This is a genomic window from Halomonas sp. Y3, from assembly GCF_024137965.1.
GTDB lineage: Bacteria > Pseudomonadota > Gammaproteobacteria > Pseudomonadales > Halomonadaceae > Halomonas > Halomonas mongoliensis.
In genome coordinates, this window is the sequence record NZ_CP099975.1 from 2,076,532 (window position 1) to 2,130,675 (window position 54,144).

The 54,144-nt window shown below is 67.4% G+C and carries 58 protein-coding genes (2 of these 58 cut by a window edge); 21 read left to right on the plus strand and 37 right to left on the minus strand.

Annotation, left to right across the window (positions count from 1 at the left end):
- The 5 genes from NHL60_RS09915 to NHL60_RS09935 form a co-directional block, all read right to left on the minus strand.
- On the minus strand, positions 1-258 hold the beginning of the coding sequence (locus NHL60_RS09915; RefSeq protein ID WP_253442768.1) for a fumarate hydratase. Its footprint begins 1,248 nt before the window's first position; 258 of the gene's 1,506 nt are visible here — the first part of the coding sequence; the start codon lies at positions 256-258; its stop codon lies off the left edge, out of view.
- Between the two features lie 206 nt (positions 259-464).
- Positions 465-1,289, minus strand: a complete 825-nt coding sequence (gene nei / locus NHL60_RS09920; protein ID WP_253442770.1) for an endonuclease VIII — start codon at positions 1,287-1,289, stop codon at positions 465-467.
- A 167-nt stretch (positions 1,290-1,456) separates the two neighbouring features.
- Positions 1,457-3,478, minus strand: a complete 2,022-nt coding sequence (gene uvrB, locus NHL60_RS09925) for an excinuclease ABC subunit UvrB (protein WP_253442771.1) — start codon at positions 3,476-3,478, stop codon at positions 1,457-1,459.
- A 26-nt stretch (positions 3,479-3,504) separates the two neighbouring features.
- A complete protein-coding gene (locus tag NHL60_RS09930) occupies positions 3,505-3,921 on the minus strand; it encodes an OsmC family protein (protein ID WP_253442773.1) in 417 nt (138 codons plus the stop codon).
- Positions 3,922-3,935: 14 nt separating this feature from the next.
- The gene (locus NHL60_RS09935) at positions 3,936-4,133 is read right to left on the minus strand and encodes a hypothetical protein (protein ID WP_253442775.1); all 198 of its coding nucleotides are present in this window, start codon (positions 4,131-4,133) and stop codon (positions 3,936-3,938) included.
- 131 nt (positions 4,134-4,264) lie between these two features.
- Here NHL60_RS09935 and NHL60_RS09940 point away from each other — a divergent pair, with 131 nt between their 5' ends.
- Positions 4,265-5,302 (plus strand): folate-binding protein YgfZ, encoded by a 1,038-nt coding sequence (locus NHL60_RS09940; protein WP_253442776.1) that lies wholly within the window; start codon positions 4,265-4,267, stop codon positions 5,300-5,302.
- A 17-nt stretch (positions 5,303-5,319) separates the two neighbouring features.
- Here NHL60_RS09940 and NHL60_RS09945 read toward each other — a convergent pair whose 3' ends face one another.
- Both NHL60_RS09945 and prfC read right to left on the minus strand, forming a co-directional pair.
- The gene (locus NHL60_RS09945) at positions 5,320-6,093 is read right to left on the minus strand and encodes a TatD family hydrolase (RefSeq protein ID WP_253442777.1); all 774 of its coding nucleotides are present in this window, start codon (positions 6,091-6,093) and stop codon (positions 5,320-5,322) included.
- A 193-nt stretch (positions 6,094-6,286) separates the two neighbouring features.
- Positions 6,287-7,876 carry a peptide chain release factor 3 gene (gene prfC, locus NHL60_RS09950; protein ID WP_253442779.1) on the minus strand — a complete coding sequence of 530 codons (1,590 nt, stop codon included), beginning with the start codon at positions 7,874-7,876 and terminating at the stop codon, positions 6,287-6,289.
- 144 nt (positions 7,877-8,020) lie between these two features.
- Between prfC and NHL60_RS09955 the strand changes: the two genes are divergently transcribed.
- Both NHL60_RS09955 and NHL60_RS09960 read left to right on the plus strand, forming a co-directional pair.
- A complete protein-coding gene (locus NHL60_RS09955) occupies positions 8,021-9,301 on the plus strand; it encodes an ATP-binding protein (protein ID WP_253442780.1) in 1,281 nt (426 codons plus the stop codon).
- Positions 9,302-9,325: 24 nt separating this feature from the next.
- The gene (locus tag NHL60_RS09960; protein WP_253442782.1) at positions 9,326-9,871 is read left to right on the plus strand and encodes a response regulator transcription factor; all 546 of its coding nucleotides are present in this window, start codon (positions 9,326-9,328) and stop codon (positions 9,869-9,871) included.
- Between the two features lie 4 nt (positions 9,872-9,875).
- Here NHL60_RS09960 and NHL60_RS09965 read toward each other — a convergent pair whose 3' ends face one another.
- Positions 9,876-10,649 (minus strand): 3-hydroxybutyrate dehydrogenase, encoded by a 774-nt coding sequence (locus NHL60_RS09965; protein WP_253442785.1) that lies wholly within the window; start codon positions 10,647-10,649, stop codon positions 9,876-9,878.
- An 83-nt stretch (positions 10,650-10,732) separates the two neighbouring features.
- On the minus strand, positions 10,733-11,179 hold the full coding sequence (gene hybE / locus NHL60_RS09970) for a [NiFe]-hydrogenase assembly chaperone HybE (RefSeq protein ID WP_253442792.1): 447 nt from the start codon (positions 11,177-11,179) through the stop codon (positions 10,733-10,735).
- A gap of 107 nt (positions 11,180-11,286) precedes the next feature.
- On the opposite strand from hybE, the gene NHL60_RS09975 reads away from it, so the two are divergent.
- The 3 genes from NHL60_RS09975 (at position 11,287) to NHL60_RS09985 (ending at position 13,393) form a co-directional block, all read left to right on the plus strand.
- Positions 11,287-12,117, plus strand: a complete 831-nt coding sequence (locus tag NHL60_RS09975; RefSeq protein WP_253442810.1) for an inositol monophosphatase family protein — start codon at positions 11,287-11,289, stop codon at positions 12,115-12,117.
- A gap of 100 nt (positions 12,118-12,217) precedes the next feature.
- Positions 12,218-12,493 carry a GrxA family glutaredoxin gene (locus NHL60_RS09980; protein ID WP_253442815.1) on the plus strand — a complete coding sequence of 92 codons (276 nt, stop codon included), beginning with the start codon at positions 12,218-12,220 and terminating at the stop codon, positions 12,491-12,493.
- 132 nt (positions 12,494-12,625) lie between these two features.
- Entirely contained in the window at positions 12,626-13,393 is a 768-nt protein-coding gene (locus tag NHL60_RS09985; RefSeq protein WP_253442818.1) for a DUF1338 domain-containing protein, read from the plus strand.
- Between the two features lie 204 nt (positions 13,394-13,597).
- On the opposite strand, the gene NHL60_RS09990 is transcribed toward NHL60_RS09985, so the two are convergent.
- Entirely contained in the window at positions 13,598-14,257 is a 660-nt protein-coding gene (locus NHL60_RS09990) for a CoA transferase subunit B (protein ID WP_253442821.1), read from the minus strand.
- 93 nt (positions 14,258-14,350) lie between these two features.
- Positions 14,351-15,052, minus strand: a complete 702-nt coding sequence (locus NHL60_RS09995; RefSeq protein ID WP_253442824.1) for a CoA transferase subunit A — start codon at positions 15,050-15,052, stop codon at positions 14,351-14,353.
- 144 nt (positions 15,053-15,196) lie between these two features.
- Between NHL60_RS09995 and NHL60_RS10000 the strand changes: the two genes are divergently transcribed.
- The 6 genes from NHL60_RS10000 (at position 15,197) to NHL60_RS10025 (ending at position 20,375) form a co-directional block, all read left to right on the plus strand.
- Entirely contained in the window at positions 15,197-16,093 is an 897-nt protein-coding gene (locus tag NHL60_RS10000) for a LysR family transcriptional regulator (protein WP_253442827.1), read from the plus strand.
- Between the two features lie 70 nt (positions 16,094-16,163).
- Positions 16,164-17,030, plus strand: a complete 867-nt coding sequence (locus NHL60_RS10005) for an acyltransferase (RefSeq protein ID WP_253442830.1) — start codon at positions 16,164-16,166, stop codon at positions 17,028-17,030.
- Positions 16,982-17,926, plus strand: coding sequence for a M23 family metallopeptidase (locus NHL60_RS10010; protein ID WP_253442833.1), 945 nt, complete (start codon positions 16,982-16,984; stop codon positions 17,924-17,926). The genes NHL60_RS10005 and NHL60_RS10010 overlap by 49 nt, the downstream gene beginning before the upstream one ends.
- Positions 17,927-18,032: 106 nt before the next feature.
- Positions 18,033-19,190 (plus strand): glycosyltransferase family 1 protein, encoded by a 1,158-nt coding sequence (locus NHL60_RS10015; protein WP_253442836.1) that lies wholly within the window; start codon positions 18,033-18,035, stop codon positions 19,188-19,190.
- Complete coding sequence (locus tag NHL60_RS10020; protein ID WP_253442839.1) at positions 19,162-19,704, plus strand: phosphatase PAP2 family protein; 543 nt, start codon at positions 19,162-19,164, stop codon at positions 19,702-19,704. The genes NHL60_RS10015 and NHL60_RS10020 overlap by 29 nt, the downstream gene beginning before the upstream one ends.
- A gap of 50 nt (positions 19,705-19,754) precedes the next feature.
- Complete coding sequence (locus tag NHL60_RS10025; RefSeq protein ID WP_253442842.1) at positions 19,755-20,375, plus strand: alpha-ketoglutarate-dependent dioxygenase AlkB; 621 nt, start codon at positions 19,755-19,757, stop codon at positions 20,373-20,375.
- A gap of 144 nt (positions 20,376-20,519) precedes the next feature.
- On the opposite strand, the gene NHL60_RS10030 is transcribed toward NHL60_RS10025, so the two are convergent.
- Positions 20,520-21,923: a sodium:alanine symporter family protein gene (locus NHL60_RS10030; protein ID WP_253442844.1), complete on the minus strand. Its 1,404-nt coding sequence runs from the start codon at positions 21,921-21,923 to the stop codon at positions 20,520-20,522.
- A gap of 482 nt (positions 21,924-22,405) precedes the next feature.
- On the opposite strand from NHL60_RS10030, the gene gcvH reads away from it, so the two are divergent.
- Positions 22,406-22,798 carry a glycine cleavage system protein GcvH gene (gene gcvH / locus NHL60_RS10035; protein ID WP_253442847.1) on the plus strand — a complete coding sequence of 131 codons (393 nt, stop codon included), beginning with the start codon at positions 22,406-22,408 and terminating at the stop codon, positions 22,796-22,798.
- Between the two features lie 99 nt (positions 22,799-22,897).
- Complete coding sequence (gene gcvP, locus NHL60_RS10040; protein WP_253442850.1) at positions 22,898-25,792, plus strand: aminomethyl-transferring glycine dehydrogenase; 2,895 nt, start codon at positions 22,898-22,900, stop codon at positions 25,790-25,792.
- 50 nt (positions 25,793-25,842) lie between these two features.
- Here the strand turns inward: gcvP and NHL60_RS10045 are convergent, their stop codons facing one another.
- Positions 25,843-27,018 carry a transposase gene (locus tag NHL60_RS10045; RefSeq protein ID WP_253442853.1) on the minus strand — a complete coding sequence of 392 codons (1,176 nt, stop codon included), beginning with the start codon at positions 27,016-27,018 and terminating at the stop codon, positions 25,843-25,845.
- A gap of 597 nt (positions 27,019-27,615) precedes the next feature.
- On the opposite strand from NHL60_RS10045, the gene ltrA reads away from it, so the two are divergent.
- Both ltrA and NHL60_RS10055 read left to right on the plus strand, forming a co-directional pair.
- A complete protein-coding gene (gene ltrA, locus NHL60_RS10050; protein ID WP_253442856.1) occupies positions 27,616-28,731 on the plus strand; it encodes a group II intron reverse transcriptase/maturase in 1,116 nt (371 codons plus the stop codon).
- Positions 28,692-28,991 carry a group II intron maturase-specific domain-containing protein gene (locus NHL60_RS10055; protein ID WP_253452116.1) on the plus strand — a complete coding sequence of 100 codons (300 nt, stop codon included), beginning with the start codon at positions 28,692-28,694 and terminating at the stop codon, positions 28,989-28,991. The genes ltrA and NHL60_RS10055 overlap by 40 nt, the downstream gene beginning before the upstream one ends.
- A 125-nt stretch (positions 28,992-29,116) precedes the next feature.
- Here NHL60_RS10055 and NHL60_RS10060 read toward each other — a convergent pair whose 3' ends face one another.
- Positions 29,117-30,031 (minus strand): LysR family transcriptional regulator, encoded by a 915-nt coding sequence (locus NHL60_RS10060; RefSeq protein ID WP_253452118.1) that lies wholly within the window; start codon positions 30,029-30,031, stop codon positions 29,117-29,119.
- Positions 30,032-30,126: 95 nt separating this feature from the next.
- Here NHL60_RS10060 and ppnN point away from each other — a divergent pair, with 95 nt between their 5' ends.
- Positions 30,127-31,488, plus strand: a complete 1,362-nt coding sequence (gene ppnN / locus NHL60_RS10065; protein WP_301271055.1) for a nucleotide 5'-monophosphate nucleosidase PpnN — start codon at positions 30,127-30,129, stop codon at positions 31,486-31,488.
- Between the two features lie 88 nt (positions 31,489-31,576).
- On the opposite strand, the gene NHL60_RS10070 is transcribed toward ppnN, so the two are convergent.
- The gene (locus tag NHL60_RS10070) at positions 31,577-31,945 is read right to left on the minus strand and encodes a hypothetical protein (RefSeq protein WP_253442859.1); all 369 of its coding nucleotides are present in this window, start codon (positions 31,943-31,945) and stop codon (positions 31,577-31,579) included.
- A gap of 2 nt (positions 31,946-31,947) precedes the next feature.
- Positions 31,948-32,412, minus strand: a complete 465-nt coding sequence (locus tag NHL60_RS10075; RefSeq protein WP_253442862.1) for a flavodoxin domain-containing protein — start codon at positions 32,410-32,412, stop codon at positions 31,948-31,950.
- A gap of 202 nt (positions 32,413-32,614) precedes the next feature.
- Here NHL60_RS10075 and NHL60_RS10080 point away from each other — a divergent pair, with 202 nt between their 5' ends.
- Entirely contained in the window at positions 32,615-32,824 is a 210-nt protein-coding gene (locus NHL60_RS10080) for a DUF2788 domain-containing protein (RefSeq protein ID WP_253442865.1), read from the plus strand.
- A gap of 76 nt (positions 32,825-32,900) precedes the next feature.
- Here NHL60_RS10080 and ihfA read toward each other — a convergent pair whose 3' ends face one another.
- The 9 genes from ihfA to NHL60_RS10125 form a co-directional block, all read right to left on the minus strand.
- Complete coding sequence (gene ihfA / locus NHL60_RS10085) at positions 32,901-33,203, minus strand: integration host factor subunit alpha (protein ID WP_253442868.1); 303 nt, start codon at positions 33,201-33,203, stop codon at positions 32,901-32,903.
- Between the two features lie 64 nt (positions 33,204-33,267).
- Positions 33,268-35,649: a phenylalanine--tRNA ligase subunit beta gene (gene pheT, locus NHL60_RS10090; protein WP_253442871.1), complete on the minus strand. Its 2,382-nt coding sequence runs from the start codon at positions 35,647-35,649 to the stop codon at positions 33,268-33,270.
- A 34-nt stretch (positions 35,650-35,683) separates the two neighbouring features.
- Positions 35,684-36,703, minus strand: a complete 1,020-nt coding sequence (gene pheS / locus NHL60_RS10095) for a phenylalanine--tRNA ligase subunit alpha (protein WP_253442873.1) — start codon at positions 36,701-36,703, stop codon at positions 35,684-35,686.
- Positions 36,704-36,823: 120 nt separating this feature from the next.
- On the minus strand, positions 36,824-37,177 hold the full coding sequence (gene rplT, locus NHL60_RS10100) for a 50S ribosomal protein L20 (protein WP_013332273.1): 354 nt from the start codon (positions 37,175-37,177) through the stop codon (positions 36,824-36,826).
- 35 nt (positions 37,178-37,212) lie between these two features.
- Positions 37,213-37,407: a 50S ribosomal protein L35 gene (gene rpmI, locus NHL60_RS10105; RefSeq protein WP_089725334.1), complete on the minus strand. Its 195-nt coding sequence runs from the start codon at positions 37,405-37,407 to the stop codon at positions 37,213-37,215.
- 106 nt (positions 37,408-37,513) lie between these two features.
- Positions 37,514-38,056: a translation initiation factor IF-3 gene (gene infC / locus NHL60_RS10110; protein ID WP_299310866.1), complete on the minus strand. Its 543-nt coding sequence runs from the start codon at positions 38,054-38,056 to the stop codon at positions 37,514-37,516.
- Positions 38,057-38,089: 33 nt separating this feature from the next.
- On the minus strand, positions 38,090-39,988 hold the full coding sequence (gene thrS, locus NHL60_RS10115) for a threonine--tRNA ligase (RefSeq protein WP_253442879.1): 1,899 nt from the start codon (positions 39,986-39,988) through the stop codon (positions 38,090-38,092).
- A gap of 257 nt (positions 39,989-40,245) precedes the next feature.
- A complete protein-coding gene (locus NHL60_RS19575; RefSeq protein WP_301271056.1) occupies positions 40,246-40,902 on the minus strand; it encodes an OmpA family protein in 657 nt (218 codons plus the stop codon).
- A 266-nt stretch (positions 40,903-41,168) separates the two neighbouring features.
- Complete coding sequence (locus NHL60_RS10125) at positions 41,169-41,636, minus strand: DUF2489 domain-containing protein (protein ID WP_253442882.1); 468 nt, start codon at positions 41,634-41,636, stop codon at positions 41,169-41,171.
- Positions 41,637-41,957: 321 nt separating this feature from the next.
- On the opposite strand from NHL60_RS10125, the gene NHL60_RS10130 reads away from it, so the two are divergent.
- A complete protein-coding gene (locus NHL60_RS10130; protein ID WP_253442885.1) occupies positions 41,958-43,415 on the plus strand; it encodes a DASS family sodium-coupled anion symporter in 1,458 nt (485 codons plus the stop codon).
- A 75-nt stretch (positions 43,416-43,490) separates the two neighbouring features.
- Here the strand turns inward: NHL60_RS10130 and cyoE are convergent, their stop codons facing one another.
- From cyoE to NHL60_RS10150, 4 genes are read right to left on the minus strand one after another with little or no spacing between them, the layout of a single operon-like run.
- On the minus strand, positions 43,491-44,408 hold the full coding sequence (cyoE, locus tag NHL60_RS10135; protein WP_253452124.1) for a heme o synthase: 918 nt from the start codon (positions 44,406-44,408) through the stop codon (positions 43,491-43,493).
- A gap of 7 nt (positions 44,409-44,415) precedes the next feature.
- A complete protein-coding gene (locus tag NHL60_RS10140; RefSeq protein ID WP_253452126.1) occupies positions 44,416-45,480 on the minus strand; it encodes a heme A synthase in 1,065 nt (354 codons plus the stop codon).
- Positions 45,481-45,528: 48 nt separating this feature from the next.
- Entirely contained in the window at positions 45,529-46,077 is a 549-nt protein-coding gene (locus NHL60_RS19580; RefSeq protein WP_301271057.1) for a hypothetical protein, read from the minus strand.
- A complete protein-coding gene (locus NHL60_RS10150; protein WP_253442888.1) occupies positions 46,070-46,813 on the minus strand; it encodes an SURF1 family protein in 744 nt (247 codons plus the stop codon). The genes NHL60_RS19580 and NHL60_RS10150 overlap by 8 nt, the downstream gene beginning before the upstream one ends.
- A 10-nt stretch (positions 46,814-46,823) precedes the next feature.
- Here NHL60_RS10150 and NHL60_RS10155 point away from each other — a divergent pair, with 10 nt between their 5' ends.
- Positions 46,824-47,018, plus strand: a complete 195-nt coding sequence (locus NHL60_RS10155; protein ID WP_253442890.1) for a DUF2909 family protein — start codon at positions 46,824-46,826, stop codon at positions 47,016-47,018.
- On the opposite strand, the gene NHL60_RS10160 is transcribed toward NHL60_RS10155, so the two are convergent.
- From NHL60_RS10160 to NHL60_RS10180, 5 genes are all read right to left on the minus strand, one after another.
- The gene (locus tag NHL60_RS10160; RefSeq protein WP_253442893.1) at positions 47,015-47,875 is read right to left on the minus strand and encodes a cytochrome c oxidase subunit 3; all 861 of its coding nucleotides are present in this window, start codon (positions 47,873-47,875) and stop codon (positions 47,015-47,017) included. The genes NHL60_RS10155 and NHL60_RS10160 overlap by 4 nt on opposite strands.
- The gene (locus NHL60_RS10165) at positions 47,872-48,492 is read right to left on the minus strand and encodes a cytochrome c oxidase assembly protein (protein ID WP_253442896.1); all 621 of its coding nucleotides are present in this window, start codon (positions 48,490-48,492) and stop codon (positions 47,872-47,874) included. The genes NHL60_RS10160 and NHL60_RS10165 overlap by 4 nt, the downstream gene beginning before the upstream one ends.
- A 31-nt stretch (positions 48,493-48,523) precedes the next feature.
- On the minus strand, positions 48,524-50,155 hold the full coding sequence (ctaD, locus tag NHL60_RS10170) for a cytochrome c oxidase subunit I (RefSeq protein ID WP_253442899.1): 1,632 nt from the start codon (positions 50,153-50,155) through the stop codon (positions 48,524-48,526).
- A gap of 51 nt (positions 50,156-50,206) precedes the next feature.
- Positions 50,207-51,325, minus strand: a complete 1,119-nt coding sequence (gene coxB / locus NHL60_RS10175) for a cytochrome c oxidase subunit II (protein WP_253442901.1) — start codon at positions 51,323-51,325, stop codon at positions 50,207-50,209.
- 201 nt (positions 51,326-51,526) lie between these two features.
- Positions 51,527-51,700 carry a DUF2970 domain-containing protein gene (locus tag NHL60_RS10180; protein WP_253442904.1) on the minus strand — a complete coding sequence of 58 codons (174 nt, stop codon included), beginning with the start codon at positions 51,698-51,700 and terminating at the stop codon, positions 51,527-51,529.
- 160 nt (positions 51,701-51,860) lie between these two features.
- Here NHL60_RS10180 and NHL60_RS10185 point away from each other — a divergent pair, with 160 nt between their 5' ends.
- Positions 51,861-52,214 carry a hypothetical protein gene (locus NHL60_RS10185; RefSeq protein WP_253442906.1) on the plus strand — a complete coding sequence of 118 codons (354 nt, stop codon included), beginning with the start codon at positions 51,861-51,863 and terminating at the stop codon, positions 52,212-52,214.
- Positions 52,215-52,280: 66 nt separating this feature from the next.
- Here NHL60_RS10185 and NHL60_RS10190 read toward each other — a convergent pair whose 3' ends face one another.
- The 3 genes in view from NHL60_RS10190 to NHL60_RS10200 are tightly spaced (at most 51 nt apart) and all read right to left on the minus strand, a layout consistent with a single transcriptional unit that may run on beyond the window.
- Positions 52,281-53,015: an LrgB family protein gene (locus NHL60_RS10190; protein ID WP_253442909.1), complete on the minus strand. Its 735-nt coding sequence runs from the start codon at positions 53,013-53,015 to the stop codon at positions 52,281-52,283.
- A complete protein-coding gene (locus tag NHL60_RS10195; protein ID WP_253442912.1) occupies positions 53,012-53,365 on the minus strand; it encodes a CidA/LrgA family protein in 354 nt (117 codons plus the stop codon). The genes NHL60_RS10190 and NHL60_RS10195 overlap by 4 nt, the downstream gene beginning before the upstream one ends.
- 51 nt (positions 53,366-53,416) lie before the next feature.
- Positions 53,417-54,144, minus strand: partial view of a BCCT family transporter gene (locus NHL60_RS10200; protein ID WP_253442914.1) — the 3' end only. Its footprint extends 901 nt past the window's final position; only the last 728 of its 1,629 coding nucleotides appear in the window; its start codon lies beyond the right edge, outside the window; the stop codon is at positions 53,417-53,419.

The following is a 54,144-nucleotide window of genomic DNA, read 5'->3' on the forward strand; positions in this document are numbered from 1 at the left end:
AGCGTCCCAGCGCACGTTCATGCCCACGTGCAGGAAGACGGTCACGATGCCGGTGTCCTGGCAGATCGGACGATGGCCCATGGCGCACATGCGTGAGTTGATCAGGATCTGGGCAATGGCGTCCTTCGCCGCCGGGTTCTCCTCGCGCTCGTAGGCCTGAGCCATGGCGTCGATGAAGTCCTTCGGGTGGTAGTAGGAGATGTACTGCAGCGCATCGGCGACGCTCTGAATCAGATCGTCCTGACGAATCACGGTCATGGGCAAGGAACTCCTTGGCGTTATCGGCATGCCCGCTCTCGGATGGCAGCCTGGCTGCCCGGCGGGCTCGAGCGGGCTGGATTATACCCCACCCCGGGGTTGCCTGACATTCCTGCCACCAAAGCCTTGGTCAAAGAATTTTGCGCAAAAAGGATAACCGTATAAAAATGACTGCTGTGAAAAAGATTGCTGTGAATATGCCGGCCTCAGGGCGGCGCCTGGCAGCCGGGGCAGAGATAGAGCCGCCGGGAGGCGACCGAGACTCGTTCGATGACGCCGCCGCAGGCGTGGCAGTCCCGACCGTCGCGCTCGAAGACGGCAAAGCGCCAGTGGCGGCGGCTGGCGCCGCGCCGGCGATCCTGGGCGGCCCAGTCGGGCCGGTTGGTGACGCCGGCCTGGTCGTAGGCCTGACGGGTGACCGCCAGGATGCTGCGCGCCAGCCGCTCGAGGGCATCATCGCTCAGGCCCATGGGCTTGGCCCTGTGGTGGAGGCCGGCGAAGAAGAGGATCTCGGAGCGCAGGTAGTTGCCGGTACCGGCAAACAGCGCCTGGTCCAGCAGCAGCCCGCCCAGCCCACGGCGCCGGAAGCGTGGTTCCCGCAGGCGGGCCATGGCCTGCTCCACCGTCACCCCGTGGGTCAGCAGATCGGGACCGAGCCGCGCCAGGAAGGGATGCTCCCCGAGACGCTCCTCCTGCCAGAGGGAGACATCCGAGGCGCTGTAGAGGCTGGCCGCCCTCCCCTCGCCGACAAGGCGCACCCGCAGGGAGCGGCCGGTATCCGGCTCCCGCTCGGCGTCATGGAGTTTCCAGACGCCGTAGAGCTGGTTGTGGGAGTAGAGCACCCGGCCGCCATCGAAGCGGGTCAGCAGCGCCTTGCCCCAGCTGTCCACCGCCGTGATCCGGCGCCCCACCAGGGAGCCGGCCTCCTGCGCCAGCTCGGGAAAGGCGAACCAGACCTCCTCCAGCCGCCGGCCGGCGATCTGCTGATGGATGCGGTCGGCGGCGCGACGAATCTCAGGACCTTCGGGCATACATATTCCTCATAGCACACAACAGGACACCGATAGATGGACGTTGCGAGCGAAGATAGGTTGCCTGACGCCGGAGCGCAGCAACCGGAGTTGACTGGCTGCTCAATGAGGATTGCTAGCACCGCCGGCAGGCAAGATATCGAGCGCAGTAGTCCATATACGGTGGACTACCCCAGCGCCAGCTGGCGCTCCTTCAGCTCCTGCAGCCGGTCGCGCAGCCGCGCGGCCTCCTCGAACTCCAGATTCTGGGCCGCCTCGAACATGGCGTCCTCGAGCCGGGTAAGCTCCTGGGCCAGCTGCTGGGGAGAGAGCTCAGCGGGGTCGTAGATCGCCTCGCGCTCCGCCACCTTGCGCTCGCCGCGGCGCCCCTTGCCCTTCCTGCCCGGCGCCTGGGCGGCCTCGAGGATATCGGCCACCGAGCGGGTCACGGTGGTCGGCGTGATGCCGTGCTCCTCGTTGAAGGCGACCTGCTTGGCCCGGCGCCGCTCGGTCTCCTCCATGGCGCGGCGCATGGAGTCGGTGACCCGGTCACCGTAGAGGATCGCCTTGCCGTGGGCGTTGCGTGCCGCCCGGCCGATGGTCTGGATCAGGGAGCGCTCGTTGCGCAGGAAGCCCTCCTTGTCCGCATCGAGGATCGCCACCAGGGAGACCTCGGGAATGTCGAGGCCCTCCCGCAGCAGGTTGATTCCCACCAGGACATCGAACTTGCCAAGGCGCAGGTCGCGGATGATCTCCACCCGCTCCACGGTGTCGATGTCGGAGTGCAGGTAGCGCACCCGCACGTCGTGCTCGTCCAGATACTCGGTGAGGTCCTCGGCCATGCGCTTGGTCAGCGTCGTCACCAGCACCCGCTCCCCCACGGCGGTGCGCAGGCGAATCTCCGAGAGCAGATCATCCACCTGGGTGCTGGCCGGACGCACCTCCAGCTCCGGGTCGAGCAGGCCGGTGGGACGCACCACCTGCTCCACCACCTGGCCGGCGTGCTCCGCCTCGTAGGGCCCCGGGGTGGCGGAGACGAAGATGGTCTGGGGGCTGATCGCCTCCCACTCCTCGAACTTCATGGGGCGATTATCCAGCGCCGAGGGGAGCCGGAAGCCGTACTCCACCAGGGTCTCCTTGCGGGAGCGGTCGCCCTTGTACATCCCCCCTACCTGGGGGACGCTGACGTGGCTCTCGTCGATGAAGAGCAGGGCGTCATCGGGGAGGTAGTCGAAGAAGGTGGGGGGCGGCTCGCCGGGGTTGCGCCCGGAGAGGTAGCGGGAGTAGTTCTCGATGCCGTTGCAGTAGCCCAGTTCGAGCATCATCTCGATATCGTAGAGGGTGCGCTGCTCCAGGCGCTGGGCCTCCACCAGGCGGTCGTGCTTGCGCAGCCACTCGAGGCGCTCGACCAGCTCCGCCTTGATGGCATCGATGGCGCCGAGGATGGTCTCCCGGGGCGTGACATAGTGGGACTTGGGGTAGACGGTCATGCGCGGCACCTCGCCCCTCACCTCGCCGGTGAGCGGGTCGAAGAGGCGGATGGAGTCGATCTCGTCGTCGAAGAGCTCGACCCGCACTGCCTCCTCCTCGGCGTCTGCCGGAAAGATGTCGATGACGTCGCCGCGCACCCGGTAGGTGCCGCGCTTGAAGTCCATGTCGTTGCGCGTGTACTGGAGCTCCGCCAGGCGCCGCAGGAACTTGCGCTGGTCGATCAGCTCCCCGCGGGTGAAGTGCAGACGCATCTTCAGGTACTGGTCGGGATCCCCCAGGCCGTAGATGGCCGACACCGAGACCACGATCAAGGCGTCGCGGCGCTCCAGCAGCGCCTTGGTGGCCGAGAGGCGCATCTGCTCGATATGGTCGTTGATGGAGGCATCCTTCTCGATGAAGGTGTCCGACGACGGCACATAGGCCTCGGGCTGATAGTAGTCGTAGTAGGAGACGAAGTACTCGATGGCGTTGTCGGGGAAGAACGCCTTGAACTCCCCATAGAGCTGGGCCGCCAGGGTCTTGTTGGGCGCCATGACGATGGTCGGGCGCTGCAGGCGCTCCACCACGTTGGCCATGGTGAAGGTCTTGCCGGAGCCGGTGACCCCGAGCAGGGTCTGGTGGGCCAGCCCCGCCTCGAGCCCGCGCACCAGGCCTTCGATGGCCGCGGGCTGGTCGCCGGCGGGCTGAAACTTCGAGGCGAGGCGAAAGGGTCTGCTCATGGGGTCTCCATTGAATGGTGGAAGGCTCAGGCCTCGACGCTGGTGCGGGTGGTGACCTCCACGGTGGAGCTGGTCATCAGCCGGTGGATGGGGCACTTGTGGCTGATCTCCTCCAGGCGTGCCAGCTGCTCGGGGTCCTCGATGCCGTGGAAGGTCATCTCCACGTCGAGGCGATAGACACCCTGGCGCTCCTCGCTGTCGTCGCGGTGTACCTTGACGCTGATGCCCTCGAGAGGCCACCCCTTGCGCTTGGCGTACATCATGGAGGTGATCGCCTTGCAGCCCCCCAGGGAGAGGTCGAAGTAGTCGTGGGGGTCAGGCGCCGTGCCCTCGCCGCCATAGGCCACCGGCACGTCGATGAACAGCTCGTCGAAGCCGTCCAGTTCGACCCGCTGGCGAAAGATATGGTTGCGTACGCTTACGACTTCAATGGTCTTCTTCATGGGGAACCTCCTTTTCACTTGACCTGGATGGGAAGCTTGAGGGCCTCGACGGCCTTGATCAGCGCATCGCGGCGGACACGGCCCTCCACCTCGGCGCCGTGGCGGCCGACCTCGGCGCTGTCGACCCCGTCGAGCATCATCAGCGCCGTGGTGATGCGGTTGATCTGATCGGCGTTCTCGACGCCCTTGAAGGTCAGCGACTGGTGCGCCATGGGCGGCTCTCCTCTGGCCCCGGGAATGTGCGAGCGAGTCTAGCATGGCGCCGCGGCGGCCACAGCGGTTGCAATGTCGCAGCGGAGCCCGCATAAGGGGACTATCCCTACCCCGACGACGAGGAGAGCACATGCAGGAGTGGATTACCGCCCTGGGCGGACGGCAGGAGGCCGATGACCGGGTCGCCTTCGACACCCCGGATCAGGCCCGACAGGCCCTGGATGGGACGGTGGTCACGCCGCTGGTGCATCTGGGCGCCCTGGACGTGATCGGCGTCGGTGCCGACAAGCTCCTGCAGGGGCAGGCCAGTGCCCAGATCGCCCACGCCGACGGCGACTTCGCCCCGCTGACCGTCTTCTGCACCCCCAAGGGGCGCATGCTGGCCAACGCCCAGCTGCTCAGGGTCGCCGAGGGGCACTACCGCCTGCTGATGCACCGCGGCCTGGTCGCCCCCCTGGCGGAGCATCTGGGCAAGTTCGCCGCCTTCTACCAGGCCAAGCTCACCCCACGAGACGACCTGGCGCTGATCGGGCTCATCGGCCGGGAGGCGCCGGCGATGGCCGAAGCGCGGCTGGACCTGGTGCCCCCGGCGGCCTGGCATCAGGCCGGCGATGCCGAACTGCAGCTGCTGACCCACCCGGGGCCCCGTCCGCGCCAGCTGATCTGCCTGCCGGCAGAGCGCGCCGAGGCCCTGTGGCAGACCCTGACCGAGCAGGCCGCGCCGGTGGGCAATGGGGTGTGGTGCCTGCAGGATATCCAGGCCGGTCTGGCCTGGCTGACGCCGGAGCACAGCGACGCCCTGCTGCCACAGATGATCAACTGGGAGGCGCTGGGCGGCATCAGCTTCAAGAAGGGGTGCTACACCGGCCAGGAAGTCGTGGCCAGGGCCCACTTCCGCGGCCAGGTGAAGCGGCGCCTGGTGCGCGCCCAGCTGGAGGGCGAAGAGCTCCCCGGCCCGGGCAGCCCGGTGGAGAGCGCCGAGGGCAAGGCGGTGGGCGAGGTGGTCGCCGCCGAACTCGATGCCTATGGCCAGGCGGAGGTGCTCGCCGTGCTGAGCACGAAGGAGGACCTGGGGCCCCTGAGCGTCGCCGGCCAGGCCTTCAAGCAGCTAAAGCTCCCCTATGCCGTGAAGCGCCTGGACCCAGAGGAGATGGTCGCCCGCGGCTGACCCTCGGCCGGGCTCGCTTACAGGCCGAGGAGGCGCCGGGCGGTGGCGGTGCTGGCCGCCGCCACCGCCTCCTCGCTCTGGCCCCGCAGTTCGGCGACGACCCGGCACACCTCCACGACCCGCGCCGGCTCGTTGCGCTCTCCCTGGCGCCCTGCCAGCGGCATGTCGGGGCTATCGGTCTCAAGCACGAAGCCATCGTCCGGCAGGGCTGCCACGGCGCGCCTCAAGCGCTTTGCCCGCGCATGGGTCACCGCACCCCCCAGCCCCACCACGAAGCCCAGATCGATGAAGCGCCGCGCCTGCTCCGGCGAGCCGGCGAAGGCGTGGATCAGGCCGCCGGCGGGCGGCGCCAGCTGACGCAACCGCTTGGCGACCCGGTCGTTGGCCCGCACACAGTGGATCACCAGCGGGAGTGCATGCGTCTTGGCCAGCCTGAGCTGGGCGTCGAAGAGTTCCCACTGGGCCTCGAGGGTATCGGCGAAGCGGGCATCGATACCGCACTCGCCCACCGCCACGACCCTGGGTGAGGCGCCGCCGCAGTGAGCCGCCAGGGTCTGGTCAAGGGCGTCCAGGTCGCTGTCGACGTGGGAGTTCATGAAATAGGGGTGCAGCCCCAGGCAGACGCTGACGTCGTCACACTTGCCCAGCGCCAGCACATCCGGCCAGCGCTGGCGCGTCGTGCCCGGCACCACGAAATGCCCGACGCCCGCCGCCCTGGCCCGCTCGAACACCGCCTCGCGGTCGGCGTCGAAGTCGGGGAAGTCCAGGTGGCAGTGGGCGTCGATAAGCATTTTGCAACTCCGCAATGAGGCTTCGAGTCGCGGCTGTTCCGGCGACAGGCCTGTTCGGGGGCGCTGTAAATACCTCCCTGTACGCTACTTTTTCCTTCCCTGGAAAAAGACCCCCTCCAGGCCTGTCCCCGGAGCCGCTCGGCTTGGCACTATCCTGCTCGGCGCTCGGCGCTCGGCGCTCGGCGCTTGTAGCTCAATGCTCCCGGGTGGGCTGGAAGCGGATCTCCGGCCAGCGCTCCTGGGTCATCTGCAGGTTGACCCGGGTCGGCGCGATATAGGTGAGGTAGCCGCCGCCGTCGATGGCCAGGTTGGCGCTCGCCTTGCGCTTGAACTCCTCGAGCTTCTTGGCGTCATCGCAGTAGATCCAGCGGGCGGTGTTGACGTTCACCCCCTCGTAGATCGCCTCCACCTTGTACTCCTCCTTGAGGCGGTGGGCCACCACGTCGAACTGCAGGGTACCCACGGCGCCGAGGATCAGGTCGTTGTTGTCCAGGGGCATGAAGACCTGGGTGGCACCCTCCTCGGAGAGCTGCTGCAGGCCCTTCTGGAGCGCCTTCATCTTGAGCGGGTCCTTGAGCCTCACCCGCTTGAAGAGCTCCGGCGCGAAGTGCGGAATGCCGGTGAAGCGCATCTCCTCGCCCACCGTGAAGGTGTCGCCGATCTGGATGGTGCCGTGGTTGTGCAGGCCGATGATATCGCCGGGCCAGGCCTCCTCCACCTGGGAGCGGTCCGAGGCCATGAAGGTCAGCGCATCGGCGATCTTGACGTCCTTGCCGATGCGCACATGGCGCATCTTCATGTTCTTCTCGTACTTGCCCGAGCAGACCCGCAGGAAGGCGATGCGATCCCGGTGGTTGGGGTCCATGTTGGCCTGGATCTTGAACACGAAGCCGGTAAAGCGCGGGTCCTCGGCCTCCACGGTGCGCAGGTCGGTCTCCCGGGACTGGGGCGGCGGCGCATACTCCACGAAGCCGTCGAGCATCTCGCGCACCCCGAAGTTACCCATGGCGGTACCGAAGTAGACCGGGGTCAGGTCGCCGCGGCGGTAGGCCTCGAGGTCGAAGGCGTGGGAGGCGCCCCTGACCAGCTCCACCTCCATGCGCAGCTCCTCGGCCTGATCCTCGCCCAGCACGGCGTCCACCTCGGGGTTATCGAGCCCCTCGATGCGCCTGTCATCGGGAATGCGGCTGCCCTGCCCCTGGGTGTAGAGGTGGATGACATCGTTATAGAGGTGGTAGACCCCCTTGAAGTGGCGCCCCATGCCGATGGGCCAGGTCATGGGCGCACACTGGATGTTGAGCACCGTCTCCACCTCGTCCATCACCTCGATGGGGTCGCGTATATCGCGGTCCATCTTGTTGATGAAGGTGAGGATGGGGGTGGTGCGCAGGCGACACACCTCCATCAGCTTGATGGTGCGATCCTCGACGCCCTTGGCGCCGTCGATCACCATCAGCGCCGAATCCACCGCGGTCAGGGTGCGGTAGGTGTCCTCGGAGAAGTCCTCGTGGCCGGGGGTATCGAGCAGGTTGACGATGCGCCCGCCGTAGGGGAACTGCATCACCGAGGTGGTCACCGAGATGCCGCGCTCCTGCTCCATCTTCATCCAGTCGGAGGTGGCGTGGCGATCGGCGCGCTTGCTCTTCACGGAGCCGGCCATCTGGATGGCGTTTCCGAACAGCAGCATCTTCTCGGTGATGGTGGTCTTGCCCGCATCCGGGTGACTGATAATGGCGAAAGTGCGTCGCAGCCCGACTTCGCGGGCCAGGGTGGGGTCTGACATCGATGATGGATTCGTCGTCGAGGCACCGCAGGGGTGCGTGAATGGTTGCCGGTTGGCGGTGGGCGCATTCTACGCCGCCAGCGCGATGAAATGTAGGCCGGCGCCGCAGCGGGTATGATAGATGGCCCGATGCGAGGAGCCGCCATGCCCACAGCCACCCAGCCACTGCCCCTTTCCACCCCTAGCCGCAACCTGGTCCGCCTGACCATCGTGCGGGGCATCACCTGGACCGGCTTTCTGGCCGGCATCATCATCGGCGTGGAGTTCCTCGGTTTCGCTCTCCAGGTGAGGGCGGTGATCGGCGTGGTCCTGGCCATGGCGTTGCTCAATCTGGCCACCTGGTGGCGGCTTGGGCACCACAGCGCCATCAGCCACGGCGAGTACCTGGCGCACCTGCTCGCCGATGTGCTGGCCCTGACCCTGCTCTTCTACTACACCGGCGGCTCCAGCAACCCCTTTATCACCTACTACCTGGTACCCGTGACCATCGCCGCCGCTACCCTGCCCTGGCGCTACGCCTGGATCATCGCCACCACGGCGCTGCTCGCCTACTCGCTGTTGATGGTCCACTATCACCCGGTCCCCCAGCTGGCCCACGGCCACCACGACCACGGTCAGGGAGTCAGCCTCCACGTGCTGGGAATGTGGCTCAACTTCGCCCTCTCCGCGGGCCTGGTCACCTTCTTCATCTACAAGATGGCCCATGCGCTGCGCAGCCGGGAGCAGGCCCTCTCGACCACCCGCGAGTCCGCTCTGCGCAATGAGCAGGTGCTGGCCGTGGCCACCCAGGCCGCCGGCACCGCCCATGAGCTCGGCACCCCCCTCTCCACCATGGCCGTGCTGCTCTCCGAGATGCGCGACGAGGCCCGGGACAACCCCATGCTGCAGAAGGATATCGAGCTGCTGCGCCAGCAGGTGGATACCTGCAAGGCCCGCCTGCGCGAGCTGGTGGAGAACGCCGACCGGCGCCGCATGGGGGAGCCCCAGGTGCGCGATGGCGAGGTCTGGCTGGCCGGCGTGGTGCAGCGCTGGCTGGTGCTGCGCCCCGATGTCAGCCACCGCCTGGAGGTGGCCGAGCGCCGCGGGCGCCCCTGGATCTCGGTGGACACCACCCTGGAACAGGCCCTGACCAACCTGCTCAACAACGCCGCCGACGCCAACCCCGATGACATCCTGATCAGTCTCGACTGGACACCCCAGGAGGTGATCATCGATATTCGCGATCATGGGCCGGGCGTGGCGCTCTCCATTGCCGACCAGCTGGGCGAGACCTTCGTCTCCACCAAGAGCAAGGGGCTCGGCATCGGGCTCTTCCTGACCCATGCCACCATCAACCGCCTCGGCGGCGGCGTGAGCCTGTACAATCACCCCGAGGGCGGCACCCTGACCGAGGTGGTGCTGCCGCGCAGCGAACCGGCCAGCTGAGCCGAACCCGACCATGAGGACACCATGCAAGAGCCAACCCCAGCCGAACGGCTGCTGATCATCGACGACGACGAGATGTTCTGCCACGTGCTGAACCGCGCCATGAGCCGGCGCGGCTTCGAGGTGCTGGTGGCCCATGACAGCGAGCAGGCGCTCTCCCTGGCGCGCCAGCACCGTCCGGAGCTGGCCACCCTGGACCTCAAGCTGGAGCATGACTCCGGCCTGAAGCTGCTGCCGGAGCTGATGGAGGCGGTACCCGAGTGCCGGGTGGTGGTACTGACCGGCTACTCCAGCATCGCCACCGCCGTGGAGGCGATCAAGCTGGGGGCAGTCAACTACCTCTGCAAGCCCGCCGATGCCGACGAGGTGCTGGCCGCCTTCGAGAAGGAGACCGGCGACCCCGAAGCGGAAGTGGCAGAGCAGCCCCCCTCCATCAACCGCCTGGCCTGGGAGCATATCCAGAAGGTGCTCCAGGAGAACGACGGCAATATCTCCGCCACCGCCCGGGCACTGGGGATGCACCGACGCACCCTGCAGCGCAAGCTGCAGAAGCGGCCGGTGCGCCGATAGACCCTTACTGCGCCGTCCACCCCAGGTCGATGTTCCAGCTCGAGCCCGTGACGGCACCGGCGGCATCGGAGGCCAGGTAGGCGACCAGCTCGGCCACCTCGGCGGGCTCGATCAGCCGCTTCACGGCGGCGTTCTTGAGCATGATCTGCTCGATCACCTGCTGCTCCTCCATGCCGTGCAGCTTCGCCTGGTCGGCGATCTGGTTGTCGACCAGGGGGGTCTTCACGTAGGCGGGACAGATGGCGTTGGCGGTGATGCCCTGGGCGCCGCCCTCCAGGGCCGCGGTCTTGGTCAGGCCGATCATGCCGTGCTTGGCGCTGATATAGGCCGACTTGCCAGGCGAGGCGACCTGGGCGTGCACCGAGGCGATATTGACCACCCGACCCCAGCCGTTCTCGCGCATGGAGGGCCAGGCCGCCTGGGTCAGCAGGAAGGGAGTGGTCAGCATCAGGTCGATGATCTGGCGCCACTTCGCCTCGGGGAATTCCTCGATGGGGGCGACGTGCTGGATCCCGGCGTTGTTGACCAGGATATCCACCCGGCCGAAGCGGCGCATGGCCTCCGCCACCGCCGCCTTGCACGCCTCCCCGTCGGTGAGGTCGGCCTGGAAGAAGACGGCGCCGGCGCGCTCGGCCACCTCGGCGCCGTCCGGATTGAAGTCCACGGCCAGCACCTGGTGGCCAAGCTCGCAGAAGTGACGCACCACGGCTTCACCGATGCCGCTGGTGGTGCCGGTGACCAGGGCGACGCGGGGAGTGGTGGGGGCAGTTCCTGACATCAGCAGCTCCTTGTCCTTTCGTTGTCATGCCCAGCGCGCAGGGCGGGAAAGATACAGCGTCCCCAGCATACGGCCGCCCGCCCTCAGGCGCCACCGTCGGCGGGCGGGCGCTCGGCCATGACCCGCTCCATCAGCTGCTGAGCGAGCCGGCTGGCCGCCTGCCGGCTGGTCACGTCCGTGAGGTCATCGAGCAGCACCAGTCGGCGGCACCAGGCCTCCTCGCCCAGGGCCACGGTCTCCAGTGGGTACTCCCCCGAGGGCAACGCCAGCCAGTGATGGCTGCCCACCTCGGGCATCTCGACGCTGTCGGCCGCGGGCACCATCACCAGCCACAGCGACACCGGGGTGACCAGGGCCCCCACCAGCTGCTCGCCGAGCTCGGGGTCGGTGTGGCGCTGGAAACAGAGGGCGTCGGCGGCAAGCCGCGGATTGAAGCCCCGCTGCCGCTTGGCGTCGCGCAGATAGCGGTGGGTCCAGCCCTCCGCGAGCCGGCCCAGTCGAGCATACTGTTCAGGGGTCAGGGCATGCATGGCGGCTCCTTCATGACGCGTTGGCGCGTGCAGTATAGCGCCGCGCCCGCCCTCCTCGCAGCCGGATGCTATGCTGGGTCCCGATGCCATCGACGCCTGGAGCCCTCATGACCGACACCGAACGCCTGGCCCTCGCCGTGGAAATCGCCCGGGAGGCTGGCGAGATGATCCGCGACGCCCGTGCCGCCCAGACCTTCGGCCACCGCTACAAGCAGGGCCATGAGCTGGTGACCGATGTGGACCTCGCCGTGGACACCCATATCACCACACGCCTGGAGGCCGCCTTCCCCGATGAGGCAAGGCTCAGCGAAGAGCTGGCACCGGAGCGCAGCGCCCTTGAGCGCGATGCCCCGCTCTGGGTGGTGGACCCCATCGACGGCACCGTCAACTTTGCTCACGGCTTTCACCACGTGGCCGTCTCCATCGCCTGGGCCCAGTCGGGTCGCGTCACCCTGGGCGTGGTGCACGCCCCCTTTCTGGGAGAGACCTTCACCGCCCTGGCCGGCCAGGGGGCCCACTGCAACGGCCAGCCTATCCGGGCCAGCCGCACCCGCAGCCTGGAGCGCTGCCTGGTGGGCACCGGTTTCCCCTATCGCCGCGATAGCCGCCCTCCGCTGATGCGCCGCCTCGCCGCCGTACTGGAGCACTGCCAGGACGTGCGGCGCAACGGCTCCGCGGCCCTGGACCTCTGCGATGTGGCCTGTGGTCGCCTGGACGCCTACTACGAGAGCGTCTCCCCCTGGGACTTCGCCGCCGGCTGGCTGATCGCCCGGGAGGCCGGCGCCCGCACCGGCCACCTCTACCCCTGCCCGGAGGGCTTTCCCGAGGATCTCTACGGCGAGAACCTGCTGGTGACGAGCCCGGGCATCCACCGGGAGCTGGGGGCGCTGCTGCGCCGGGCCGACGCCGGCGAGCTCGAGATCCCGCCGGCCCGATAGTGCGACCCAATGGCGCGGCTTGACGAGCGCTATTGGCCCCGCCGGGGCCGATCCGTCACAATGCTAGGCGTTCACTTTCAATGTCCTCCCAGGAGTCCACATGTTCGTCGTCATCTTCGGCCGCCCCGGCTGCCCCTTCTGCGTTTTCGCCCAGGAACTGGCCGGCCGCCTCGAATCCGCCGGCGCCATCGAGGGCTTTCGCTACGTGGACATGCATGCCGAGGGGCTGACCAAGGCCGACCTGGAGAAGACCATCGGCAAGCCGGTGCACACCGTCCCCCAGATCTTCATCGACCAGGCCCATATCGGCGGCTACAGCGAGTTCGACCAGCATGTGCGCGAGCACGGCCTGCTGGAGGCGGCCGGCGTCCGCTGACGCGCCCCCGGCTCGGACGATGGTCCGCCTGCCGCCCCGCCTGACAGTGAGAGCGTCATCCCGGCGTTGAATGGCCACCGGCGCCGACTGCCTATACTTCCCGCCAGCATCCACGACAAGGAAACCACTGCGATGCAGAGGGAAGAGTTCGTTCAGCAGCTGTGGCTGGACTATGTCCACCAGCACCCCGAGGTGGGCGCCCTGCGCCTCTGGCCCCTGGACGCTCCGGTGGAGTATCTGGCGGTGGTCACGCTGAATCACGGCCCCTGGCGCATGGACGCCCTGCTGCCCAGCCTGCTCCACCTGGGCTACCGCCCCCGCCACCGCCACGCCATGGCCGATCGCGGCCTGCTGGCGACGCTGCTCTCGCCCCCGGATGACGGCCCCTGGCTGGTGCTCGGCGAGCTGCAGCTCGGCACCCTCTCCCGGGAGCCGCGCCAGCGCCTGGAGTCCCTGGTGGCCCTGGCGCCGGAGGCGGACCGCCGCGGCCAGAACCTGCTCTGTCGCGGCCGGCCCTGGCCGATGCCCGACTGGGACACCTTCCAGGCGCTCAGCGCGGCGCACCCCCTGGCGGGGCTGCTCGCGGTGAACGGGCCGCGCCTGCATCACGCCGGCTTCGACTGCCAGCGCCTGGGGGAGAGCCTGAGTCACTATGACCGGCGCCTCACCGAGAGCGGCCTCGTCGGCAGCAGCGACCGTCAGCACGGCCTCTTCCCGGTGTCGGGGCTGCTCGACTACCGCTTCTATCCCGCCTGCTCCCAGCGCCTGCCTTTCGCCGACGGCGACGAGCATCGCTTCGAGAGCGGCGGCCTCGCCCTGGTGCAGAAGGCCGTCAGCGCCAACCAGGAGCGCGCCGTGGAGCTGCTGCTGCCGCACCATACCCGCTGCGAGATCACCTAATCGGGATATCCACAGATTCTGTGGATAACGCTGTGCAGAGCCCGGCCGCCAGGCGCCGGAACCCCCATGGGAGCGGGCTTTGCGCCCGCTGGTCATGAAATCGACACCCGGCAATCGCCCCCTCACAGCGACACCGTCTCCTCATAACGGCACCGGCCCGGACGCAGGCGTCCGGGCCGGTGAGCTCTCGGGAGCAACCGAGAATCAGTCGAAGGTCATCTCCGGCACATGGTCGGGCACGACCAGCTTGCCGGCGGTCTTCTCGACGATCTCCTCCACGGAGACCCCGGGGGCGCGCTCCTTGAGGTGGAAGGCGCCGTCCTTGATCTCCAGATAGGCCAGGTCGGTCAGCACCCGATTGATGCAGCCGGCGCCGGTCAGCGGCAGGCTGCACTTCTCGAGCAGCTTGGACTCGCCGTGCTTGGAGGCGTGGGTCATGGTGCAGATGATGTTCTCGGCACCGGCCACCAGGTCCATGGCGCCACCCATGCCCTTGATCAGCTTGCCGGGCACCATCCAGGAGGCGATGTTGCCCTCCTGATCCACCTCGAAGGCGCCGAGCACGGTCAGGTCCACGTGGCCGCCACGGATCATGGCGAAGGACTCGGCGGAGTCGAAGATCGCCGCGCCGGGGCGAGCGGTCACCGTCTGCTTGCCGGCGTTGATCATGTCCGCGTCGACCTCCTCCTCGGTGGGGAAGCGCCCCATGCCGAGCAGGCCGTTCTCGGACTGCAGCATCACGTCGATGCCCTCGGGCACGTAGTTGGCTACCAGGGTGGGGATACCGATGCCCAGGTTGACGTAGTAGCCGTCCTCGAGTTCGCGCGCCACGCGCATTGCCATCTGTTCGCGGGTGAGTGCCATCTTGTTGCCTCGTTGTTCGCTGGAAAGGCTTCGCTTGAGAAGCTCGGAAAGGAGCCGGCGGACCGGCGGTCATCGGGCGTTGCCGTGCCGGGCTCAGGCCTCGCGGACGGTACGTTTCTCGATGCGCTTCTCGAAGCTGCCCTGGATGATGCGATCGACGTAGATGCCAGGGGTGTGGATCTGGTCCGGCTTCAGCTCGCCCGGCTCGACGATCTCCTCCACCTCGACGACGGTGATCTTGCCGCAGGTGGCCGCCAGGGGGTTGAAGTTCTGGGCGGTGTCGCGGTAGACGACGTTGCCGTAGCGATCGGCCTTCCAGCCCTTGACGATGGCGAAGTCGGCGTGGAACGCCTCCTCGAGGATATAGTGGCGGCCGTTGAACTCGCGCACCTCCTTGCCCTCGCCGATCGGCGTGCCGTAGCCGGTGGCAGTGTAGAAGGCGGGGATACCCGCGCCGCCGGCGCGCATCTTCTCGGCCAGGGTGCCCTGGGGGGTGAGGATGACGTCGATCTCGTTGTTGAGCATCTGCTGCTCGAACATGGCATTCTCGCCCACGTAAGAGGCGTAGATGCGGCTGATCTGCTTGTCTTCCAGCAGGATGCCCAGGCCGAAACCGTCGACGCCGCAGTTGTTGGAGATGACGGTAAGGTCGTTGACCCCGCGGCGCTTGATCTCGGCGATCAGGTTCTCGGGAATGCCGCAGAGGCCGAAGCCGCCGGCGACAACGGTCATGCCGCTCTCGATGCCTGCCATCGCCTCTTCGTAGGAGTTAACGCGCTTGTCGAATCCGGCCATAGGTGGCGCCTCATGTTGTTGTGCGTGGGTGTGGTCGTGGAGACACGATGCCACCCAGTGTTGTGCCTGGCGATATATTTGTTAAGTTTGTTTTTTTTATCGATTGATGAGCCCGCCTCATAACTTTGACCTTGGTAGCATGCCGTGACCGTCAAGCAGCTTCGCGCCTTCCTCGCCGTGGCCCAGACCCTGAGCTTCACCCAGGCCTGTGAACGGCTGCACCTCTCCCAGCCGGCACTCAGCCTGGCCATCAAGGGGCTGGAGGAGAGCCTCGGCGGGCGCCTGCTGATCCGCACCACCCGCAGCGTACGCCTCACCCCCGAGGGCGACTCCTTCCTGCCCCTGGCCAAGCGTCTGCTGGCGGAGTGGGACAACGCCGAGGAGCTGATGCGCCAGCGCTTCACCCTGCAGCTCGGCCGCCTGACGGTGGCCACCATGCCCTCCTTTGCCAGCAACCTGCTGCCGCCGGCGCTGATGGCCTTTCGCAGCCGCCACCCGCGCATCAACGTCACGGTGCATGACGTGATCAACGAGCAGGTGATCGACATGGTCCGCGACCGCCAGGTGGAGCTGGGCATCGCCTTCGAACCGGAGGCGGCCGGCAGCCTCACCTTCGTCCCGCTCTTCATCGACCGCTTCGTGGCCGTGGTGCCACCGCGCTCCCTGCTGGCCCGCCATCGGCGGCTCGACTGGCAGACCCTGCTGACCCACGACTTCATCGCCCTGCAGCGCCCCTCCATGGTGCGTCGCCTGCTGGAGCAGCAGCTCGGCGAGCGCGGCATTCGCCTGCCCGCCGCCTTCGAGAGCCACCAGCTGGCCACGGTAGGCCGCATGGTGGCCAGCGGCCTGGGCGTCAGCGCCGTGCCCTCCCTGTGCGCCCGCCAGATGGAGGAGCTCGGCGCCCGCTGCCTGCCGCTTACCGCACCGTCCATCGAGCGCGCCGTGGGCATGGTGACCCACGGCGAGCTCTCCGCGGCGGCCCTCGCCCTGCAGCAGGTGCTCATGGCCACCCTGGGCAACGCCCCCCCTGCCGGCGAGTGATCACGGCTGGGCAGTCGCCCGGCGATCCTTTAGGATTGCCGCATCCGACTCGCCACCGACGGAGCCACGCATGCCGACCCTCAAGGGGCTCGTCAGTCTCCTGCTGCTTACCCTCAACACCCTGGTCTGGGGCGTGCCCCTGATTCTCCTGACCCTGGTCAAGCTGATCACGCCCGGCCGGCCGCTGCGCCGCCTGGTGCTGCGCGGGCTCAACGCCGTGGCCCTCAACTGGATCGGTTTCAACCTCTGGTGGATGCGTCACTGGCTCAAGCCGCAGCTGGACCTCGAGGTTCCCGAGGGGCTCTCCCGGGAGCAGTGGTGGCTGGTGGTCTCCAACCACCGCAGCTGGACCGATATCTTCGTGCTCTTCTTCGCCCTGCATCGCCGCATCCCCATGCCGCGTTTCTTTCTCAAGCGCCAGCTGATCTGGATCCCCATCGTGGGACTGGCCTGGTGGGCGCTGGAGTATCCCTTCATGCGCCGCATGAGCGCCGAGCAGCGCACGCGCCACCCCCATCTGGCCAAGCGTGACCAGGAGGCCACCGAACGCATGTGCCACCGCGCCCGGGAGGCCCCCATCGCCATCTTCAACTTCCTCGAGGGCACCCGCTTTACGCCCGCCAAGCGCGATGCCCAGGGCTCCCCCTATCGCCACCTGCTGCGCCCCAAGGCCGGCGGCATCGCCCAGGTGCTCAACCTGCTGGGAGACCGCCTCGAGGGCATCATCGATGTGACCCTGAGCTATGACCAGCCCGACCCCACCTTCTGGGGCTTCCTCTGCGGCCAGGAGGGGCGCATCGTACTGAGGGCGCGCACCCTCCCCGTGCCCGACTGGATGCTGGAGGGGGACTACCAGGACGACCCGGACGACAAGGAGCGCTTCCACTCATGGCTCAATGCCCTGTGGCAGGAAAAGGACGACTCGCTCTCACGCTGATGCTGGCAGCGCTGCTGCTGGGCGGCTGCGCCTCGCAGCCTGACAGCGGGGATCGCCCCGTGACCCGTGACGCCGCCGCCGCGGCCGATACCGGCAGCTGGGTGGTGGTGCAGCGCGGCGATACCCTCGGCGAGATCGCCCGGCGCGGCGGGGTCCCCCTGGAGCGACTCCAGCGTTTCAACCCCGACGCCGACTCCCGGCGCCTGGCAGTGGGACAGCGCCTGCTGATGCCTACCCATCAAGAGCGGGCGCCCTCCGGTGGCCCCTACCGCTACCAGGTGCGGCCCGGCGACACCTACTCCAGCATCGCCCGACGCTTCGGTACCCGCGCCTCTCGAATCCAGGCCGCCAACCCCGGCGTGGAGCCCAGGTCCCTGCGGGTGGGCCAGCTGATCCAGGTACCCGTCTCGACCGCCAGCGGCGGCGGGCGCGCCGCGCCCTCCTCCAGCGCCTCGAGGAGCTCCCAGGCCGCAAGCCCTCCCGCCCGGGCCAGCCTGCCGGACCCCGGCAACCTGCCCCGCTCGGCCCGCAGCTGGCCCTGGCCCCTGGAGGACTACCGGGTGGTGCGCGCCTTCGGCAGCGACAGCCGCGGCACCCTGCAGCCGATGCTGCTGGCCACCGGCCGCGGGGCCCAGGCTCGGGCGGTAGCCGACGGCGAGGTGCGCTTCGCCGACAGCATGCGCCAGCTCGGCCAGGTGGTGATCATTCACCACGCCGACAACCTGCAGAGCGTCTATGCCCAGTGCGAGCGCCTGCTGGTCAAGGACGGCGAACGCGTCACGCGCGGCACGCCGGTCTGCGAGGTAGCCTTCAGCAACGCCAGCGAACGCCACGACCTGCTCTTCGACCTGCGCCACGGCGGCAAGCCCATCGACCCGCGCCGGGTGCTGCGCTAGCGCGTCACCCAATCGTCACCCCGGCGTCGCCGGGGTGTCACCCGCCATCCCCATCCTCGGTGCCTAACAGGGCCCATGAGGGGCCCGCCACGCAGCGGGGAAGCACATGCGTATCTGCCTGGTCAGCGAGACCTGGGCGCCGGAGATCAACGGCGTCGCCCACACCCTCGGCCACCTCAGCCGCGAGGCCAGCGCCCGGGGCCATCGCCTGCAGCTGGTACGCCCGACGCCGGCCATACCCGCGCCACGCAGCGCGGGCGTGGAGGCCGAGCTCAGGGTGCGCGGCGTCACCGTGCCCGGCTACCCCCAGGTGCGCCTGGGCCTGCCGGCTTCCAGGCGCCTGACGCGCTTCTGGCAGGCGCAGCGTCCGGAGGTGATCTATCTGGCCACCCAGGGCCCTCTGGGCTGGTCGGCCCAGGCCGTGGCGAGGCGCCTGGCGATTCCCTGCGTGGCCGGCTGGCACACCAACTTCGACCACTACTGCCACGACTACGGCCTTCCCTGGCTCAGCGGCCCGGTCCGCCGTCGCCTGCGCACCTTTCACAATCGCAGCCAGGCCACCCTGGTGCCGACGCGCCAGCAGGCCGAGGAGCTCACGGCCGATGGCTTCCAGGCGGTGCGCGTCATGGCACGGGGCATCGACGGGGAGCGCTTTTCGCCGGCCCACCGCGATCCCGAACTCCGCCGGGCCTGGGGCGCCGGCGAGCACACCCCCGTGGTGCTGCACGTGGGGCGCCTGGCCCCGGAGAAGAACCTGGCGCTGCTGCGGGAGAGCTGCGTGGCCATCGGCGAGGCCCGACCCGATGCGCGCATCGTGATCGTCGGCGACGGTCCGGGGCGCAAGGCCCTGGCCGCCTCCTTGCCCCAGGCCCATTTCACCGGCTTCATTCCCGCCGACGAGCTGGCCCGCCACTACGCCAGCGCCGACCTCTTCCTGTTTCCGTCGCTCTCGGAGACCTGGGGCAATGTCCTGCTGGAAGCCATGGCCAGCGGCCTGGCATCCGTTGCCTTTCGCCATGCCGCCGGCGCCGAACTGATCGAGCATGACCACAACGGCCTGGCCCTGGCCATCGACGACGGCCGCGGCTTTCTGGGCGCCGCCGTCACCCTCTGTCAGCAGCCGGCCCGGCAGGCCCGCCTGGGTCGACATGCCCGGGAGCGGGCGCTGGCCTACGGCTGGCCGGCCATCGCCGACACCTTCCTTGCCACCCTCGACCACGCCCGGGAGATTCGCCATGGCACCTCGCGCCCCCGCCCTGCTTGATCGTCTCGACCTGCTGGAGTGGCGACTCTGCCAGCGCATCGGCCGCCTCAACCTCTATCGCCCCTGGCTCGGGCTGCTGCGCCTGGCCAGCCGCCTCGGCGACTGGCCGGCCTGGGTCGCCCTGATCCTGCTGCAGCCCCTCCTCGACGCCGCTCATGGTGGGCAGCGCCTGCTCCAGTACACCCTGACCGCCCTGGTCGCCATCGCCGTCTATCGCCTGGTGAAGACCCGGCTGTGCCGGGAGCGGCCCTATATCACCTTCGTGGGCAATGTCCGCTCCCACGAGCCGGCCCGGGACCGCTACAGCTTTCCCAGCGGCCATACCATGCATGCGGTGATGTTTCTGACGCTGACCGCGAACCACCTGCCCTGGCTCGCTCCCTGGCTGGTGCCACTGGTGCTGCTGATCGCCCTCTCCCGAGTCGGCCTCGGCCTGCACTACCTGAGCGACGTGGTGGCCGGTGCCCTGCTCGGGCTGCTGTTCGCCGGCGTGAGCCTGACCCTGGTTGGCTGACACCGGATGCACGGCTCGTCGCAGCCGCACCGCCGTGGCATCCTTGGCCGATGCCGACCGAGATCCTGCTGACCGACCCGCCCCTGTGGCTCACGACTCCCCTGCTGGGGGAGCCTGCCGCCACGGCGCTTCTTCACACCCTCGATGCCGAGCTTGACTGGCAGCGCCCCACCCTGCGCCTCTACGGCCGCGAGCACGTCATACCCCGCGCCCAGGTCTGGATGGGCGACCCCGAGGCGCACTACCGCTATTCGGGCCGGGACTTCTGCCCCGAGCCCTGGCACCCGGCCGTCGCCGAGCTGCGGGACCTTGTGATCGCCAACCTGGCAGACCAGGGCGTGCAGGCCGGCTTCAACAGCGTGCTGCTCAACCGCTACGCCGGCGGTGAGGAGCGCATGGGCTGGCACAGCGACGACGAGCCGGAGCTCGGTCGCGACCCGCTGATCGCCGCCGTCACGCTGGGGGCCGAGCGCCCGCTGCGCTTTCGCTGGAAGCCTGGCGCGGCCCCTGCCGGTGATGCGGAGACCGCCGCGCCCTTCAATGCCTGGCTGCCCCACGACAGCCTGCTGGTGATGGGTTCCGGCGTGCAGCGCCAGCTGCAGCACGCCCTGCTGCCGCGGCGGATTCCCGGGCTGCGCATCAGCCTGACCTTTCGCCGGATCCAGTCATGACGACGGTTTTCTGCTGAAGTTCAGGCCGGCTTCTTTGGTGCCATCTGATCATGGCGACAAATGATAACGGTATAAAATTTCTGAAAAAAAGGGCGGCCACCCCAAGGTGGCCGCCCCGCTTTGCCGTATCGGCTCGAGCTACCCTCAGCCCTTGTTGTGGTCCAGATCCTCGCCCGGCAGGACCTCCTTGCCATCGAAGTAGTCCCGGGTCAGCTTGAACACCACCGGCGAGAGCAGCGCCAGGGCGATCAGGTTGGGAATCGCCATCATGGCGTTGAAGGTGTCGGCCATCAGCCAGATGAAGCCCAGGTTGGCCATGGCGCCCAGGGGGATCGCCAGCACGAACAGCACCCGGTAGAGCATGATGGAGCGGGTACCGAACAGGAACTGGAAGCACTTCTCGCCGTAGAAGGACCAGCCCAGGATGGTAGTGAAGGCGAACACCGCCAGCGCCACCGAGACGATCTGGTTGCCGAAGCCCGGCAGGGCCGCGTCGAAGGAGAGCGCGGTAAGCGAGGCCCCCGCCTCACCCTCGATCCACACCGTGGAGGTCAGGATCACCAGGGCGGTGATGGTGCAGATGATGATGGTGTCGATGAAGGTGCCGAGCATGGCGATCAGGCCCTGACGCACCGGGTTCTTGGTCTTGGCCGCCGCGTGGGCGATGGGCGCACTGCCCAGGCCCGCCTCGTTGGAGAAGATGCCGCGGGCTACGCCGAAGCGAATCGCCGCCATCACCGCTGCCCCGGCGAAACCGCCGGCCGCCGCATGGGGGTTGAAGGCATAGTAGAAGATCATGCTGAAGGCCTCGCCGATCTGGCCGGCGTTGACGATCAGCACCAGCACCCCGGCGACCACATAGAGGATGCCCATGATCGGCACCAGCTTGCCGGCCACCTTGGCGATCCGCTTGATGCCGCCCAGGATTACCGCCCCGGCCAGTACCATGATCACGGTGCCGGTGATCCAGTGCGGCAGCCCGAAGGTGCTGTCCAGGGCATCCGCCACGGAATTGGACTGCACGGTATTGCCGATGCCGAAGGCCGCCACGGCGCCGAAGAAGGCGAAGGCGCCCCCCAGCCACAGCCAATTCTTGCCCAGGCCGTTCTTGATGTAGAACATCGGGCCACCGACGTGATAGCCGGTGCTGTCGGTCTCACGGTAGCGAACGGCGAGCACCGCCTCGGCAAACTTGGTGGCCATCCCCACCAGGGCGGTGATCCACATCCAGAACACCGCCCCGGGACCGCCCAGGGCGATCGCCGTGGCCACGCCGGCGATATTGCCGGTGCCGATGGTGGCGGAGAGCGCCGTCATCAGGGCGTTGAAGGGCGAGATCTCCCCCTCGTCCTCCTTCTTCTTCTCTCCCGGCACCGGCTTGGCATCCCGCCCCTGCCACATCAGCCGGAAGCCCATGCCCAGCTTGCGAATGGGCATCAGCTTCAGGCCGACCTGCAGGTAGAAGCCGACCCCCAGCAGCAGGATCAGCATCAAGGGCCCCCACACCACGCTGTTGATGGCACCGAATAGATTGTTCAAGGTTTCCACGTGAATCTCCCTTTGCGCTTGTTGTTTTGCACCGTCGTCTGGCCCCATGACACCCGGCGATCCTTCCATGTCGGGTGCCATCATGCGCAGAATCGACAAGACTAACCCGGCTAACATAGCGGAATCTTTTGCTTCATCCCAGCCTGCCGCCAATCAACGCGAGAGCGGCGCCGCAGGCGATGAAACCATGTTTCCTATCAGAAACTGGCCCCGCCCGGGCTGGGCGCCGCTCACTCAGCCAGCATAGACCGCCACCGCCCTGGTGTCGTCAGGGCGTGCCGCCTGCCACCGGACCTGGCTCCCAAGGCAGGGAAAGCCGTGTGCCAGGCCCGGGATACCGCCCTTTGCTGGACGTATCCGCCCGCTCGGGCCACCCTTGGGACGGGTCTTTGCCTCAGCATTGCGCTGGATGGACTCGCCAAACGCCGCCAATGGCGTTAGCATTCGCGAATCCCGAAAACTATTTCGTATAGGAAATTCCGATGAGCTCAATTCCCGCCAACCTTCGCTACGCCGACAGCCACGAATGGGTGCTGGATAACGGTGACGGCACCGTGACCGTCGGCATCACCGATCACGCCCAGGAAGCGCTGGGCGATATCGTCTTCGTCGAGCTTCCCGAGGTAGGTCGCGCCCTCACCCTCAAGGAGGAGTTTGGCGTGGTCGAGTCGGTCAAGGCCGCCTCCGACCTCTATGCGCCGGTGGCCGGCGAGGTGGTCGAGGTCAATGAGGCCCTCGAGGACGCCCCCGAGACCGTCAACGAATCCCCCTACGCGGACGGCTGGATCATGAAGGTCCGCCTGGAGGAGAGCGGCCAGCTCGACGACCTGCTGGATGCCGACGGCTACGGCGCCGTGGCCCAGGCCGACGACTGAGTCCGCTCCGTCTCACCTGCGCCCCGGCCGCCCTGGCCGGGGCATGACGTTGATCCCGAGTTCTTCCCCCGCTTTCGCCTTACGTGACAGGGTGCCCCCATGCCGATCGATTCCCGCCGCCTGGCCGACCTGGCCGCCCACGATGACTTCCTACAGCGCCATAATGGCCCCCGCCAGGATGACGTGGCCGCCATGCTGGCCACCCTCGACGTGGAGAGCCTGCCGGCGCTGATCGAGCGCACGGTGCCCGCGGACATCCGCCTGGGCCGCGAGCTCGAGCTCGACCCGCCCAGAAGCGAGGCGGAAGCGCTGGATTACCTCAAGCGTCTGGCCCGCCAGAACCGTGTGTTCAAGAGCTATATCGGCCAGGGCTACCACGGCACCCACCTGCCCGCCGTCATCCAGCGCAACGTGCTGGAGAACCCGGGCTGGTACACCGCCTACACCCCCTACCAGCCGGAGATCTCCCAGGGTCGCCTGGAGGGGCTGCTCAACTACCAGCAGATGGTGATGGACCTGACCGGCATGGAGCTGGCCAACGCCTCCCTGCTCGACGAGGCCACCGCCGCCGCCGAGGCCATGGCCCTCTGCCATCGCGGTAATAAGAAGGCCAAGAGCGAGGTCTTCTTCGTTGCCGACGACGTGCTGCCCCAGACCCTCGACGTGGTCCGCACCCGGGCCGCCTACTTCGGCTTCGAGCTGGTGGTCGCCCCGGCCGAACAGCTCGCCGACACCGACGCCTTCGGCGCCCTGCTGCAGTACCCCGGCGAGAGCGGCCAGGTCCGCGACCTGGCGCCGCTGCTTACCGCCGCCCGGGAGCGGGGCATCATGACCTGCGTGGCCGCCGACATCATGAGCCTGGTGCTGCTCAAGGAGCCGGGGGCGCTTGGCGCCGACATCGTCATCGGCACCACCCAGCGCTTCGGCGTGCCCATGGGCTACGGCGGCCCCCACGCCGCCTTCTTCGCCACCACCGACAAGCTCAAGCGCTCGATTCCCGGTCGCATCATCGGCGTCTCCCGGGACAGCCGCGGCGGCCAGGCCCTGCGCATGGCGATGCAGACCCGCGAGCAGCACATCCGCCGCGAGAAGGCCACCTCCAACATCTGTACCGCCCAGGCGCTGCTCGCCAACATCGCCGGCTTCTACGCCGTCTATCATGGCGCCGAGGGGCTCACCACCATCGCCGGCCGCATTCACCGCCTGACCACCCTGCTGGCCCTGGGCCTCAAGGAGAAGGGCGTTTCGCTGGCCCACGACACCTGGTTCGACACTCTGCGCCTGACCGGGGTGGATGCCGGCAAGCTCCACGGCCGCGCGCTCACCCACGAGATCAACCTGCGCTACTTCGACAACGGCGACGTGGGCGTGACCCTGGACGAGACCACCACCGCCCACGACCTGGACGTGCTCTTCGATGTCCTGCTGGGCGAGGAGCATGGCCTCTCGATCAGCGCCCTGGATGCCCGCGCAGTGGACGAGGGGGCGAGCGGGATTCCGGCGGCGTGCCGTCGGGAGAGCGATTTTCTGACCCACCCCACCTTCAAGCGCTACCGCAGCGAGACCGAGATGCTGCGCTACCTCAAGCGCCTGGAGAACAAGGACCTCTCCCTGGCCCACGCCATGATTCCGCTGGGCTCCTGCACCATGAAGCTCAACGCCACCAGCGAGATGATCCCCATCACCTGGCCGGAGTTCGCCAACATTCACCCCTTCGTCCCCCGGGACCAGGTGGCCGGCTACAAGCAGATGATCGATGAGCTCGCCGCCTTCCTGGTGGAGGTGACCGGCTACGACCACATCTCCATGCAGCCCAACTCCGGCGCCCAGGGCGAATACGCCGGCCTGGTGGCGATCCGCCGCTACCAGGCGGCCATCGGCGAGGGCCACCGCGACGTCTGCCTGATCCCGAGCTCCGCCCACGGCACCAACCCGGCCTCGGCGGCCATGGTCGGCCTCAAGGTGGTGGTGGTGGAGTGCGACCGCCACGGCAACATCGATATCGAGGACCTGCGCGCCAAGGCCGAGCAGCACAGCGAGGCGCTCTCCTCGATCATGATCACCTACCCCTCCACCCACGGCGTCTTCGAGGCCGGGGTGCGCGAGGTGTGCGAGATCGTTCACGCCCACGGCGGCCAGGTCTATGTGGACGGCGCCAACATGAACGCCCAGGTGGGCCTGTCGCGCCCCGGCGATTTCGGCGGCGACGTCAGCCACCTCAACCTGCACAAGACCTTCTGCATCCCCCACGGCGGCGGCGGCCCCGGCATGGGCCCCATCGGCGTCAAGGCCCACCTGGCGCCCTTCGTGACCAACCACGTGGTCACCCCCATCGAGGGGGTCAATGCCGACTGCGGCGCGGTATCGGCGGCGGCCTTCGGCTCCGCCTCGATCCTGCCGATCTCCTGGGCCTACATCAAGATGATGGGTGCACGGGGCCTGCGCGAGGCCACCGAGCTCGCCATTCTCAACGCCAACTACATCGCCAAGCGCCTCGGCGAGCACTATCCGGTGCTCTACAAGGGCGAGAACGGCACCGTGGCCCACGAGTGCATCATCGATATCCGCCCGCTCAAGGCGGCCTCGGGCATCAGCGAGGAAGATATCGCCAAGCGCCTGATGGACTATGGCTTCCACGCCCCCACCATGTCCTTCCCGGTGCCCGGCACCCTGATGATCGAGCCTACCGAGTCGGAATCCCGCTACGAGATCGACCGCTTCTGCGACGCCATGATCGCCATCCGCGAGGAGATCCGCCGGGTCGAGGCCGGCGACTGGCCGGCGGACGACAACCCCCTGGTGAACGCGCCGCACACCCAGGCCGACCTGATGGACGAGAGCTGGGAGCGCCCCTACTCACGAGAGCTGGGCGCCTTCCCCTCCCAGGCGGTCAAGGCGGCCAAGTACTGGCCGGCGGTTAACCGGGTCGACAACGTCTTCGGCGACCGGCAGCTGGTCTGCTCCTGCCCAAGCATCGACGAGTATCGCGAGTGACTGCTCCCTACCCTAAGCGCTGACGCGCCACGGGCGAGGCTTCCCACTTCTCAGGCAGCAGCCGGCGATGTGCCGGACCTACGCAAGCCTCCATGGGCAGAGACGGACAGCCCTTCCGCCTTCAACTGGATGATGCCTTGCTGCTTGAGGTTCAACGCCGCGTTGATGTCCCGGTCGTGCTGTGTGTGGCAGGCCGGGCACTCCCACGACCGGACGTTCAACGGCATGGCGTCTCTCTTGTGATGGCAGATATGGCAGGTCTTGGAGCTGGCAAACCACGGGGCAATCTTGACCAGATGTTTGCCCTGCTCCCTGGCTTTATAATCCAATTTGGTGATCAAGGCATACCAGGACGCATCGCCGATGTGCTTGGCGAGGCAGGCGCTCTTCATCATGTTGCCGACCTTCAGCGTCTCGACGATCACCGCTTGGTTGTCGTCAACAATCTGTCGAGAGAGCTTGTGCTGGAAGTCGTGGCGGGCATTGGCGATCCGCTCGTGCGCCTTGGCGACGAGTAACCGTGCCTTGGCGTGATTGGCGCTGCCCTTCTTCGTGCGGGACAACGCCTGCTGCTTGCGCTTGAGGTTTTGCTGCGCCCGCTTGAGGAAGCGAGGGTTGGCGATCTTGCGGCCGGTGGAGTCAATGGCCAGATGCGACAGCCCCATATCGAGGCCCACGACCTTGGCGGCGTCAACGTCCTTCAGCGGTGCCGGGGCGGCCTGCTCGGTGTCAAACAGCAACGAAGCGTAGTGCTTGCCGGTGACGGTACGGGTCAGGGTGATGCTTTTCAGTCTGCCCTCGACCTTCCGATGCACCCTGGCCCTGATCGGTCCGAGCTTGGGCACCTTGATCCAGTCGTCGCCGGCCTTGACGCCGACGCAGTGATAGCTGGATTGCTTGCCTCGTTTGCTCTTGAAGCGCGGGTAGCCGCCCTTCTGCTTGGGATCGAAGAAGCGCTGGAAGGCATGATCGAGGTTCAGGCACGCCTGCTGGAGGGCCATGGAATCCGCCTCTTTCAGCCAGCCATACTTACGCGATGTCTTGGCCACCGGCAGGAGCTTCTTGATGTCGTGCTTGGCACTCAACGACTGGCCGTGGCGCTGGTAGCGATGCGACATGATGCGAAGGCCGGTGTTGTAGCAGAAACGCACCGCGCCGAACTGGCGGTTCAGGAACGCCGCCTGCTCGGTCGTAGGATAGAGTCGTATCTTTGTGGCCTTCAGCATAGCCATCCGCCAGAGACTGGATGTATGCACAGCTTATGCCGGCTGGCCAAATCCTGCAAACCCCGCAGCGCTATCGCACTGCCCGCTTACCTCCCCGCCCGAGTGGGCGAGCGTTTACGCGGATTTCGCTGAACCACTCCCAACCCTGATCTATCTCCCCTCGGAGATACAGGCCCGCGAGGTGCCTCGGGATGACTTGGGGGTGAAAGTCCCCTGCGGACCCTGATAGCGGGAACCGCTAGCCGAACAGCAAGGGTGTCCGCCGCGAGGCGGAATCTGAAGGAAGCTGAAGGCAAACTCCCGGCCTGACGAACAGGAATCGCATATGAGGCAGCCACATCTGGGCGAGAGGGCAATGACACTCGAAGCCCAATAGCTATCCGGAAGATGTGGAGGTAAATGCGGCGGGTAGATGGGAGGAAGGTCGCGCGTCTTACCCTGGGAGGTCTGGTGGTCTGCCACGTGCTACCGGCGTCGAGAGGCGACGGGATGGGCCACCAGACGTCAGCCGAGGCCATAGTAAGTGCCGGTTCACCGCGGCACCAAGGGCCGAACATGAAGAACCGCGAGTAGGCGATGATGTCTCGAGGATCGATCATGAAGACAGAAAGTGGCGCTGATACCGCCACCCACCCAGAGGGGCAGGGGCAGTACCCCGGGTCCCGGCCGGTGGGCGTCGAGACGAACCCGGCGTCGTCATCGTGGACGAAAGCGGAGTCCGCCCCGCTTATGGAGGCCGTGGTAGAGAAGGCCAACATGGAGCGGGCTTACCGAAGGGTGGTCGCCAACAAGGGGGCGCCGGGTGCCGATGGCATGACGGTCCACCAGTTGGCCGACCACTTGAAGGAATGCTGGCCAACGCTGTGCGAACGGCTACTGGCCGGTGAGTACCACCCCAGCCCGATCCGAGCCGTCGAGATCCCCAAGCCCAAGGGCAGAACGCGACAGCTCGGCATCCCCACGGTTACCGACCGGCTGATCCAGCAGGCGCTACTTCAGGTGCTGACGCCGATCTTCGATCCGGGGTTCTCCGCATCGAGCTACGGCTATCGGCCCGGGCGCAGCGCCCAGCAGGCCGTCTCGGCGATGAAGGCCCATGTCACCGCCGGCCACCGCTGGGTGGTCGACCTCGACCTGGAAGCCTTCTTCGACCGGGTGAATCACGACCTGCTGATGGCCCGGGTTGCGCGCCGCGTCCGCGACAAGCGGGTACTGCGCCTGATCCGACGCTATCTGGAAGCCGGGATGTTCCAGGACGGCCTGGCCGCGCCACGCCGGCAGGGCACGCCCCAGGGCGGGCCACTCAGCCCGCTGCTGGCCAATATCCTGCTGGATGACGTGGATAAGGAGCTGGAACGCCGCGGCCACCGCTTCTGCCGCTACGCCGACGACATGCAGGTGTATGTCAGGAGTCGGCGGGCGGGCGAGCGCGTCATGGCCAGCCTGAGTGATTTTCTCGAGAACTCGCTCAGGCTCACGGTCAATCGCGACAAGAGTGCGGTGGACCGACCCTGGCACCGGGGGTACCTGGGCTACACGCTGACCCGGCACAAGCGGCCGAAGCTGACGCTGGCCAAGGCCAGCCTGCAGCGCCTTATGCAGCGTGTCCGCGAGATCCTCAAGCGTGGCAGGGGGCGCAACATACGGCGCGTTATCGAAGAGTTGACCCGGTCCTGCGGGGCTGGGCCAACTACGTCTCCCTCGTCGACGTAGAGCGCCCTCTGGAAGCGCTGGATGGCTGGATACGTCGCCGACTGCGTTGCGTGATCTGGCGGCAGTGGAAACGCCCATGGACCCGGCGCCGCAAGCTCCTGGCGCTGGGCCTGGACGACCCGCGTGCCTGGAAATCAGCGGGGAATGGGCGAGGCGCCTGGTGGAACGCCGGTGCCTCGCACATGAATCAGGCCTTGCCACGGAAATGGTTCGAGCAGCAGGGCCTGGTCTCGGTACTCGACACGGTCAAGAGGGCTTAGTCGTTCTTCGTGAACCGCCGTGGTACGGAACCGTATGCCCGGTGGTGTGAGAGGACGGGGGAGGTGACTCTCCCTCCTACTCGATTGCTGGGCACGCTGCTTGCAGAGCACCCCGTGGAACGCCCTCAGGGTCCTGCGGGCACCTCCCCGAAGCCGGAGAGGGCCTGGCGACGCTGCTCCCGGAAGTCCTCCAGGAGGCGCACATAGCGCCGCGGCATCTCGCTGCCGGCTCGGGTCACCAGGTGCAGCGTCTCGTGCACCGCCACCGGCAGGTCCAGCGCCTTGACCTGCCGCTGCCAGGGGGAGGTCTCCAGCACCAGACGCGACACCACCGTGAAACCCAGCCCCCGGGCCACGGCGTCCAGCACCAGCCCCACCTCGTTGGTGAAGCCCTGGCGTCGGAAGTGGCTCATGGAGCGGAACTCCTGGGGAAAGTTGCTGCGCAGGAGGGCGCTGGCGTGATTCAGGCCGTCAAAGTAGTTGATAAAGCCGATGCCCATCAGATCGGCCAGCCCGCTGCCGACAAAATCCGCCGGCACCACCAGGCAGAGGGGCTCCCGATGCCAGGGCTCGACGCGCAGGTCGGACTGGCGCAGCGGCTCGGTGACGATACCGAGATCGTGGCGCCCGGCCAGCACGTCCTGGGCAATATCATGGTTGAAGGCGAAGCTGTAGCTGACCGAGAGCCCGGGGTGCATCTGCTGCTGGCCGAGCAGGAAGGGGTAGAGCATCAGGCCCACGCTGCCGGGAGAGGCCAGGCGGCATTCGCCGGAAAAGAGCGAGTCGGCGTCCAGGGAGTGGCGAAACTGCTCGTGGTCGACGAAGAGCTTAAGGGCGTAGTCGTAGGCCCGCCGACCCGCTTCGGTCAGGGTGAAGCGGCGTCCGTGACGCTCCAGCAGCGGCTTGCCCAGGTACTGTTCGAGCTTGCGAACGTGCTGGCTGACGCCGGGCTGGGTCATCTCCAGGCGCCGCGCCGTCTGGGTGAAACTGCCGGTCTCGACCAGGGTAATGAAGGTGCGGAAATAGAGGGCGTTGAACATGACGGGCCAGCTGGCGAAAAGGGCCTTCATTGTAGCACCGGCGCCCGACAGCCGTGATAGCATCGGGGCAGACCAAACCGCGACAAGGACGCCCCATGCCCGACACCATCTCCAGCATCATCTCCCCGGAAGGCAGCCTCGAGATCCTCTCCCAGCACGAGGTGAGCCGGCTGCACGACACCTCCAAGGCCGGCCTGCATGATCTGCTGCGCCGCTGTGCCCTGGCCGTGCTCAACTGCGGCTCACCCACCGACGACAGCGTGGCACTGATGGAGGCCTACCGGGACTTCGATATCGAGGTGATTCCCCAGGACCGCGGCATCCGCCTGAAGCTGACCAACGCCCCGGCCGAGGCCTTCGTGGACGGGCGGATGATTCGAGGCATTCGCGAGCATCTCTCCTCGGTGCTGCGCGACATCGTCTACGTCTACAACGAGATCCAGGGCCACCAGCGCTTCGACCTGACCACCGCCGAGGGCACCACCAATGCGGTGTTCCACATCCTGCGCAAGGCCGGCACCCTCAAGCCGGGCCGCGACCCCAGCCTGGTGGTCTGCTGGGGCGGCCACTCCATCTCCCGGGAGGAGTACGAGTACAGCAAGGACGTGGGCTACCACCTGGGGCTGCGCGAGATGGACATCTGCACCGGCTGCGGCCCCGGCGCCATGAAGGGCCCCATGAAGGGCGCCAACGTGGCCCATGCCAAGCAGCGCCGCCGCCAGGGGCGCTATCTGGGCATCTCGGAGCCCGGCATCATCGCCGCCGAGGCGCCCAACCCCATCGTCAACGAGCTGGTGGTGATGCCCGATATCGAGAAGCGCCTGGAGGCCTTCGTGCGCCTGGGCCACGGCATCATCGTCTTCCCCGGCGGGGTGGGCACCGCCGAGGAGATCCTCTACCTGCTGGGCATCCTGCTGCACCCGGAGAACGCCGACATGGAGCTCCCGGTGATCTTCACCGGCCCGGCGAACAGCGCCGACTACTTCCGGCGCATCGACGAGTTCCTGGTCTACACCTTGGGCGAGGAGGTCCGCGCGCTCTACCGTGTCATCATCGACAACCCCACCGAGGTGGCCCGGGCCATGCGCAAGGGCATCGACGCCGTGACCGACTACCGCCGCACCCGCCAGGACGCCTTCTACTACAACTGGCGGCTGACCATCGACCGCCACTTCCAGGAGACCTTCGAGCCGACCCACCAGGCCATGGCCGGGCTCGCCCTGCGCCGCGACCTGCCGACCCACGAGCTGGCCGCCAACCTGAGACGCGCCTTCTCGGGGATCGTAGCCGGCAACGTCAAGGAGCAGGGCATCCGGGCGATCCGCGCCCACGGCCCCTTCCGGCTGCATGCGGAAGCGGAGCTGATGAGGCGGCTAGACGCGCTGCTCGGTTCCTTCGTGGCTCAGGGCCGCATGAAACTCGAAGGCAAGTATGAGCCCTGCTATACCCTGGGCTGAAAGAGCGCGGGGTGAAGAGTGAAACGCCCCGCCGAGCTCGAGACTCGGCGGGGCGTTTTCTGACGGAGAGCCGGCGCGCTCTCCCCGACTAGTCGCTGGGTGCTCTGAACCATAGCAGCAGCGCGTGAAGCAGCAGCCCCAGGGTGGCGCCGTGGGCGATCAGCAGCTCCCAGCCGATGAAGTCGGTGAAGAGCGCATGGTAGAGCCCCATGCCGGCCAGGCCGACCGCCAGGCAGAGGCCCAGGCGCTTGAGCAGATCGGGCAGACGCGCCCGCGCCTCGGCCTCGAGCATGCGCCACTGGACCACGGCCACGGCGGCCACCACCGCCAGGGCGATCAGGACCAGGTTCAGGCGATTGTCATGGCCGCCCACCAGATAGCGGGGGATGGTGGAGAGCATCAGCAGGATCAGCCCCAGCATCAGGCTGAGCCGCTCGGGAGATGGCTGGGCCCCCATGCTCAGGCGACCTTGAGCTGCTGGGTATCGATCCACGCCTCGACCCAGGGCAGCGCCGCGTCATCGGCCATGAAGGTCTCCATGGCGTCGATCTCCAGCCGCTCACCCAGGCGAGTGGCGCCCTGCCCCTCCAGCAGCTCATCGAGCTGGCGGCCGGCGCCGCAGAAGGTCTCGCCATAGGAGCTGTCGCCCAGGGCGATCAGGCCATAGCGCAGCGAGGAGAGCCCCGGGCTCTGGTCGGCGATGGCCCGGGCAAAGTTGGCAAAGGTGCCGGGGTAGTCGCCGCTGCCGGTGGTGGAGACGCAGAACAGCGCCAGATCGGTATCCGGGGCGGTCAGGTCATCGAGGCTGGGGTTCTCGAGGATGGCGACCTCGTAGCCGGCCCCCTCGAACAGCGGCTTGACCTGCTCGGCGACGTCCAGTGCGCCACCGTACATGGTACCAACGAAGATCTTGAGCATGGGCATGTGACGGTTTTACCTGAGAAATTTCATCGGATATTACCATAGCTCCCGGCCCGCGCGCACCCGGGTGCCCTACCGTCACGGCCAGAATCAAGCCCCCTCCCCCTTCCGGCGGCGAGACACTTCGTCGCACCCTGGCGCCTTTGGCAACGGGGGTACCCGAGTATAATGGTCGGAAAAATATCCCCTCTGACGGAGCCCCCCCATGCAGCAGACCTTCGAGGCCTGGATCACCCCGATCATGATCGGCGGCCTGATCCTCTTCATGGCCTTCATCATCTGGGACCTGGCCAAGAAGTCCAACGCGGGTCGCTTCGGCACCATCATGCTCTTCGTGGTGCTGGGTGCCGGCATGCTCGGCTATGTACTCAAGGTAGTGATCACCTGGATGCTGGAGAACGGCGGCAGCGTTTAACCACCGGCTCATACAGCACGACAGCGCCACCCCAGGGGGTGGCGCTGTCGTCTCTGGTCGCGTGGTCAGGCGTCGATCAGCGCGATTCGCCGCGGTAGCCCTCGACCTGGCTCTTCAGCTTCTGGCCCGGCCGGAAGGTCACCACCCGGCGGGCCGAGATCGGGATCTCCTCTCCCGTCTTCGGGTTGCGCCCCGGCCGTTCGCGCTTGTCGCGCAGGTCGAAGTTGCCGAAGCCGGAGAGCTTGACCTGTTCGTTCTCGCGCAGGCAGGCACGGATCTCCTCGAAGAAGGCCTCCACCATGGCCTTGGCCTCACGCTTGGAAAGGCCCAGCTCAGCGTGCAGATGCTCGGCAAGCTCCGCCTTGGTCAATGCACCCATGTTCACGTCCTCGTGTAGGGTCCGCCTCACGGCCGCTGCCATCCGTGCCCGCCAACCGGCGGGGCTAGCCCCGCAGCTCGGCACCCAGATGCTGACGGGACTCGGTCACGATGGCATCAACCAACTCGTTGATTTCCTCATCATTCAGCGTGCGTGAAGGATGCTGCCAGGTCAAGCCCAGCGCCACGCTCTTGCGCCCTTCCGGCACCCCCTGACCCTGGTAGACGTCGAACAGCCGGCACTCGGTCAGCCACTCGCCGGCCTGCCCCCGCAGGGTATCGAGCAGCGCCTGGACCGGCAGCGTCTCGTCCACCAGGAAGGCCAGATCGCGACGCACCTCCGGGAACCGCGACAGCGGCATGAAGGAGGGCACGCGACCGTGGGTCAGGGCGTCCAGGCGCACCTCGAAGAGCAGCGCCTCCACCTTGAGCCCCAGCTCGGCGCGCACCGCGGGGTGCAGGGCGCCGATCCAGCCGGCCTCCTCGCCCCGGTGCAGGATCCGCGCGCACTGTCCCGGGTGCAGGGCCGGATGCTCGGCGGGCTCGAAGCGCCACGCCTCGGGTTCGCCACCCATGGCCAGCAGGCTCTCCAGGTCCCCCTTGAGGTCGAAGAAGTCGACACGGTCGCGCCCCGCCGCCCAGCCCTCGGGCTCCCGGCTACCGCAGACCAGGGCCCCGAGCATGGGAAGCTGCTGCAGCTCGTCGAGCTCGCCGCGGAATACCAGACCGGTCTCGAAGAGGCGCACCCGCGTCTGCTGGCGGTTCAGGTTGTGGGTCAGCGCCCGCACCAGGCCCGGGAAGAGGCTCGCCCGCATCACCGAGAGGTCCGCGGAGATGGGGTTGGCCAGCACCGGCGAGACCGCTTCGGGCAGCAGCGCCTTCTGCAGCTCGGGGGCGACAAAGCTGTAGGTCACCGCCTCCTGATAGCCCCGGGCCACCATCTGACGGCGCAGGCGCGCCAGGGGCGTGCGCGCCTCGTGGTCGGGGCGCAGGGCCAGCCGGGCCTTGGGGCGGCGCACCGGCAGCCGGTTGTAGCCATGGATGCGCGCCACCTCCTCGATCAGGTCCTCCTCGATGGCGATATCGAAACGCCAGCTCGGGGCCCGCACCGTCCAGCCCTCGGCATCCAGCGAGACGGCCATGCCCAGGCGCTCGAGGATCTCGGTCACCTCGTCGCCCGGCAGGGCCTTGTCGAGCGCCTGCTCGAGGCGCGCGGCGCGCAGGCGCACCTCGCGCTCGCCGGGCAGGTGCGCCTGGCTTGCCACCACCACCAGGGGGCCCGGCTCGCCGCCGACGATCTCCAGCAGCAGCGCCGTGGCGCGTTCGGCCGCCTCTCGGGCCAGTGCCGGGTCCACGCCGCGCTCGAAGCGATGGGAGGCATCGGTATGCAGCCCGTAGTTGCGCGCCTGACCGGCCACCGCCAGGGGCGCGAAGAAGGCCGACTCCAGAAAGATGTCCCGGGTCCCGGCGTTGACGCCGGAGTGCTCCCCGCCCATGACGCCGGCGATGGCCAGGGGCCCGCGCTCGTCGGCGATCACCAGGGTATCCGCCGCCAAGGTCACCTCCTGGCCGTCGAGGAGCACCAGGCGCTCCCCCTCCCGGGCCAGGCGCACGATCACGGCACCCTGCAGGTTGGCGCGATCGAAGGCGTGCAGGGGCTGGCCGAGCTCGAGCATCACATAGTTGGTGACGTCGACCACCGGGTCGATGGCGCGGATGCCGCTGCGACGCAGCCTCTCCACCATCCACAGCGGCGTCTCGGCGCTCACGTCGACGCCCTTGATCAGGCGGCCGATATAGCGCGGGCAGCGCTCGGGGTCCTCGACCCGCACCGGGAAGGTCTCGTCGTGGGTCGCCGATACCACTGCGACCGACGGGCCCTGCACCGGCAGGCGATTGAGCACGCCCACCTCCCGCGCCATGCCCTTGAGGCTGAGGCAGTCGCCGCGGTTGGGGGTCAGGTCCACCTCGATGGTATGGTCATCCAGACCCAGCCAGGCGCGGAAGTCCTCGCCCACCGGGGCGCCGGCCGGAAGCTCCAGGATACCCGGGGAGGTCTCCTCCTCGAGGCCGAGCTCCGAGGCGGAGCAGATCATGCCCTGGGACGCCTGACCGCGCAGCTTGGCCTTCTTGATCTTGAAGTCGCCGGGCAGCACGGCGCCAACCCGGGCGAAGGGCACCTTCTGCCCCACCGCCACGTTGGGGGCGCCACACACCACCTGCACCAACTCGCCGTCACCGTCGCGCACCTGGCAGACGCTGAGCTTGTCGGCATCGGGATGCTGGACCTTCTCCACCACCTCGGCCACCACCACGCCGCTGAAGAGCGCCGCCACGGGCTCCACCGCGTCGACCTCGAGACCGGCCATGGTGATCTGGTCGGCCAGGGCCTGGGTGGCAAGCTGCGGCGACACCCACTCGCGCAGCCACTGTTCGGAAAATTTCATGGCAAATCCTGTGTTCTGCTGATGCGAGGGAGGGTCAGGCGAACTGGCGCAGGAAGCGCAGATCGTTGTCGAAGAACATGCGCAGGTCGTTGACGCCGTAGCGCAGCATGGCCAAGCGCTCGACCCCCATGCCGAAGGCGAAGCCGGTATAGCGCTCGCTGTCGATGCCGGAGTGGCGGAACACCTCGGGATGCACCATGCCGCAGCCCATCACCTCCAGCCAGCCGCTGTGGGAGCAGACCCGGCAGCCGTCGCCGGCGCACATCACGCACTGGATATCCACCTCGGCGGAGGGCTCGGTGAAGGGAAAGTAGGAGGGACGGAAGCGCACCGAGAGGTCGTCGCGCTCGAAGAAGGCGTGTAGGAAGTCCTCGATGGTGCCCTTCAGGTCGGCGAAGCTGACGTCCTGGTCGACCAGCAGTCCCTCCACCTGGTGGAACATCGGCGTATGGGTCAGGTCCGAGTCGCTGCGGTAGACCCGGCCCGGGCAGACGATGCGAATGGGCAGCTGCCCCTGCTTCATGGTGCGCACCTGCACCGGCGAGGTGTGGGTGCGCAGCAGCCGGGTGGCATCGAAGTAGAAGGTGTCCGCCATGCCCCGGGCCGGGTGATGGGCCGGGATATTGAGCGCCTCGAAGTTGTGGTAGTCGTCCTCGATCTCGGGCCCTACCTCCACGTCGTAGCCAATGCGGGTAAAGAGCCCCTCGATGCGCTCCATGGTGCGGGTGACCGGATGCAGCCCACCGCTGGGCTGGCCGCGGCCGGGCAGGGTCACGTCGATGCGCTCGGAGGCGAGTCGCGCCTCCAGCTCCGCCTTCGCCAGAGCGCTGCGCCGCCCCTCCAGCTCCTCGGCCAGCGCCTGCTTGGCCTGGTTGATCCGCTCGCCGGCTGCCGGACGCTCCGCGGCCGGCAGCTTGCCCAGCCCCTTGAGCTGGGCGGTGATCTCGCCCTTCTTGCCGAGGTAGCGTACGCGCAGCTCTTCCAGGGCCGAAATGGTCTCGGCGGCCTGAATTGCCTGGCGAGCCTCGGTGACCAGAGTGGGAAGGTGGTCCATCCGTTGCGCTCCGAATTCGAAAGTCTGTCTTCAAGAAAAAGGGGAAGAGCGGCTGCTCTTCCCCCTGAACGCCAGCGCGCGCCTCGCCTGGGGCGGAACGCGCGCCGATGACGCTATCGCTTACTGGGCAGCCTTGGCCTTCTCGACGATGGCTGCAAAGGCGGCCTTCTCGTTGACGGCCAGGTCAGCCAGGACCTTGCGGTCGATCTCGATACCGGCCTTCTTCAGGCCACCGACGAAGCGGCTGTAGGAGAGACCGTGCTGACGGGCACCGGCATTGATACGCTGGATCCACAGGGCGCGGAACTGGCGCTTGCGCTGGCGGCGGTCACGGTAAGCGTACTGGCCGGCCTTGATGACGGCCTGCTTGGCGACGCGGAACACGCGGCTACGGGCACCGTAGTAACCCTTGGCCTGCTTGAGAATCTTCTTGTGACGACGACGGGCGACAACGCCACGCTTGACACGAGTCATAGCTTACTCCTGACGAAAATGGGATCTACCAAGGGTTACAGGTTGGGCAGCATGCGCTGGATCAGCGCCTTGTCGGCGTCGTGAATCTGCTTCATGCCGCGCAGCTGACGCTTACGCTTGGTGGACTTCTTGGTCAGGATGTGGCTACGGAAAGACTGCTTGTGCTTGAAGCCGTTGGCCGTCTTCTTGAAGCGCTTGGCGGCGCCACTGTTGCTCTTGATCTTCGGCATGGAAGAACACTCCATTGCGAGGTTTTTTCAGAAAACCCGGGGCCAACGGCAGGCTTTTCGCCTGCCGCCCGTTGAACCGGCCGTCGGATCACTTCTTCTCTACTGCTTACTGCTTCTTCTTCGGGGCAACGATCATGATCATCTGGCGCCCTTCCATCTTCGGGAAGGACTCCACGGTCCCGATCTCCTCGAGATCGGCGGCGATCCGTTCCATCAGCTTGCGGCCGAGGTCCTGGTGCGCCATCTCGCGACCGCGGAAGCGGAGCGTGACCTTGCCCTTGTCGCCACCTTCGAGGAAGCGGATCAGGTTCTTCATCTTGACCTGATAGTCGCCCTCGTCGGTGCCAGGCCGGAACTTGACTTCCTTGACCTGAATCTGCTTCGTCTTCTTCTTCTGAGCGGACTTCTGCTTCTTCTGCTCGAAGACGAATTTGCCGTAGTCCATGATCTTGCAGACGATGGGGTCGGCGTTGGAAATCTGCACGAGGTCCAGTCCCGCCGCTTCGGCTCGCTCCAGTGCTTCACTGGTGGGCACGACGCCCAGCTGCTCGCCGTCGCTATCGATCAGGCGAACCTGATCCTCGGTAATGCGCTCGTTCATCGGGGGGCGCTTATCCTGGACGCGCCCTCTTGGGTTGCTTCGCTTGATCGCTCAGTCTCCTTAAGACGATTGACGATGTCGTCAGCCGAGTTCGGCGTTCAGACGCTCAATGAGGTCATCGACCCGCATGGTGCCCAGATCCTCGCCGGTGCGTGTGCGCACGGCCACCGAGTCGGCCTCGACTTCCTTATCCCCCACCACGAGGAGATAGGGAACTTTCTGCAACGTATGCTCCCGGATTTTAAAGCCGATCTTCTCGTTCCTCAAGTCCGCCTTGACGCGCAGACCGATTTTCTGCAAACGCGCCTCGAGATTCTGCACATAATCGCGCTGGGCATCGGTGATATTGAGGATCACCGCCTGCTGGGGCGCCAGCCACAGCGGCATGGCGCCGGCATAGTGCTCGATCAGGATGCCGAGGAAGCGCTCGAAGGAGCCGAGGATCGCCCGGTGGAGCATCACCGGGGTCTTGCGCGCGCCGTCCTCGTCGACGAACTGGGCGCCGAGACGGCCCGGCAGGTTGAAGTCCAGCTGCAGGGTACCGCACTGCCAGACCCGGTTGAGACAGTCGCGCAGGGAGAACTCGATCTTGGGCCCGTAGAAGGCGCCCTCTCCCGGCTGCAGCTCCCACTCCAGGCCGGTGGAGTTGAGTGCCGCCTCGAGGCTTTCTTCAGCGCGGTCCCACATCTCGGGCTCGCCGAGGAAATCCTCGGGGCGGGTAGAGAGCTTGAGCTCGACGTCCTCGAAGCCCAGCTCCTTGTAGACCTTCAGCGTCAGGGCGATGAAGTCCTCGGCCTCGGCCTGGATCTGCTTCTCGGTACAGAAGATGTGGGCGTCGTCCTGGGTGAAGGCGCGCACCCGCATCAGGCCGTGCAGGGAGCCGGAGGGCTCGTTGCGGTGGCAGCTGCCAAACTCCGCCAGGCGCAGCGGCAGGTCCCGGTAGCTCTTGAGGCCCTGATTGAACACCTGCACGTGACAGGGGCAATTCATGGGCTTTACCGCATAGTCACGCTTCTCGGACTCGGTGGTGAACATCAGCTCACTGTAGTGGCCCCAGTGCCCGGACTTCTTCCACAGGGTCAGGTCCACCACCTGGGGGGTCTTGATCTCCTGGTAGCCGTTCTCGATCTGCACCCGGCGCATGTACTGCTCGAGTGCCTGGTACATGGTCCAGCCGTTGGGGTGCCAGAAGACCATGCCCGGCGCCTCCTCCTGGAGGTGGAAGAGGTCCATCTTCCTGGCCAGCTTGCGGTGATCGCGCTTCTCCGCCTCCTCGAGGCGCTTGAGGTAGGCCTTGAGCTGCTTCTTGTCCGGCCAGGCGGTACCGTAGATGCGGGTCAGCATCGGCTTGGTGGCATCGCCGCGCCAGTAGGCGCCGGCCAGCTTGGTCAGCTTGAACGCCTTCAGGTGCCGGGTATTGGGCACATGGGGGCCCCGGCACATGTCGGTGTACTCTTCGTGATGGTAGAGGCGAATGGTCTCGCCTTCCGGAATCTCGCGGACGATCTCCTGCTTGTAGGGCTCGTCGCGGTGCAGGAAGGTCAGCATGGCCTTGTCACGATCGACATACTCGCGGACCACGTCGTAGTCCTGGTCGATCAGCTGCTTCATGCGCTTCTCGATCGCCTCGAGATCCTCGGGGGTCGCCGAACGGCCGAAGTCGATATCGTAGTAGAAGCCGTCGTCGATCACCGGGCCGATGGCCATCTTGGCCTCCGGGAAGAGCTGCTTGACGGCGTGGCCGATCAGGTGAGCGCAGGAGTGGCGGATCACCTCGAGCCCCTCGGGGTCCCGGGCGGTGAGAATGGCCACCTCGGCGTCGCGCTCGATCACGTCGGCGGCATCCACCGCCACACCGTCGATCTTGCCGGCCACGCAGGCCTTGGCCAGGCCGGGGCCGATGCTCTCGGCCAGCTGCATCACGGTGATCGGTTCGTCGAAGGTTCTCTGGCTGCCGTCAGGCAGTGTCACGATGGGCATGAAGAGGTCCTTGTGCGCAGTGGTGGCCCATACGAGAGACCACGTGTCGCGGTGAACGAGGAATGGAAAAAGGTGCCCGTCACGATCGCCGGTCATCACCGCGCGTGGCGCAACGCCACACCAGCGACACCTTGCCAGCGGCGCGAAGGGCGGCGGCTACCTTACCAGAGTCACACCTCGCGGTGCCACCGGACCGGCAAAGACAACAGGGGGCGCCCGCAGGCGCCCCCTTAGCTTGCCGGTCTTGCGTGCCAGGCTTACTGGCGGTCGATCTCGACGCGACGGTTGAGGGCACGGCCCTCGTCGGTCTCGTTGGTGGCGACCGGACGCTCTTCGCCGTAGCCCACGGCGATCATGCGCTCGCCGGCAACGCCCTGGCTCTCCAGGTAGCTGCGCACGGAATTGGCACGACGCTCGGAGAGGCCCTGGTTGTACTGGGCGGAGCCCACGGAGTCGGTGTGGCCTTCGATGCGGATGCGCACATCGGTGTGCTCGCGCAGGCGACGAGCGACTTCGTCCAGAGTGGACTCAGCGGCCGGAGTCAGCGCGTCGGAGTCGAACGCGAAGTTCACCTCACTGGAGAGGGTCACCGGCTCGAACTCGGGAACCGGCTCGGGCTCAGGCTCGGGCATCGGCTCGGGCTCGGCAACCGGCTCCGGGGTGCGGTCGGCGCACAGCAGGGCGCCGAGGGCGGCACCGGCGACGGCACCAGTCGCGGCGCCCTCTTCCTCATCGGAGCTGCCGCTGGTGGCGTAGCCAATGCTGCCGCCGATCAGGCTGCCGGCGATGCCGCAGGTCACCGGCTGCTGGTACCAGGGACGATCGGAGGAGGGAGTGGTGTTCGGGGTAGCACAGCCGGCAAGGCCGACCACCAGAGCAGAACCGAGCAGCAAGCCAGTCGTGGATTTTTTCATAAAAAAACTCCTTCTTTTCTTTTCTTGGCTCCAGGTCAGGCACGGTTGCCGCAGCCTTCCCAGATGATCCCGACGATCGGGCGGAGCGACATCATGTCGCTACACACCCGCACCGGACAGGCCGTGGACCGATAGCGGCCTCAGCGAGCCTCGGCACGCGCCAAGCTTGCAGCAGCTCGGCACATCTTTCAATCGCCTATCGCGAGATTAGCAGAATCGACTCGAAACCGCACAGTGTTCGATAAAGCGAGCGTTCCACTCCCTCGTCAATGGAGGCTTGCCGGCCAATCGCGACGAAAGACCAGGGCGGCGCGCGCCGCCTCCAGCACCGCCTCGCGCAGCTCATCTTCCACGGCCAGGCGCTCGCGATCCTCCTTGAAGCGCGCCTTGGGACTCAGCGCCTGGCGCGCCTCGTGGGTATGCAGGTGGCGGGTGCGGGCATGGACCTCGCCGAAGGGGCGGAAGTCCTCGCGCTCCAGCAGGCGCGGCTCGAGGATCTCCAGCAGCACCTTGCAGCGCCAGGCGCCCTCGGTGATATCGACCTGTTCCTGCAGCAGGGCGGAGGCCACAAGCTCGAGGTTCTCCAGGCAGTTGTCGCGGGCGCGCTGCTCCTCCTCTTCGCGGAACGCCTCTCGGCGGCGAACCTCCTTCCAGAGGGTGAACGCATAGGCCCCCAGGCCGGCGATGATCACCAGTCCCAGGCCAGCCAGTAGAAGCACGGTGGTTGTCGTCATCAGGGGTATCCACGTCATGGGGAAAGGGCAAGGCTCTCCATTCTACCCATGCGGCTCGCTCCTCCCTACCCCCCTCTGCTCGGCCAGCCCGCTCAGCCGCTCCCGCCAGCCGGAGTGGTTTCCAGAGAGCGGACGGGGGAGCCGAGGGGGCGCAGCGCCGCCAGGGCCAAGGAGAGCATTGACCGGCGTCAAGAGATACCCTGATGCCCCCTCTGGACGCGATAGCGTTAGACTAAAGGCGAATAAGGCAGGCCTAGCGCCTCTCTTCCACTTAAGTAGAATGCGCCCTCTTCGATACCCTCCCAATCCACGGAGTCACGCATGCAGACAAGCCCCGACGCTCCCGAAAAGACCACGGGCCCCTCGGGCCCCGGCCGCTTCGGCCTCTGGCTGGGCCCCGCCCTGCTGCTGGCCACCCTGATCCTGCCGCCCCCCTCCGGCATGAGCGAGGCCGCCTGGGCCTGCGTGGGACTGGCCCTGCTGATGGCCACCTGGTGGTCCACCGAGGCGATTCCCATCCCCGTCACCTCGCTGATGCCCATGGTGCTGGTACCGGCCCTGGGGCTTGGCACCATGGGCGAGGCCACCGGCAGCTACGCCAACCCGATCATCTATCTGTTCCTCGGCGGCTTCCTGCTGGGGATCGCCATGCAGCGCTGGAACCTGCATCGGCGCCTGGCGCTGCACGTGCTGAAGCTGGTCGGCCATGAGCCGCGCCGCCAGATCGCCGGCTTCATGATCGCCACCGGTTTTCTCAGCATGTGGGTCTCCAATACCGCCACCGCCATCATGATGCTGCCCATCGGCATGTCGGTGATCAGCCTGCTCGGGGACAGTGACCCCGACGAACTGAAGCGCTACGCCACCGCCCTGCTGCTGGCCATCGCCTACTCCGCCAGCATCGGCGGCGTGGCCACGCTCATCGGCACGCCGCCCAACGCTCTGCTGGCCGGCTACCTGGCCGAGGATCGCGGCATCGATATCGGCTTCGCCCAGTGGATGGTGATCGGCCTGCCGATCAGCATCGCCATGATGGCCGTGGCCTGGTGGTGGCTGACCCGCGGCGGCTTCAGGATTCAAGCCGGCGAAGGCAGCGCCAGCATGGTCTCCGACGAGCTGGCCAAGCTCGGCCCCATGAGCGCCCCCGAGAAGCGCGTGGCCGTGGTCTTCACCCTGGCCGCCGTGGCCTGGGTGGTGCGCCCGCTGCTCAACGACCTGGGGCTCTCCTGGCTCTCCGATACCGGCATCGCCATTGCCGCCGGCGTCACGCTCTTCCTGGTGCCCAGCGGCCGCGGCGACGGCGAGCGACTGATGATCTGGGAAGAGGCCCAGAAACTCCCCTGGGGCATCCTCCTGCTGTTCGGCGGCGGCCTGGCGCTGGCCGGCACCATCACCCGCACCGGCCTTGCCGAGTGGATCGCCGAGCAGCTCTCGATCTTCGGCACCTTCCCGCTGCTGGCGATGATCGCCGTGGTGGTGCTGGTGATCATCTTCCTGACCGAGGTGACCTCCAACACCGCCACCGCCGCGGCCTTCCTGCCGCTGCTCGGCGCCCTGGCGCTCTCCCTGGACATCTCGCCGCTGCTGGTCACCGTGCCGGCCGCCATCGCCGCGAGCTGCGCCTTCATGATGCCGGTGGCCACGCCGCCCAACGCCATCGTCTTCGCCACGGGCCATATGAAGATCCAGTCGATGATTCGCGCCGGCTTCGCCCTCAACCTGGCCAGCACCGTGCTGGTCACCCTGATGGCCTACTTCCTGGTCACGACCCTCTGGTAGGGGGACACGCCCCCTCCACGCAAATGCCCGGCCTTGGCCGGGCATTTGCGTTACTGCCTCCCTCTCGGCTCGCGGCTACCAGGCCAGTCCCATGGCGTAGTGGTCCAGCAGCAGCAGGCCGAAGAGGGCCAGGATATAGCGGATGGAGAACCAGAAGGCGGCGAGCGGTGCTCGGGGGTCACGCCCCCGCCACACCCGGAAGTTCCACCACATGAAGCGCGCATTGAGCACCATGACCCCGACCAGATAGACCGCCCCGCTCATGCCGATGGCAAAGGGCAGCAGGGTCACCGCCACCGTCAGCCAGCCGTAGAGCCACACCTGCAGCCGAGTGAAGGCCTCGCCGTGGGTCACCGGCAGCATGGGCACCCCGGCCCGGGCGTACTCCTCCCGCTTGTGGAGCGCCAGGGCCCAGAAATGCGGCGGGGTCCAGGCGAAGATGATCAGCATCAGCAGCAGCGGCTCGGGCCCCAGCTGGCCGGTGACCGCCGTCCAGCCCAGCAGCGGCGGCGCCGCCCCGGCCACCCCGCCGATCACGATGTTCTGGGGCGTGGCGTGCTTGAGAAAGGCGGTATAGACCAGCGCATAGCCGATCAGCGAGCCCAGGGTCAGCCAAGCGGTCAGCGCATTGACCTGCCAGGCCAGCAGACCGATGCCGGCCACCGAGAGCAGCGTGGCCCAGGCCAGGGCCACCGAACTCGGCATGCGCCGCGACGCCAGGGGGCGCCGCGAGGTGCGCAGCATCATGGCGTCCAGGCGCCGGTCGACCACGTGATTGAAGGCCGCGGCTCCCCCGGCGGCCAGCCCGATACCGACCAGACCGTAGATCACCACGGCCAGTGACGGCAGCACCGGCCGCGCCAGGGCCATGCCCACCAGGGCGCACACCAGCATCACCAGCACCACCCGCGGCTTGCAGAGGGTTATCAGGTCGCGCAGGCCCCAGCCCTGCGTCAGGGCCGAGTCCGCTCCCGTGACCACCGCGGGTGTCATCGTTGCCTCAGACATGGATCCACTCCTTCTGTGCCCGTCGTTGTTGGGCGGGGGCAGTGCCGGCCTCCCGCCATGCCCAGATCGCCATCGCCATCGCCAGCACCAGCGCCACGGCCCCCGCCGTATGCAGCAGGGCAAGCCAGAGCGGCAGCCAGAGCAGCACGTTGGCGATGCCCAGCCCCAGCTGGACCGCATAGGTGGCCAGCAGCGCCCCGAGCCAGGGCCTCAGCGACGCCTGCTGCCAGTGGCGCAGGGCCAGCCCCAGCAGGGCCAGCCCCAGGGCCAGGGCTCCCAGGCGGTGGCCCACCTGGATCGCCGTGCGCGCATCGGCGTGGAGCTGACCATGCAGGTAGTTGGGCCCCACGCTCTGGGTGAGATGGAACCCCTCGCTCCAGTCCATGGCGGGCCACCACTGGCCGTTGCAGGTCGGAAAGCCCTGGCAGGCGATACCGGCGTAGTTGCTCGATACCCAGCCGCCGAGAGCCAGCTGGCCCACCAGCAGCGCCACCGCCAGGCCCCAGAGCGGCGTCAGGCGCCGTCGCGGCGCCACCACCCCACCGGGTGCCAGGCGGCCCCGGTCACAGCGGCGCAGGCGCAGATGCAGCCACAGAAAGAGCAGCATCACCGCGAGCCCCCCCAGCAGATGCAGGGTCACCACCTGGGGCCACAGCTTGAGGGTGACGGTAAAGGCGCCGAAGGCCCCCTGCACCAGGATCACCGCCAGCAGCGCGAGGCTCACCCCCCAGGGGTAGTCGGCATGACGGCGCAGCGGCGCACCCAGCGCGACCAGGGCGATCACCAGCAGCCCCAGGGCCGAGGCCACATAGCGATGCACCATCTCCACCCAGGCCTTGAACGCCTCCAGGGGAGCCTCAGGCGTATGCGCCAGGGCCCGGGACTCGTCGGGCACCACCAGCCGCCCGTAGCAGCCCGGCCAGTCCGGGCAGCCAAGTCCCGCATCCACCAGGCGGGTAAACACCCCCACCAGGATCACCGCCACGGTGAAGAGCACCCCGGCAAGGCTCAGGGCCAGCAGCTGGCGCAGCCGGCGGCGCTGTGCTCCCTCGATCATTGCTGTCATCGCACTCCCTCTCATCGCTCCAGGCTGCCCGCCCATGCCCTATCGCCCCGCCAGCGGCCGACCCTCTCGAGGCACCACCTCGGGATTCATCCGCAGCAGACGATTGACGTCATCCAGCACATCCCGGGGCGAGGCCTCGGGCCCGTAGGCCAGCACCGGCAGCCCCTGAGGGTCCAGCACCCAGAGCCGGTCTGGCCCATGCCAGGCCGGCCTCTCCGTCCAGGCCACCACCCGCTCGCCCGGGAGCGCCGGGGCCTCGCCCCCTACCCGCAGCCGGCTGACCCGTGGCGCCTCCCGGCCCAGGGCCCGATGCAGGCGCCACCACTGGTCGGCCAGCGCCTCGCAGCCCTCGCCGCAGTCGAAGGCCAGCACCCAGTCACCCCTGAGCTCGGCGGCCGGCGCGCCTGCCAGCGGCCAGGCCGGCAGTTCCGGCAGGTCCGGCGCCAGCTCACCGTGGGCGGTACGCTGCTCCGGGATCCCGACACGGAAGGTGATCATGCTCCAGGCCACCAGCAGCGGCAGCGCAAAGAGCGCGATCAGCGCCAGCACCTTGAGGCGTGAAAAGCGGATCCGTTGAACCTCACTCATGGCTCTCTCCCCCGGGCTTCGATAAGGCGTCCTGCACCTCCCTGTGCCGCGCGTCCTGGGCCAGGCGCCGGCCACCGATCAGCATCATGGCGAGTGCCGCCAGCGCGAGCCCCCACCACTGCACCGCATAGCCGAGATGGCGACTCGGCGGCATCACGCTGGGCGACCACCAGGGCGTCAGGTGCCCTGGCCCCGCCTCGAGATGCAGCCAGCCCTGGTGGGCAAAGGCCTCCTCCCAGGCGGTAAGCTCGATGCGTTGCAGCCGCTGCCCTTCGCGGTTGGGACCGAAGAGCGGCGTGCCGCTCCCCGCCGACTGCCAGCGTCCTTCCAGGGTCACGCTGCCCTCTGGAGTGGCCACCTCGGGCGTCTCCCGCCCCGCTCCGCTGGCCAGAAAGCCGCGCTGCACCAGCCAGAGGCGGCCGTCATCGGTGCGCAGCGGCGTCAGCGGCGCCACGCCGTGACGCCCCTCCAGCACGCGATTGTCGAGAAACAGGGTCAGCTCGGGCAGGTATTCACCGCTGAGGGTCAGGCGACTGCCGTCCGGCGGCACCTCCCGGGGGGCCTCCAGGTGCGGCGCCGACTCCAGCGCCGCCAGATAGTCACGCTTCTCGCCGGCCCGCTCCCACTGCCAGGCCCCGAGCCACAGGCCCAGCAGCACCAGCGGCCCCCACAGCGCCCACCACAGGCGTTGCCGCCAGCGCCCGCGGCGGGCATGCTGACGGGACGTATCGCCCACGGAGTCTCCCATGCTGCTCAAGGTCCTCATTGCCCTGGTGTTCCTCTCCATGCTGGTGAGCCTGGCCGCCGGTGCCGGCTTCCTGCTGCGTGACGGCGGCACCTCCCGCCGCCTGCTCGTGTCACTCAAGGTACGCGTCGCCCTCGCCGCCGCCCTGCTCGGCCTGCTCTTCTACGGCTTCTACGCCGGCGGCCTGGCGGGCTAGAAGACATAGACGAACAGGAAGAGCCCGACCCACACCACGTCGACGAAGTGCCAGTACCAGCAGGCCGCCTCGAAGCCGAAGTGGTTGTCGCGGGCGAAGTGCCCCCTGAGCACCCGCACCAGCATCACCGCCAGGATGCTGGCGCCGATGATCACGTGGACCCCATGAAAGCCGGTGAGCAGGAAGAAGGTCGCCCCGTAGATCCCCGCCTCCAGGGTGATGCCATAGTGGGCATAGGCCTCGTAGTACTCCACCCCCTGGATGATGATGAAGCTCACCGCCAGCACCAGGGTGGCGGCGAGCCAGTTACGGGTCGTGGCCCGCTCGCCCTCCTTGAGCCCCTCATGGGCGACGGTCAGGGTGATACTGGACCCCACCAGGATCAGCGTATTGACCAGGGGCAGCTGCCAGGGGCTGAAGGTCTGCTCGGGGCCGACAACGGCCGGGTCTGGCGGGCTCATCAGCGGCCAGCTGGCCACGAAGTCGGGCCACAGCAGCGCCGCCACCCCCTTGGCGCCCTCGCCGTCGAGCCAGGGCAGCGCAAAGGTGCGGATATAGAAGAGCGCGGCGAAGAAAGCGCCGAAGAACATCACCTCGGAGAAGATGAACCAGCCCATCCCCTGGCGGAAGGAGCGGTCCATCTGGGCGTCGTAGAGCCCCTGCCGGGACTCCCTCACCACGTCGCGGAACCATAGCGCCATCACCGCCAGCACCGACAGGATGCCCACCACCATCAGCAGGGTCCCGCGGTCGTAGACCAGCACCATGCCGGTGCCGACCATCATCAGGCCCAGGGCCAGTGAGCCCAGGATCGGCCACTTGCTGGTTGCCGGAACATAGTAGCTGCCACCGCTCATGCCTCACCTCCTTCATTGCTGGCAACGCCACCGGCAACCCGCCCCTGCTGCGCCTTGCCGTCGCGCTCGACCGGGTCGCGCTCGACCGGGTAGAGGGTGTAGACCAGCGTCACGGTATTGACCTCGGGGGGCAGGTCCCGGGCCAGCTGGAAGACCAGCGGCAGCTCCAGGCGCTCACCCGCCTCGAGGTGCTGCTCCTCGAAGCAGAAGCAGCTCACCTTGCGCAGGTGGCGCGAGGCATTGGAGGGAGAGACGCTGGGCACGGCCCGGCCCCAGGTGCCCTCTCCGCTGGCGTTCTGAAAGGCGAACCCCACCTCGGTGGTCTGCCCCGGGTGGACACGCAGCTGCCGCGTTTCCACCTCGAGGTTCCAGGGCAGGCCGGCCCCGTTGCGGGTGATGAACTGAACCGTGACGTAGCGGGAGTCATCCACCCCCTCATGCACGATGGCCTGGGCGGTGGTATCCACCTTGCCGTTGATGCCGGTGACGCGACAGAAGACGTCATAGAGTGGCACCAGGGCAAAGGCGAAGGCGAACATGCCCACCAGGGCGGCCACCGAGCGAATCACCGTACGGCGCACGCCAGGGTTGGGTGGGGGGCGTCTTGCATCGGTCATGGGTCACCTCCTCTGCTGGGCCCGGCGAGGCTCAGTGCGCCTGGGGCCTGAAGGTCGGCGGCGTCTCGAAGGTGTGCAGCGGCGCCGGGCTCGGCACCGTCCACTCCAGGTCGGTGGCGCCCTCCCAGGCCTTGGCCGGCGCCCTCTCGCCGCCGCGCACGCAGAGGATCACCACCGCCACGAACACCAGCTGCGAGGCACCGAACATGAAGGCCCCCAGGCTCGACACCAGGTTGAAGTCGGCGAACTGCAGGGCGTAATCGGGGATACGTCGCGGCATGCCGGCCAGGCCCGCGAAGTGCATGGGGAAGAAGGTCAGGTTGACGCCGATCACCGAGAGCCAGAAGTGCCACTGGGCCAGCTTCACGTTGGGGTAGTGGCCGGTCCACTTGGGCAGCCAGTAGTAGCCCCCCGCCATGATGGCGAACACCGCCCCCGGCACCAGCACATAGTGGAAATGAGCCACCACGAAGTAGGTATCGTGGTACTGGAAGTCCGCCGGGGCGATGGCCAGCATCAGCCCGGAGAAGCCGCCGATGGTGAAGAGCACCACGAAAGCCAGGGCGAAGAGCATGGGGGGTTCGAAGGTGATGGAGCCGCGGAACAGGGTGGTGATCCAGTTGAACACCTTCACCCCGGTAGGCACCGCGATGATCATGGTGGTGTACATGAAGAAGAGCTCGGCGGCCAGCGGCAGCCCCACCACGAACATGTGGTGGGCCCACACCAGGAAGGAGAGAATGGCGATGGCGGCCGTGGCGTAGACCATGGAGGCGTAGCCGAACAGCGGCTTGCGGGCGAAGGTCGGGATGATCGCCGAGACGATGCCGAAGGCCGGCAGGATCATGATGTAGACCTCGGGGTGCCCGAAGAACCAGAAGAGATGCTGGAAGAGCACCGGATCGCCGCCGCCGGCGGCGTTGAAGAAGTGAGTACCGAAGTTGATATCCATCAGCATCATGGTGATCACCCCGGCCAGCACCGGCATCACCGCGATCAGCAGGAAGGCGGTGATCAGCCAGGTCCAGCAGAACAGCGGCATGTCCATCAGGCGCATCCCCGGGGCGCGCATGTTGAGGATGGTGGCGATGATGTTGATGGCACCGAGGATCGAGCTGATGCCCGCGATATGCAGCGAGAGGATAAAGAAGGTGGTGGACGGCGGCGCATAGGTGGTGGAGAGCGGCGCATAGAAGGTCCAGCCGAAGTTGGGCCCGCCCCCCGGCATCAGCAGGGTCGAGAGCAGCAGCGTGAAGGCCACCGGCAGCAGCCAGAAGCTGAAGTTGTTGAGGCGCGGCAGGGCCATGTCCGGCGCCCCGATCTGCAGCGGAATCATCCAGTTGGCGAGCCCGGTAAAGGCCGGCATCACCGCCGCGAAGACCATGATCAGGCCGTGCATGGTGGTCATCTGGTTGAAGAACTCGGGATTGACCAGCTGCAGCCCCGGCTGGAACAGCTCGGCGCGCACCACCAGGGCGAAGATGCCGCCGATGAAGAACATGCTCAGCGAGAAGATCAGGTAGAGGCTGCCGATCTCCTTGTGGTTGGTGGTCAGCAGCCAGCGCATCAGGCCACGGGGCGCGGCATGGGCCGCTGCCTGGCCGGCGCCGCTGACCGTGCTGCTCTGCTGGACGGGGTGATGCGGAGGCAACTTGGGCGCCATCGTGAATCTCCCTGATCTGTCATTGTTATCGTTCGCCAGGTGATCGGGCAGTTACTGGGCAAGCTTCTCGACCACCGCCGAGGGCTGCACGGCGTCACCGGTGTCGTTACCCCAGGCGTTGCGCGTCCAGGTGGTGACGGCGGCAAGCTCGACCGGGTTCAAGGTACTGCGGAAGGCCGGCATCGCCGTACCGGAAACGCCGTTGACGATGACATCCAGATGCCAGGCGAGGTCGTCGAGCAGCCGCTGGTTGCCGGCAAGGGCCGGGAAGGCCGGCGCCGCCCCCTGCCCTTCGGGCTGGTGGCAAGACGCACAGATGCTGGCGTAGACCATCTCACCCCGCTCCATCAGCTCCTCCAGCGCCCACTCGCGATCGGCACCCATGGCCTCCTGCTCCGCCTCCTCCCGGCGCTCGACCAGCCAGGCGTCGAACTCCTCCTCCTCCATGGCATGCACCACGATGGGCATGAAGCCGTGGTCCATGCCACAGAGCTCGGCGCACTGGCCGCGGTAGATACCGGGCTCGTTGATACGCACCCAGTTCTCGTTGATGAAGCCGGGAATGGTGTCCTGCTTCACGGCAAAGTCCGGCACCCACCAGGAGTGGATGACATCGTCGGAGGTCATCAGGAAGCGGACCTTGCGGTTGATCGGCAGCACCAGGGGGTTGTCCACCTCCAGCAGGTAGTGCTCACCGCGGGGCTCTTCGCCGCGAATCTGCGCCCTGGGCGTGCTCATGCTGGAGTTGAAGGCGACATCCTCGCCCAGGTACTCATAGCGCCAGCGCCACTGCTGACCGATGATCATGACATCGAGCTCGGCATCGGAGGTGTCGTACATCTTCTTGAGGGTGGCGGTGGCCGGCACCGCCATGCCGATCAAGATCAGCAGCGGCACGGCGGTCCAGATCACCTCCACGGTGGTGTTCTCGTGGAAGTGGGCCGCCTTGGCGCCCCGGGAACGGCGATACTTGAACAGGGAGTAGAACATCACCCCGAACACCACGAGACCGATGATCACGCAGATCCAGAAGATGGTCATGTGCAGGGAGTGGATCTCGGCGCTGAGGTCCGTCACTCCGACCGGCATGTTCCAGCCACTGGCCAGGGCGGCGGGCGCAGCCGCAGACCCGACCAGACCGCTCGCCATCCACACGAACGACATGCGCATCGGCGTCTCCTCTCGCTTGTTATTGTGATCACGCGCGGACCGGCCAGGGAAGTCGGGGAACGCCGGTGGTGGGGGCCCGAGGAGCGCCTCCCGCACGATTAACGCTGCATTAGCCGCATTCGAAACTGAGTATAGACAACCCCGGTGCGACAAAGCGCCACGGCCCCGCCGCCCACCAACGCCACTTTCAACGGGATCAGCTCAGCGGGCGACGCCGATGGCAACCGCCGCCACCAGCGCCACGAACAGCAGCCCCAGCATCAGGCCGGTGACGATAAAGGTTAGCGGCCGGCCCTTCTCGAAGTCCTCCCTGCGCTGCTCTTCCTTCTGGACGCCCAGAAAGGCGGCCAGTACCGAACGAATCACCTTCCACATAGGCGGCTCCTGCCACTCCGGCCTGGCCTTGCGACCAGCATCATCACTCAGGGCTGCGACCTTGTCTCGAAGGCTGAAACACCCCCCGTCTCCTATACTGTAGGTGCTTAACAACACTTTTCCCGAAACGCGCCCTGCGGGGCCCGATCAGGAGGCGAACATGAAGACCAATCCCTTCGGCATGGACCCTGGCATGATGAATGCCAACCCCATGCTCGCCTGGTGGCAGCAGCAGCTGGCCAGGGGCGGCAACCCTGTGGCGCGCATGCAGCTTGCCTGGATGGAGAGCCTGGCCGATGCCATGCAGTTCGAGGCCCAGTTTCTCAAGGCCATCGCCGAGAGCGGCGAGCAGATCGCCAAGTGCTTCGATGGCGAACAGCCCAAGACCCCCGAAGAGGTCCAGGAGTGCTACCAGAAGATGGTGCAGCAGATCAGCGACGCCCAGATGAAGCGCGTGGAGCACGCCGCCCAGCTCAGCCACGATTTCCGCAAGCGGATCTGGGAAGAGATTTGACCCTCCGGCCCTTCCAACGCAGAACGGCGCCACTCGGCGCCGTTCTGCGTTGACCCCCTGCGGCCATCAACTACCCAGCCCGAACAGCCCCGTCAGCAGCGGCAGCAGGAAGGCGGTGAGCAGGCCGGTCAACCCCATGGCAAGGCCCGAGAAGGCGCCCGCCACCGCACCGATGCGGGCAAAGGCCTGGGCGGTGCCGAAACCGTGGGCCGAAAGCCCCAGGGAGAACCCCTGCACGGCCGGATCCTTGATCCGCAGCAGCCGAAACACCCAGGGCGACAGCGCACAGCCGATGGAACCGGTCAGCAGCACCAGGCCCGCCGCAAGCGACGGGATTCCCCCGATCTGCTCCGCAATCCCCATGGCAATGGGCGAGGTCACCGAGCGCGGCGCCAGGGAGAGCACCGTCTCGGCCCGGGCCCCCAGCGCCATGGCAAGCCCCAGGGTGGAGGCCACGGCGGTGACGATACCCGTCATGCAGGCGATCAGCAGCGGCCCCAGCAGGCGACGCACCCGCTCCCGATGGTCGTAGAGCGGAATGGCCAGCGCCACCGTGGCGGGCCCCAGCAGGAAGTGGATGAACTGCGCCCCCTCGAAGTAGGTGGCGTAGTCCATGTCCACCAGCAGCAGCAGGCCGATCAGCATGGCGATGGAGAGCGTCACGGGGTGGAGTAGCGGCGTTCCGCCCAGCGCCCTGTTGATCCTCACCGCCAGGGCGAAGATCAGCAGGGTCGCCAGCAGCGAGAGCAGCGGGCTGCCGGAGAGGTAGACCCACAGCTGGTCGAGGTCGGCGAAATTCACTGTCGGCTCCTCCGGCGGTTCAGGCGGTCCAGCACCCAGGCCGTCACGCCCAGGGTGAGTGCCGTGGACACCACCAGGGTGATCAGGATCGGCCACAGGTCGCGCCCGATCAGCGCCCCGTGCACCATCAGCCCCACCCCGGCCGGCACGAAGAGCAGCGTCAGATAGCGCAGCAACCCCTCCCCGGTGAGACGCAGGCTGTCGGGCACCTTACCCCGCACCATCAGCCCCACCAGCAGGATCACCATGCCGAAGACGGGCCCCGGCACCGGCAGCATCAGCCCCCGGGCCAGCAGCTCCCCCAGAAACTGGCAGATCAGCAGCACGCTCATCCCCATGATCAGCGGCATGACACCCCTCCTTGTCGCGTGGGGGCGGCACCAGGCAGTGCCGCCCGGGGCTCAGTGGGCCTTGTGGGCCTCGTCATCGGAAACCGGCACCGGCTCTACACCGGCATCGTCCAGATCGGCCCAGGGCTCGCGGGGCGCCTCGGCCCGCTCACCGGTCCGCGCCGCATAGCGCTCGCGATGCAGCGCCTTGAGCAGCCCGGCGATCATCAGCATGATCACCACAGAGAACGGCAGCGCCGCCATGATCACCGCCGCCTGCAGGGTCTCGAGGCCACCGGCCATCAGCAGCACCGCGGTGAGCAGACCCAGCACCGCCCCCCAGAGGATGCGGTGGAAGGTGGGCGGCTCGGGGTCGCCGCCGGAGAGAATGGTGTTGATCACCAGGGTACCGGCGTTGGCGGAAGTGATCAGGTAGGTGGCGATCAGCACCACCAGCGCCAGCGACACCAGCCGGCCCGCCTGACCAAGCTCCATCGCCTCGATGGTGGCGAAGAGCGCCGTGGCCACGTCCTTTTCCACCGCCGCGACGATGCCACCGCCTCCGAACAGCTCGTGGTAGAGCGCCGTACCGCCGAACAGGCCGATCCACACCACCGTGATCACCGTGGGCACCAGCAGCACCCCCATCACGAACTCCCGGAAGGTACGCCCCCGGGAGACCCTGGCGATAAACATTCCCACGAAGGGCGACCAGGCCAGCCACCAGCCCCAGAAGAACACCGTCCACTCCGCCTGCCAGCCATCGTCCCGGGTGGCATTGGTATGGAAGGTCATCCCCA

Coding starts and splice junctions, on each gene's coding strand:
- NHL60_RS10075 (WP_253442862.1), bottom strand. CDS start 32,412: ATGCCCATGCTCAAGATCTTCGTTGGTACCATGTACGGTGGCGCACTG.
- NHL60_RS10160 (WP_253442893.1), bottom strand. CDS start 47,875: ATGAGCGGTGGCAGCTACTATGTTCCGGCAACCAGCAAGTGGCCGATC.
- prfC (WP_253442779.1), bottom strand. CDS start 7,876: ATGTCAGACCCCACCCTGGCCCGCGAAGTCGGGCTGCGACGCACTTTC.
- NHL60_RS09960 (WP_253442782.1), top strand. CDS start 9,326: ATGCAAGAGCCAACCCCAGCCGAACGGCTGCTGATCATCGACGACGAC.
- NHL60_RS10180 (WP_253442904.1), bottom strand. CDS start 51,700: ATGTGGAAGGTGATTCGTTCGGTACTGGCCGCCTTTCTGGGCGTCCAG.
- NHL60_RS10045 (WP_253442853.1), bottom strand. CDS start 27,018: ATGCTGAAGGCCACAAAGATACGACTCTATCCTACGACCGAGCAGGCG.
- rplT (WP_013332273.1), bottom strand. CDS start 37,177: ATGACTCGTGTCAAGCGTGGCGTTGTCGCCCGTCGTCGTCACAAGAAG.
- uvrB (WP_253442771.1), bottom strand. CDS start 3,478: ATGAGCAGACCCTTTCGCCTCGCCTCGAAGTTTCAGCCCGCCGGCGAC.
- NHL60_RS09985 (WP_253442818.1), top strand. CDS start 12,626: ATGCAGAGGGAAGAGTTCGTTCAGCAGCTGTGGCTGGACTATGTCCAC.
- NHL60_RS09965 (WP_253442785.1), bottom strand. CDS start 10,649: ATGTCAGGAACTGCCCCCACCACTCCCCGCGTCGCCCTGGTCACCGGC.
- NHL60_RS09995 (WP_253442824.1), bottom strand. CDS start 15,052: ATGGCCGGATTCGACAAGCGCGTTAACTCCTACGAAGAGGCGATGGCA.
- NHL60_RS10155 (WP_253442890.1), top strand. CDS start 46,824: ATGCTGCTCAAGGTCCTCATTGCCCTGGTGTTCCTCTCCATGCTGGTG.
- NHL60_RS10010 (WP_253442833.1), top strand. CDS start 16,982: ATGGCTCAATGCCCTGTGGCAGGAAAAGGACGACTCGCTCTCACGCTG.
- nei (WP_253442770.1), bottom strand. CDS start 1,289: ATGCCCGAAGGTCCTGAGATTCGTCGCGCCGCCGACCGCATCCATCAG.
- NHL60_RS10060 (WP_253452118.1), bottom strand. CDS start 30,031: ATGTTCAACGCCCTCTATTTCCGCACCTTCATTACCCTGGTCGAGACC.
- NHL60_RS10140 (WP_253452126.1), bottom strand. CDS start 45,480: ATGATCGAGGGAGCACAGCGCCGCCGGCTGCGCCAGCTGCTGGCCCTG.
- NHL60_RS10125 (WP_253442882.1), bottom strand. CDS start 41,636: ATGACGACAACCACCGTGCTTCTACTGGCTGGCCTGGGACTGGTGATC.
- NHL60_RS09980 (WP_253442815.1), top strand. CDS start 12,218: ATGTTCGTCGTCATCTTCGGCCGCCCCGGCTGCCCCTTCTGCGTTTTC.
- NHL60_RS10165 (WP_253442896.1), bottom strand. CDS start 48,492: ATGACCGATGCAAGACGCCCCCCACCCAACCCTGGCGTGCGCCGTACG.
- hybE (WP_253442792.1), bottom strand. CDS start 11,179: ATGCATGCCCTGACCCCTGAACAGTATGCTCGACTGGGCCGGCTCGCG.
- NHL60_RS10015 (WP_253442836.1), top strand. CDS start 18,033: ATGCGTATCTGCCTGGTCAGCGAGACCTGGGCGCCGGAGATCAACGGC.
- NHL60_RS09935 (WP_253442775.1), bottom strand. CDS start 4,133: ATGGCGCACCAGTCGCTGACCTTCAAGGGCGTCGAGAACGCCGATCAG.
- coxB (WP_253442901.1), bottom strand. CDS start 51,325: ATGCGCATGTCGTTCGTGTGGATGGCGAGCGGTCTGGTCGGGTCTGCG.
- rpmI (WP_089725334.1), bottom strand. CDS start 37,407: ATGCCGAAGATCAAGAGCAACAGTGGCGCCGCCAAGCGCTTCAAGAAG.
- ltrA (WP_253442856.1), top strand. CDS start 27,616: ATGAAGACAGAAAGTGGCGCTGATACCGCCACCCACCCAGAGGGGCAG.
- NHL60_RS19580 (WP_301271057.1), bottom strand. CDS start 46,077: ATGAGTGAGGTTCAACGGATCCGCTTTTCACGCCTCAAGGTGCTGGCG.
- gcvH (WP_253442847.1), top strand. CDS start 22,406: ATGAGCTCAATTCCCGCCAACCTTCGCTACGCCGACAGCCACGAATGG.
- NHL60_RS09990 (WP_253442821.1), bottom strand. CDS start 14,257: ATGGCACTCACCCGCGAACAGATGGCAATGCGCGTGGCGCGCGAACTC.
- cyoE (WP_253452124.1), bottom strand. CDS start 44,408: ATGACACCCGCGGTGGTCACGGGAGCGGACTCGGCCCTGACGCAGGGC.
- NHL60_RS10080 (WP_253442865.1), top strand. CDS start 32,615: ATGCAGCAGACCTTCGAGGCCTGGATCACCCCGATCATGATCGGCGGC.
- ihfA (WP_253442868.1), bottom strand. CDS start 33,203: ATGGGTGCATTGACCAAGGCGGAGCTTGCCGAGCATCTGCACGCTGAG.
- NHL60_RS09940 (WP_253442776.1), top strand. CDS start 4,265: ATGCAGGAGTGGATTACCGCCCTGGGCGGACGGCAGGAGGCCGATGAC.
- NHL60_RS09930 (WP_253442773.1), bottom strand. CDS start 3,921: ATGAAGAAGACCATTGAAGTCGTAAGCGTACGCAACCATATCTTTCGC.
- gcvP (WP_253442850.1), top strand. CDS start 22,898: ATGCCGATCGATTCCCGCCGCCTGGCCGACCTGGCCGCCCACGATGAC.
- ctaD (WP_253442899.1), bottom strand. CDS start 50,155: ATGGCGCCCAAGTTGCCTCCGCATCACCCCGTCCAGCAGAGCAGCACG.
- NHL60_RS09945 (WP_253442777.1), bottom strand. CDS start 6,093: ATGCTTATCGACGCCCACTGCCACCTGGACTTCCCCGACTTCGACGCC.
- NHL60_RS19575 (WP_301271056.1), bottom strand. CDS start 40,902: ATGAAAAAATCCACGACTGGCTTGCTGCTCGGTTCTGCTCTGGTGGTC.
- NHL60_RS09955 (WP_253442780.1), top strand. CDS start 8,021: ATGCCCACAGCCACCCAGCCACTGCCCCTTTCCACCCCTAGCCGCAAC.
- pheT (WP_253442871.1), bottom strand. CDS start 35,649: ATGAAATTTTCCGAACAGTGGCTGCGCGAGTGGGTGTCGCCGCAGCTT.
- NHL60_RS10020 (WP_253442839.1), top strand. CDS start 19,162: ATGGCACCTCGCGCCCCCGCCCTGCTTGATCGTCTCGACCTGCTGGAG.
- pheS (WP_253442873.1), bottom strand. CDS start 36,703: ATGGACCACCTTCCCACTCTGGTCACCGAGGCTCGCCAGGCAATTCAG.
- NHL60_RS10070 (WP_253442859.1), bottom strand. CDS start 31,945: ATGGGGGCCCAGCCATCTCCCGAGCGGCTCAGCCTGATGCTGGGGCTG.
- thrS (WP_253442879.1), bottom strand. CDS start 39,988: ATGCCCATCGTGACACTGCCTGACGGCAGCCAGAGAACCTTCGACGAA.
- NHL60_RS10005 (WP_253442830.1), top strand. CDS start 16,164: ATGCCGACCCTCAAGGGGCTCGTCAGTCTCCTGCTGCTTACCCTCAAC.
- NHL60_RS09975 (WP_253442810.1), top strand. CDS start 11,287: ATGACCGACACCGAACGCCTGGCCCTCGCCGTGGAAATCGCCCGGGAG.
- NHL60_RS10130 (WP_253442885.1), top strand. CDS start 41,958: ATGCAGACAAGCCCCGACGCTCCCGAAAAGACCACGGGCCCCTCGGGC.
- NHL60_RS10195 (WP_253442912.1), bottom strand. CDS start 53,365: ATGCCGCTGATCATGGGGATGAGCGTGCTGCTGATCTGCCAGTTTCTG.
- NHL60_RS10025 (WP_253442842.1), top strand. CDS start 19,755: ATGCCGACCGAGATCCTGCTGACCGACCCGCCCCTGTGGCTCACGACT.
- ppnN (WP_301271055.1), top strand. CDS start 30,127: ATGCCCGACACCATCTCCAGCATCATCTCCCCGGAAGGCAGCCTCGAG.
- NHL60_RS10185 (WP_253442906.1), top strand. CDS start 51,861: ATGAAGACCAATCCCTTCGGCATGGACCCTGGCATGATGAATGCCAAC.